This is a genomic window from Methyloversatilis sp. XJ19-49, from assembly GCF_024580145.1.
In the GTDB taxonomy this organism is placed as follows: Bacteria; Pseudomonadota; Gammaproteobacteria; order Burkholderiales; family Rhodocyclaceae; genus Methyloversatilis.
The window spans coordinates 1-53,333 of sequence record NZ_JANINI010000017.1; the positions used below are offsets into that span (position 1 = coordinate 1).

A 53,333-nucleotide genomic window follows, 5' to 3' on the forward strand; every position below is an offset into this window, starting at 1 on the left:
ATCGCGATGGAAGAAGGTCTGCGCTTTGCGATTCGCGAAGGCGGTCGTACGGTGGGCGCGGGCGTGGTTGCCAAGATCATCGCTTAAGCAGGTTGATGTGCCCCGGCCTGCGTGAGCCGGCCGGGGTCGCTCTTTCGCTCTTTAGGAAACAAAATGGCAAGCCAGAAAATCCGTATCCGTCTCAAAGCTTTCGACTACCGTTTGATCGATCAGTCGGCTCTTGAAATCGTGGATACCGCAAAGCGTACCGGTGCCGTTGTCCGTGGCCCGGTGCCGTTGCCCACGCGCATTGAGCGTTTCAACATCCTGCGCTCGCCGCACGTCAACAAGACGTCGCGTGACCAGTTCGAAATTCGCACCCATGTCCGTCTGATGGACATCATCGATCCGACCGACAAGACTGTTGACGCATTGATGAAGCTCGATTTGCCGGCTGGCGTTGATGTGGAAATCAAGCTTCAGTAAAAAGTAGTGCAGTCTTTTTCCGGCGTTCTTTTTGCCGGGCAAGGGTCACCGGAGGTTCCGGTGGCAGTTGAAACGAATCTCGGTCAATCGCAACCGGGATGAGGAGAATAAACATGACTTTAGGCCTTGTGGGTCGCAAGGTCGGCATGACGCGCATTTTCACCGATGACGGACAGACCGTTCCGGTGACAGTGGTCGATGTGTCGAACAATCGCGTCACCCAGATCAAGACAGCAGAAACCGACGGCTACTCGTCGGTGCAGGTTGCTTTCGGCAAGCGTCGCGCTACTCGCGTGAACAAGGCCGCAGCAGGCCACTTCGCCAAGGCAGGTGTCGAAGCAGGACAGGTGCTGCGCGAGTTCCGCGTCGACGCAGCCCAACTCGAACAGTTCAAGGCGGGTGACACCATCAGCCCGGCAGCTGTGTTTGCTGTTGGTCAAAAGGTGGACGTGACGGGTACGACGATCGGCAAAGGCTATGCAGGTGCCATCAAGCGTCACCACTTTTCATCAAACCGCGCGTCGCACGGCAATTCGGTCTCGCACAACTCTGCTGGCTCGATCGGCATGGCGCAAGATCCGGGTCGCGTGTTCCCAGGCAAGCGCATGGCCGGCCATCTGGGTGACGTCAAGCGCACCCAACAGGGCCTCGAAGTCGTGCGTATCGACGAAGCCCGTCAGTTGCTGCTCATCAAGGGCGCAGTTCCGGGTTCCAAGGGTGGTGACGTAATCGTCCTGCCCGCGGTCAAGGGCTGAGGAGAGCGCGATGGCTGAATTGAAAGTACTGAATGATGCAGGTCAGCAGTCGTCGACGGTGCAGGCACCCGACGCGCTGTTTGCCCGCGAATACAACGAAGCACTGGTACATCAGGTGGTGGTGGCGTATCAAGCCAACGCACGCCAGGGCACGCGTGCCCAGAAAGACCGTACTCTGGTTAAGCACACGACCCGCAAGCCGTGGCGCCAGAAGGGAACTGGCCGTGCGCGCGCCGGTATGTCCTCAAGCCCGCTTTGGCGTGGGGGCGGTCGCATTTTCCCGAATTCGCCTGACGAGAATTTCTCGCAGAAGGTGAATCGCAAGATGTATCGCGCAGGTATCGCCGCGATCCTCTCCCAGTTGGCACGCGAAGATCGCGTAGCCGTGGTCGAGAGCTTCAGCATCGACGCGCCCAAGACCAAGCTGCTTTCGAGCAAGCTCAAGGACATGGGGCTTGATTCGGTTCTGGTGATCACGGACGAGCTGGATGAGAACCTGTTCCTGTCGTCGCGCAACCTGCACAACGTGCTCGTGCTCGAGGCGCATGAAGCGGACCCGGTTTCGCTCATCCGTTTCGGCAAGGTGCTGATCACGCGCAACGCGATGAGCAAATTCGAGGAGATGTGGGCATGAGCAACTTTTCGCAGGAAAGGCTGATGCAGGTACTGCTCGCGCCGCAGATTTCCGAGAAGGCAACCTTCATCGCCGACCGCAACAATCAGGTGGTGTTCAAGGTTGCATCCGATGCGACCAAGCCGGAAATCAAGGCGGCGGTTGAATTGCTGTTCAGCAAGGGCGACAACAAGATCGAGGTGTTGTCGGTCCAGGTTCTGAACGTCAAGGGCAAGGTAAAGCGTTTCGGCCGCAGTTTCGGCCGGCGCAGTGACTGGAAGAAGGCATTCGTGTGCATAAAGCGCGGCCAGGACATCCAGTTTGCTGAAGGAGGAGTTGTCTGATGGCACTCGTCAAAGTCAAACCGACGTCGGCCGGCCGCCGTGCCGTCGTCAAGGTCGTCAATTCGAGCCTGTACAAGGGCCGCCCACTGGATTCGCTGACCGAAAGTCAGAGCAAGACGGCTGGTCGCAACAATCACGGACACATCACTACCCGTCACAAAGGTGGTGGTCATCGTCAGCAGTATCGTGTGATTGATTTCCGTCGCAACAAGGACGGCATCCCGGCGAAGGTTGAGCGTATCGAATACGATCCGAATCGTTCGGCGCACATCGCGCTGCTGTGTTATGCAGATGGTGAGCGTCGTTACATCATTGCGCCTAAGGGTCTTGTCGTGGGGCAGCAGTTGCTCAGCGGTTCCGAAGCACCGATCAAGTCGGGCAACACATTGCCGCTGCGCAATATCCCTGTTGGCTCTACTGTGCATTGCATCGAAATGATGCCGGGCAAGGGCGCGCAGATTGCGCGTGCTGCAGGCACCTCGGTCCAGTTGCTCGCGCGTGAAGGCAGTTATGCCCAGTTGCGGTTGCGCTCCGGTGAAATCCGTCGCGTGCATGTGGAATGTCGCGCTACGGTTGGTGAAGTCGGCAACGAAGAGAACAACCTTCGCAAACTCGGCAAGGCCGGCGCAACCCGTTGGCGCGGTGTCCGCCCGACTGTCCGCGGTACAGCAATGAATCCGATCGACCACCCGCACGGTGGTGGTGAAGGCCGTACCGGCGAAGGCCGTGTGCCGGTCAGTCCGTGGGGGCAGCCGACCAAGGGCTACCGTACCCGCAGCAACAAGCGCACGAGCAACATGATCGTGCAGCGCCGTTACAAGCGATAAGAGGTAGGCAATGGCACGTTCAATCAAGAAGGGCCCGTTCGTCGATGCCCACCTGCTGGCCAAGGTGGATACGGCACGCTCCTCCAACGACAAGCGCCCGATCAAGACCTGGTCGCGTCGTTCGACGGTGCTGCCCGATTTCATCGGTCTGACCATCGCGGTACACAACGGTCGTCAGCACATTCCGGTCTATGTTTCGGAAAACATGGTCGGTCACAAGCTCGGCGAGTTCGCGCTGACCCGGACGTTCAAGGGTCACACCGCCGGCAAGAAAGCCAAGAAGTAAGGAGCGATGACTATGGAAACCCGTGCAAATCTTCGCGGCGTGCGCCTGTCGGCGCAGAAAGGTCGGCTGGTTGCCGATCTCGTCCGCGGCAAACCGGTTGGTCAGGCTCTTAACATTCTGGCGTTCAGCCCGAAAAAGGGCGCCAAGATCATCAAGAAGGTCGTTGAGTCCGCAATCGCCAACGCTGAGCATAACGATGGCGCTGACATCGACAGCCTTAAAGTGAAGACCATCTACGTGGAAAAGGGCGCGGTGCTGAAGCGTTTCACCGCTCGTGCAAAGGGTCGCGGCAATCAGATCGTGAAGCAGACCTGCCACGTGTTCGTCACGGTTGGAGACTGAAGGTTATGGGACAGAAGATTCATCCGACCGGCTTCCGTTTGGCGGTCACGCACAACTGGACGTCACGCTGGTTCGCTTCGAGCAAAGACTTCAGCCGCATGCTGAATCAGGACCTCGAAGTTCGCGCGTTCCTCAAGAAGAAGCTCGCGCACGCTTCGGTGGGCCGCGTCATCATTGAGCGTCCGGCAAAGAACGCCCGCATCACCGTCTTTTCGGCTCGCCCTGGGGTCGTGATTGGGAAGAAAGGTGAAGAGATCGAACTGATCAAGGCACAGCTCGCCAAGATGATGGGGGTGCCGGTACATGTGAACATCGAGGAGATCCGCAAGCCGGAAATTGATGCTCAACTGATCGCGGACTCAATCGCCCAGCAGCTCGAAAAGCGGATCATGTTCCGTCGCGCAATGAAGCGTGCGATGCAGAATGCGATGCGTCTCGGAGCCCAAGGCATCAAGATTATGTCGTCGGGTCGCCTGAACGGCATCGAGATCGCTCGTCGAGAGTGGTACCGCGAAGGTCGCGTGCCTCTGCACACCCTGCGCGCTGACATCGATTACGGTACGTCGGAAGCCAAGACGACCTACGGTGTCATCGGTATCAAGGTCTGGGTCTTCAAGGGCGAGATGCTCGCCCGTGGCGAAGCCCCGGCGGTTACCGAGGAGAACGACAATGCACGCCGTCCGCGTCGTGATGGTCGCCGTCCGGAAGGCGATAACCGCCCGCCGGCAGGCCGTCGCCCGGCACGCGATGCCAAGCCCGAAGGTGCTGCCGCGCCGGCAGATGCCGACGTGAAGGGCACTTCGAAACGAGTCAGAAAGTCAGGAGCTAATAATGCTGCAGCCGGCGAGAAGGAAGTATCGTAAGGAGCAAAAGGGCCGCAACAAGGGCCTCGCCACCCGCGGCACGAAGGTTTCGTTCGGCGAGTATGGTCTCAAGGCAACTGCGCGCGGCCGTCTGACGGCTCGCCAGATCGAGGCGGCACGTCGCGCGATGACCCGCCACATCAAGCGGGGTGGTCGCATCTGGATCCGGATTTTCCCGGACAAGCCGATCTCGCAGAAGCCCGCCGAGGTTCGCATGGGTAACGGCAAGGGCAACCCGGAGTATTGGGTGGCCGAAATCCAGCCGGGCAAAGTGCTTTACGAGATGGATGGCGTCGACGAAGCCTTGGCGCGCGAGGCGTTCCGCCTCGCTGCGGCCAAGCTTCCGCTTGAAACCACCTTTGTCATACGACAACTGGGGTAAGTGATGAAAGCAAAGGATCTGCGGGTCAAAGACACCGCCGAATTGAATACGGAGCTGATCGAGCTTCTGAAGGCGCAGTTTTCCATGCGCATGCAGAAGGCCACCCAGCAGTTGACCAATACCAACCAGCTGAAGAACGTTCGCCGCGATATCGCTCGCGTGCGTACGCTGCTGCAGGAAAAGGCGAACGCGAAATGAGCGAGACCAATCAAAAGGTCAATCGCACGCTGGTCGGGCGTGTGGTCAGTGACAAAATGGAAAAGACCGTGACGGTCCTGGTCGAGCGCCGCGTCAAGCATCCGCTCTATGGCAAGGTCATCATGCGTTCGAAGAAGTATCACGCGCATGTCGAAGGCCTCGAGGCGCACGAGGGCGATCTGGTTCAGATCGTCGAGTGTCGTCCGATCAGCCGGACCAAGGCGTGGAAGGTGACACAGGTTATGGAAGTGGCACGAATCATCTGATTGGGCACGGGAGGGGCTTGCTCGCCTCCTCCCGGCATGCTATTGTTGCGTGCTGTGCTTTATCGAGCCTTGAATCTGTTGGGCTCGTCCTAAACCCTGACGGGTCCAAGACTGACCGCTCTTTGAGCGGGATAAGTTGGAGAAATTAAATGATCCAGATGCAATCCATCCTGAACGTGGCCGACAACACGGGCGCGCGGTCGGTGATGTGTATCAAGGTGCTTGGGGGTTCCAAGCGCCGCTATGCGGGCATTGGCGACGTGATCAAGGTCACGATCAAGGACGCAGCCCCCCGTGGTCGCGTAAAAAAGGGCGAAGTCTACAACGCTGTCGTCGTGCGCACCGCCAAGGGTGTCCGTCGCCCGGACGGTTCGCTTGTCAAGTTCGACAACAATGCTGCTGTGTTGTTGAACAACAAGCTTGAGCCGATCGGCACGCGCATTTTTGGGCCCGTCACGCGCGAGTTGCGTGGCGAGCGGTTCATGAAGATCGTGTCGCTGGCGCCAGAAGTCCTCTGAGGCCCGCGGGAGAATATTGATGGAAAAGATTCGCAAGGGCGACGAAGTTGTTGTGCTGGCCGGCAAGGATCGCGGACGTCGCGGAACCGTATTGCGCCGCGTTGATGAGCGTGCGGTGCTGGTCGAAGGCATCAACCGCGTCAAGAAGCATCAGCGTCCGAACCCGATGAAAGGCCAGCAGGGTGGCATCGTCGAGAAGGAAATGCCGATCGACATTTCCAACGTGGCGCTGTTCAACCCAGCCACCAGCAAGGGTGATCGGGTTGGTATCAAAACTCTTGAAGATGGTACGAAAGTGCGCTTCTTCAAGTCGAACGGCGAGTTGGTGAAGGCCTGAAGGCCTCTCCTCCGGCAGTCTGGGATAAGGAATGACGATGGCGCGCTTGCAGCAGTATTACAAAGAAGCCGTGGTGAGTGAGTTGACGACCCGCTTCGGCTACAAATCGGTGATGGAAGTGCCGCGCATCACCAAGATCACGCTCAATATGGGCGTCGGTGAGGCGATTGGTGACAAGAAGGTGCTTGAGCACGCTGTGGGCGATATGGTGAAGATAGCCGGACAAAAGCCGGTCATCACCAAAGCCCGCAAGGCGATCGCTGGTTTCAAGATTCGCCAGGGCTACCCGATCGGTTGCATGGTGACGCTGCGCGGTCCGCGCATGTTCGAGTTTCTTGACCGACTGATAACTGTGGCAATGCCGCGTGTTCGCGACTTCCGTGGTGTGTCCGGCAAGGGTTTTGATGGCCGCGGCAACTACAACGTGGGCGTCAAGGAACAGATCATTTTTCCCGAAATCGAGTACGACAAGATCGACGTGCTCCGCGGGATGAATATCAGCATTACGACCACCGCCAAGACCGACGAAGAAGCCAAGGCTCTTCTCGCTGCATTCAAATTCCCGTTCAAGAATTGAGGTTGCCATGGCCAAGTTGTCATTGATTAACCGCGAGAAAAAGCGTGAAAAGCTGGTCGCCAAGTTTGCCGCCAAGCGCGCTGCTCTCGAAGCAACCATTGCCGACATGTCGGCGAGCGATTCGGATCATGCATCCGCGCGCCTCAAGCTGCAGGCGCTGCCGCGCAACGCGAATCCGACCCGTCTGCGCAACCGTTGCGAACAGACCGGTCGTCCGCGCGGGGTGTTTCGCAAGTTTGGTCTGTGTCGCATGAAGTTGCGTGAAGCGGCCTTCCGGGGTGAAGTGCCCGGGATGGTCAAGGCTAGTTGGTAACAGGGGTACAAGATGAGCATGAGTGATCCGATTGCGGACATGCTGACCCGCATCCGCAATGCACAAATGGCGCAGAAAGGCTCTGTTGTCATGCCTTCCTCGAAGATCAAGGTTGCGATCGCCGGGGTGCTGCAGTCCGAAGGCTACATTGAAGGTTTTTCCGTCCGTGCAAACGGTCAGAAGGCCGATCTTGAGTTGGTGCTCAAATATTACTCGGGGCGTCCGGTCATCGAACGCATCGAAAGAATAAGCCGCCCCGGTCTCCGCGTGTATCGCGGCTCCGATGATCTTCCGCGTGTCATGAATGGTCTTGGTGTGGCCATCGTTTCGACGCCGCGCGGTGTCATGACCGATCGCAAGGCACGCGCCGAGAAGGTCGGTGGCGAAGTGCTCTGCATCGTGGCTTGAGGAAACTGACATGTCACGTATAGCGAAAAACCCGGTTGTCGTTCCTAAAGGTGTCACTGTTGCGCTGAATAACGGTGAGCTTTTGGTTAAGGGCCCGCTTGGGGAAATCAGTCGAGTCATCAATCCGGCGGTCGCGGTGTCCGTCGATGCTGCCGAAGTCCGCTTCGCTCAGATTGAAGGCAGGGAAAACACAAAGGCACTGTCCGGCACCATGCGCGCACTCGTTGCAAACATGGTTCAGGGCGTGACGCAGGGCTTCGAGCGCAAGCTCATGCTGGTCGGTGTCGGCTACAAGGCACAGGCTCAAGGCGACAAACTCAATTTGTCGCTTGGCTTCTCGCACCCCGTTGTGCATGAGATGCCTGCCGGTATCAAGGTAGAGACGCCTGTCCAGACGGAAATACGCATCAAGGGTATCGACAAGCAGCTGGTGGGTCAGGTTGCTGCCGAAATCAGGGCTTACCGCCAACCGGAGCCTTACAAGGGCAAGGGTGTCCGTTATTCGGATGAGGTGGTGGTAATCAAAGAGACGAAGAAGAAGTAGGGGTGACGAACATGGACAAGAATCAATCCCGTTTGCGTCGTTCCCGCCAGACTCGCGCACGGATCGCGCAACTGAAGGCAGTTCGACTGTCGGTTCATCGCAGCAACAGCCACATTTACGCCCAAGTTTATTCGGGCTGCGGTACTCGCGTCATTGCAGCTGCATCGACTGTGGAAGAGTCGGTGCGCAAAGAGTTGAGCAGTGGCGGAAACGTACAGGCAGCAACGCTGGTGGGAAAGCTCATCGCCGAGCGCGCACGCGCCCAAGGTGTCGAGCAGGTTGCCTTCGACCGTGGTGGATTCAAGTATCACGGCCGTATCAAGGCGCTCGCTGAGGCCGCCCGCGAAGGCGGTCTTAAGTTCTAACTGTTCAGGCAACTAAAGCGATGGCTAAACCACAACGCAAGCAACACCAGGCCCAGGAAGAACGCGATGATGGCCTGCGTGAAAAAATGGTATCGATCAACCGTGTCACGAAGGTGGTGAAGGGGGGTCGTATTCTCGGTTTCGCAGCTCTGACCGTCGTGGGCGACGGGGATGGCGGCATTGGCATGGGCAAAGGCAAGGCGCGTGAAGTGCCTGTTGCCGTCCAGAAGGCGATGGAAGAGGCGCGACGCAAGATGTCGCGCGTCAGTCTTCGCAATGGAAGTTTCCATCATCAGATCATTGGGCACCACGGTGCTTCTACGGTACTGATTCAACCTGCTGCGCCCGGCACGGGCATCATCGCAGGCGGTCCGATGCGCGCCGTGTTTGAAGTCATGGGCGTTACGGACGTGGTGGCGAAGTCGCTTGGTTCGTCCAATCCTTACAATCTTGTGCGTGCGACGCTGAATGGTCTTTCGCGCATGAGCACTCCGTCCGACATTGCTGCCAAGCGCGGCAAGACCGTTGCGGAAATTCTCGGCTGAGGTCGCACATGGCTGAAAAAACTCTGAAGGTTACGCTGATCAAGAGCCTGATCGGTCGCAAGCAGGATCACCGCGCAACGGTCCGCGGATTGGGCCTGCGTCGTATCAACCATACCGTCGTCCTTGAAGATACGCCTGCGGTTCGCGGCATGATCAACAAGGTGGTCTATCTGCTGAAGCTCGAGGCGTAAATGGAACTGAACGATATCAAGCCCGCTGAGGGCTCCAAGCACGCCCGTCGCCGTGTTGGTCGCGGCATCGGCAGCGGTTTGGGCAAGACGTGTGGACGTGGTCACAAGGGCCAGAAGTCGCGCTCTGGCGGTTGGAAAAGCGTTGGTTTTGAAGGCGGTCAAATGCCTCTCCAGCGCCGTCTCCCGAAGCGTGGGTTCAAGTCGCTTACGCGGGCACGTAATGCTGAGGTGAACTTGTCTTCGCTGTCGCGCCTGCCGGTCGAAGAGATCGATCTGCTCGTACTGAAGCAATTCAATCTCGTGCCGCGTGATGCGCTGGCTGCAAAGGTTGTTCTGTCTGGCGAGATCACTCGGAAGGTTGCGCTGCGCGGAATTGGTGCGACGAAGGGCGCGCGGGCTGCTATTGAAGCGGCTGGCGGCCAGGTCGGGGAGTAAGTTTTGGTCACTGCCGCCCAGCAGCCTGGTCGTAGCGCAAAATTCGGAGACCTATGGCGTCGCCTGTGGTTTCTTGCAGGCGCGCTTATCGTCTACCGACTGGGCGCGCATATACCTGTTCCCGGCATTGACCCTGCGCGTCTTGCAGAGTTGTTTCAGGGGCAGCAGGGCGGCATTCTTGGAGTGTTCAACCTGTTTTCCGGGGGCGCTCTTTCGCGATTCACGATTTTCGCGCTGGGGATCATGCCGTACATTTCGGCGTCGATCATCATGCAATTGCTCACGGTTGCTGTTCCGACACTTGAAGCGCTCAAGAAGGAAGGCGAAGCGGGACGCAGGAAAATCACGCAATACACGCGTTACGGAACGCTGGTGCTCGCGTTGTTTCAGGCAATCGGGATTTCGATTGCGCTTGAGTCACAGCCGGGGTTGGTGCTCGACCCGGGCTTGATGTTCCGATTCGTGACGATCTCGACACTAGTAACCGGCACGATGTTTCTGATGTGGTTGGGCGAACAGATTACCGAACGCGGTGTTGGTAACGGGATCTCGATAATCATTTTTGCAGGAATCGCAGCTGGTCTGCCAGGTGCTATAGGCGGCTTGCTTGAATTGGTGAACACCGGGGCGATGCATGAACTGACGGCCTTGTTCATCGTGGCGCTCGTCATTGCGGTGACTGCTGTGGTGGTCTTTGTCGAACGTGGTCAGCGCAAGATTCTGGTCAACTACGCGAAGCGCCAGGTGGGGAACAAGGTATACGGCGGGCAGAGTTCGCATTTGCCTTTGAAGCTCAATATGGCGGGCGTCATACCGCCGATTTTTGCATCGTCGATCATTTTGTTCCCGGCGACGTTGGCTGGTTGGTTCGCCACGACTGAAAGCACGCGTTGGCTCAAGGACCTCGCGGCGACGCTTTCTCCCGGTCAGCCGGTGTATGTACTGTTGTACGCGGCTGCCATTGTGTTTTTCTGCTTCTTTTACACGGCGCTGGTTTTCAACGCCAAAGAGACTGCAGACAACTTGAAGAAGAGCGGCGCCTTTGTGCCCGGTATCCGTCCTGGTGAGCAGACTGCGCGCTACATCGACAAGATTCTTACGCGCCTTACGCTGGTGGGCGCGGTTTACATAACGCTAGTGTGTCTGCTTCCGGAGTTTCTGATCCTTAAATGGAACGTGCCGTTTTATTTCGGCGGCACGTCGTTGCTGATCATCGTCGTGGTTACGATGGATTTCATGTCGCAGGTTCAGGCCTACGTCATGTCGCATCAGTACGAAAGTTTGTTGAAGAAAGCAAATTTCCGCGGGACTGGATTCCCGACGCGCTAGGTATTTATGTCCAAGGAAGATGTCATTGAAATGCAGGGAGAAGTTGTTGAAACCCTGCCTAATGCGACGTTTCGCGTGAAGCTCGAAAATGGACACGTGGTTCTCGGGCATATTTCCGGAAAGATGAGGATGCATTACATCCGGATTCTTCCCGGAGACAAGGTAACGGTGCAGCTCACGCCTTATGACCTCACAAAAGGTCGCATCGTGTTTCGCGCCAAGTAAGTCGGCGTTTGGTTCAGCTGGAGAAATAGGATGAAAGTCCAAGCTTCTGTAAAGCGCGTTTGCCGCAAGTGCAAAGTGATTCGTCGCCACGGGGTTGTGCGTGTCATTTGCGCGGATCCACGTCACAAGCAGCGTCAAGGTTGACGCCAGCTAGTGGTTTTTGATAAAATTTAAGGTTTCGCTTTTCGGGGTGACTGCATGGCCCGTATCGCCGGCGTAAACATTCCTAACCACCAGCACACCGAGATCGCGCTCACCGCGATCTTCGGCGTCGGTCGGTCCCGCTCACAAAAGATCTGTGACGCTGCCGGGGTAACCCGCACCGCCAAGATCAAAGACCTCTCGGAGGCCGAAATGGATCGGCTGCGGGAAGAGGTCGGCAAGTTCACGATTGAAGGTGACCTTCGTCGCGAAGTGACGATGAACATCAAGCGCCTGATGGATCTCGGGTGCTACCGCGGTGTTCGTCATCGTCGCGGCCTGCCGCTTCGTGGTCAGCGTACCCGCACGAATGCACGTACCCGCAAGGGGCCGCGCAAGTCGATCTCCGGCGGCAAGAAGTAAGCGCCCGCTAACAGGACACGATCATGGTCAAGAGTGCTGCAAAAGTAAGGAAGAAAGTCAAGAAGAACGTCGCGGAAGGGATCGCGCACATTCACGCTTCTTTCAATAACACGATCATCACGATCACCGACCGCCAGGGCAATGCGCTGTCATGGGCAACTTCTGGCGGCGCTGGCTTCAAGGGCTCGCGCAAAAGTACACCTTTTGCAGCGCAGGTTGCTGCCGAAGCTGCTGGCAAGGTGGCCGTTGAGTGTGGCGTGAAGAATCTGGAAGTGCGCATCAAGGGGCCTGGCCCCGGCCGCGAGTCGGCTGTGCGTGCGCTCAATGCGCTCGGTATCAAGATTTCGTCGATTACCGATATCACGCCGATCCCGCACAACGGCTGCCGCCCGCCCAAGCGCCGGCGTATCTGAGAGGAAGTAGAGAATGGCTCGTAATCTCGACCCGAAATGTCGTCAGTGCCGTCGTGAAGGCGAAAAGCTCTTCCTGAAGGGCGAAAAGTGCTTCACCGACAAGTGCGCGATCGAACGTCGGTCCTATGCGCCCGGGCAGCACGGACAGAAATCTGGGCAGCGCCTGTCCGGTTTCGGTCAGCAGCTACGTGAAAAGCAGAAGATTCGCCGCATCTACGGCGTTCTCGAGCGCCAGTTCCGCCGCGTGTATGCAGAGGCCGTGCGTCGCAAGGGTCAGACTGGCGAAAATATGCTGCAGCTGCTGGAAAGCCGCTTGGACACCGTCGCCTATCGCATGGGTTTCGGCGCATCGCGTGCCGAATCGCGCCAGGTGGTGCGTCACAACGGTGTTCTGGTGAACGGCAAGCGCGTGAATATCCCGTCGTACGAAGTGCGTCCGGGCGACGTGGTCGAGTTGACCGAACGCGCCAAGGCCCACCTGCGTTCGAAGGGTGCGCTTGAAGCCCAGGCGTCGCGTGGCTTCCCGGACTGGATCGATGTCGATTCGAAGGCGGCTCGCGGCGTGTTCAAGGCTCTGCCGGCCCGCACCGACCTCCCGTCGACGATCAACGAAAGTTTGGTTGTCGAACTGTATTCCCGCTGATCGCGTGTGCGATCAGCTCGCTGACGTCACTGAGGACTGCAGATGCAAAGCAATGCTCTCTTGAAACCGCGCATCATTGACGTACAAAATCTTTCACCGGCTCACGCACGTGTTGTGATGGAGCCGTTCGAGCGCGGATTCGGGCACACGCTGGGCAACGCGCTCCGCCGCATTCTCCTGTCGTCCATGCCCGGCTTCGCGCCGACTGAAGTGCAGATTGAAGGTGTGCTGCACGAGTACTCGACGCTCGATGGCGTTCGCGAGGATGTCGTCGACATCCTGCTGAACCTTAAGGGCGTCGTGCTCAAGCTGCACAATCGATCCGAAGCGTATCTTCGCCTGTCGAAAACGGGTGAGGGTGTCGTGACGGCGGGCGATATCGAAGTCACGCATGACGTCGAGATCGTCAATCCGGAACATGTCATCGCCCACGTTGCACCGGGTGGCAAGCTTGAGCTCCAGTTCAAGATTGAACAGGGCCGCGGCTATGTTCCTGGCACGCTGCGTCAGCACACGTCGGAAAGCAAGGCGATTGGCCATATCCTGCTGGACGCGAGCTTCAGCCCGGTTCGCCGAGTGAGCTACTCGGTAGAATCGGCGCGTGTCGAACAGCGTACGGACCTTGATCGTTTGGTGATGGACGTCGAAACCAACGGTGCGGTGGAGCCTGAAGAAGCGGTTCGCTATGCGGCACGTGTGCTGGTGGATCAGCTGTCGATCTTCGCTGAACTTGAAGGTACTGCGCCAGCTGTTGAAGCCCGTCGTCCGGCGCAGATCGATCCGATCCTGCTCCGCCCGGTTGATGATCTCGAATTGACGGTTCGCTCTGCCAACTGTCTGAAGGCCGAGAACATCTATTACATCGGCGATCTGATTCAGCGTACCGAGAATGAGTTGCTGAAGACCCCGAATCTGGGTCGCAAGTCGCTCAATGAAATCAAGGAAGTGCTCGCTTCGCGCGGCCTGACGCTTGGCATGAAGCTCGAGAACTGGCCGCCGGCGGGTCTCGATCGGGGTTAAGCCCCAGCCGGGTTTGCCCGGTCACAATATGAACCGGCCACTTGCCTGACCCGCGGTGGCCGCATAATTTTACGGAGTCATCATGCGTCATCGTAACGGTCTCAGAAAACTCAATCGCACCAGCTCGCATCGTGAAGCGATGTTTCGCAATATGGCAGTGTCGCTGCTTCGTCATGAAGCAATCAAGACCACTGTGCCGAAAGCCAAGGAACTGCGTCGCGTCGTTGAGCCGCTGATCAATCTCGGCAAGACACCCAATCTGTCGAACCGTCGTCTCGCTTTCTCGCGCCTGCGTGATCGCGAAGTCGTGTGCAAGATTTTCGACGTTTTCGGCCCGCGTTATGCAACCCGCAACGGTGGCTATCTCAGCATTCTGAAGATGGGGTTCCGCCAGGGCGACAACGCACCGATGGCGTTCGTTCAGTTGATGGATCGTCCGGACGTCAGCGACGAGGCGGTTGAAGTCGCCGAGTAAGTTGCATTTGTCGAAATAAAAAAAGCCTCGCTGTGCGAGGCTTTTTTATTTCTGTTCCGTTCCGTTTTTATACGATTCAAGCGGAAGCTGCGTTCGGTGCATTCCGCGAAAGCGGTGCAAATTGATCTATCCGTTGTGCCAGTACTTCCCTGAACACTTCGCCCAGCATGACCAGTACTGCGCCCTCGGGGGCGCCGTTCGTCCCAAGCAGTTCCGACACCGGTCGCTCCGCAAGGCTGGATAAGGTGGTCAAGCATTCGCGTGACGACGGAAGACTGGCGTTTTCGATGAGTGCCACGGGCGTGTCTGAAGCTCGCCCGCAAGACAGCAGTTCGTGCGCGATGGCCATTGAGTCGTGCGACGCCATGTAGAGCGCCAATGTCGGCACGTCGGCATTCGCCCGCACAGCCTGCGAGGGACTTTCGCCTGCGCCAGCGCGCGGCGTGAGCAACGCGACGGAGCGTGACAGGCCGCGCCGCGTCAAGGAAACCCGCAACTGGGCGCAGGCGGCACTCGCTGCCGTGATGCCGGGCACCACTTCGTAGTCGATGCCAGCTTCCGCGAGGGCATCCATCTCTTCATGGGCGCGGCCGAAAAGCATCGGATCGCCACCCTTCAGGCGAACAACAACGGAATGCGTGCGGGCGGCGTGTATCAGTTGCTGGTTGATGAATCGCTGTGCGGTCGAATGCCGACCGCAGCGTTTTCCAACTGAAATACGTTTTGCCCGGCTTGCGAGGGCCAGCACATCCTCACCGATGAGCGCGTCGTGCAGCACGACATCGGCCTCGGCAAGCAGCCTTGCGGCGCGCAGCGTCAGCAGATCGGCCGCACCGGGGCCCGCACCGACCAGCCACACCTTGCCGGCCAGTTTCGAGTCAGTCGCCTTTGACATGCAGACCGCACTCCTTGCTTTCCGGGTTCTCCCACCACCAGCGACCCGCGCGGATGTCCTCGCCGGGCGATATTGCACGCGTGCAGGGCTGGCAGCCGATGCTGGGGAAGAACTGTTCGTGCAGTGCGTTGTACGGCACGCCTTCGGTCTGGATGTAAACCCACACCTCGCGCTCAGTCCAGTCGGAGAGCGGATTGAATTTCTCGATCCCATGCGCCTCGTCAAACTCGCGCAGCGGAAGGTCGGCGCGCGTGGTGGACTGCTGCGCCCGCATGCCGGTAATCCACGCCCTCTTGCCTGCCAACGCACGCTTCAGTGGTTCGACCTTGCGCATGCCGCAGCAGGCTTTGCGCAGTTCGACCGAGTCGTAGAAGGCGTTGATGCCGTGCTTGCGAGCGTATTCCTCCACTGCCTCATGGCGCGGAAACCAGATGGCCGGGTGTGCACCATAGTGCCTTTCGGCCTTTGCCATCAGGTCATAGGTTTCGGCAGGCAGCCGGCCGGTGTCGAGGGTGAAGATTTCGATGTTGATGTCGTGCCTCTGAATGAGGTCGGTCAGCAGCATGTCCTCGGCGCCCATGCTGCTCGCAAAGCCGATCGGCTGAAACTCGGCTGCGGCACGGCGCAGCCGGTCGATCGCTGCCGTGGTCTTTTCGGCCACCTTCACGCGCAACGCGTCGGTCACGTTCGGGTGGATCATCGGATTACTCATGCGTCAGCTCCCGGCGCTGCGCGCCGTCGAAACACCGGTGGCTGGCCGTCGGTCGAGGTCTGGTACGGCGCCGTGAAGTCCTTCAGTGCGCCGATGCAGCGTTCCGCCTTTTGATCGGCGCGCAGCAGATAGGCGTCAAAGCCGCAGCGATGGAAGAAAAACATCTGGTCGCGCAGCACGTCGCCAAGCGCCCGCAACTCGTTCCGGTAGCCAAATCGGGTGCGCAGGATGAAGGCTATCGAGTATCCGCGGCCGTCGATGAACTTCGGGAAGTTCACGCCGATCAGCGGCAGTCTGTTCAAGTTCCCGCCCAGACTTTCTGCCAGCTCGGCAGGCTCCTCGTGGCTGTCGAGCCAGACGCCGATCTCGCCGTCGTCGGCGCGTGTGGCCAGTTCGTCGCGCCGGCGGAGCCACACCGACAGCGGCAGCAGTACTTTGCCAGCCGGAATGTCGCAGGCGGAAATCACGTCGTCCGACGCCGCCTTTTCGCCGGTGAGCTTGAACAGCACCACCTTGCCGGCCGACTTGCGCACGGGTTCCTGCGATTCGGGCAGCCGCACCCAGGTCCAGTCGTCGGCCACCACTTCCGTGCCGCGGATCAGTTCAGCCATGAGTCACCTCGGCCTTCTTCGTGGATTCGCCGTAGACGCTTGCCTTGAACGGCGCCATGCCGAGGCGGCGCACGGTATCGATGAAGCGCTCTTCCGGGGTGCGTTGTTCGACGTAAGTTTCGACCAGCTTCTTGATGACGCCAGGCACCTCTTCGGCCGCGAACGACGGGCCGATGACGTCGCCCAGCGAAGTCCGGTTGCCCTGCGAGCCGCCGATCGACACCTGGTACCACTCGGACCCGGTCTTGTCGACGCCGAGAATGCCGATGTGGCCGACGTGATGATGGCCGCAGGAATTCATGCAGCCGGAAATGTTCAGTTCCAGGTCGCCGACGTCGTACAGGTAGTCAAGATTCTCGAACGCTTCCTGGATCGCCTGCGCGATCGGGATAGACTTTGCGTTGGCCAGCGAGCAGAAATCACCACCCGGGCAGCAGATGATGTCCGTCAGCAACCCGATGTTGGGCGTCGCGAGTCCGTGCGCGCGGGCGCCCAGCCAAAGTTCGTATAGGTCGGCCAGCGCGACATCGGCCAGCACCACATTCTGTTCGTGCGACACACGCAGTTCGCCGAAGCCGTAACGGTCCGCCAGATCGGCCAGCGCGTCCATCTGCTCACAGGAAATATCACCCGGGGCGATACCGGTCGGCTTCAACGACAGCGTCACCGCGCGGTAGCCCGGCCGCTTGTGCCCGCGCACGCAGCGCGATACCCAGCGGGCGAAAGCGGGATCGGACGCGAGTTTCGCGTCGAAGCCTGCGTCGGTTTCCGGGAGAACAGGTGCCTCCGGATCGGTGAATGCGGCGCGCGCGCGATCAAGTTCGGCCTGCGTCACGGTGGCGATGCCATCGCGCTCGAGCTGCCACTCTTCATCCACCTGGCGCGCGAACGCTTCGGCGCCGATGGCCTTCACCAGAATCTTGATGCGTGCCTTGTAGGCGTTGTCGCGACGACCATAGCGGTTGTACACGCGCAGAACAGCGTCGAGATAGGTCGGCAGGTGCTGCCAGGGCAGGGCTTCATGGATAACGCTGCCCAGTATCGGCGTGCGGCCCATGCCGCCGCCGACAATGACGCGGGCCAGCACATCACCCTTTTCGTCGCGGTACAACTGCAGGCCCACGTCGTGAGCGTAGGTCACGGCACGGTCTTCAAGCGTACCGCTGACGGCAATCTTGAACTTGCGCGGCAGAAAGGCGAATTCCGGATGGAAGGTTGACCACTGGCGCAGCACTTCGCAGTACGGGCGCGGGTCGACGATCTCATCCGGCGCAACGCCGGCGAACGGGTCGGTCGTGATGTTGCGGATGCAGTTGCCCGAGGTCTGGATGGCGTGCATTTCCACCGTGGCCAGTTCGGCGAGGATGTCGCCGGTGTCTTCGAGCTTCGGCCAGTTGAACTGCATGTTCTGCCGGGTCGAGAAATGGCCGTAGCCGCGGTCGTAGCGGCGACCGATGTCGGACAGCTTGCGCAACTGCATACTCGACAGCATGCCGTACGGGATGGCGACGCGCAGCATCGGCGCGTGACGTTGTATGTAGAGCCCATTCTGCAGGCGAAGCGGCCGGAACTCGTCGTCCGACAGTTCGCCGGCGAGGTTGCGCTGCAACTGGTCCCGGTACTGCGCGACACGCTCGAGCACCAGCGTGTGGTCATATTCGTCGTAGCGATACATGGATGCGATCTTCCGTCCGTCGGCGCCCGCCGGCAGGCCGGGTCGCCGTGTCAATGATTCAGCCTAGAAGGTTCAGGCTCAGCTTGCCGCCAATGCCGAACAGCATGGTCGCCAGCAGCGGTCGAAGAAAACGCTCCGGCAAGCGTGCGGCCACCTGGCTGCCGATCGCGATGCCGGGCAGCGATCCGATGAGCAGCGCTCCCAGCAGCGCCCAGTCGACGTTGCCGAGCCACCAATGCCCGAGCCCGGCAACCAGCGTGAGCGGCACGGCGTGGGCGATGTCGCTGCCGACAATGCGCACCGCCGACAGGCGTGGGTAGAGAAATACCAGTGCTGCTGTCCCCAGTGCGCCGGCGCCGACCGAAGAGATTGTGACCAGCACGCCGAGTATGGCGCCCGTAGCCACCGTCAGTGCATGCAGATTGCGCTCCCGCCATTCACGTATACCCGGCCTTTCGGCCACTGACTGCAGCCTCTTGCGAAACAGCAATGCAAAGGCCGTCAGCACAAGCGCGATTCCGAGCGTACCGCTGATGATCGATGCACTGCCATATGCGGAGCCGGAATGCGTCGATAACCACCACAGTGTCAATGCCGCCGCCGGTACGCTGCCGGAACCCAGCCCGGTCACGATGCGCCAGTCCACAGTCTGATTGCGCCCGTGCACCAGCGCGCCACCGGCCTTGGTCAGTGCTGCATACAGCAGGTCGGTGCCGACGGCTACCGCTGGGTGAATGCCGAACAGCAATACCAGCAGCGGCGTCATCAGCGAGCCGCCGCCCACACCGGTCAGGCCGACGATGGCACCGACGAAAAAACCTGCAATGGAATAGCCGAACTCCATGGTGATGTATATCTAGAGTTTAGATGCGCGCGGAAAGGCTGCAGCTTAGTGGGATAGCAAGATAATCGGAAATGCTTTGAAGTAAGATTAAAATCACTTCCAGTGCTAAAGGCCGCCCATGAACCTGCAACAGTTGCGTTATGTCGCCGAAGTCGCCCAACGCAACCTGAATGTGTCGGAGGCAGCGCGGGCGCTGCACACCTCGCAGTCCGGCGTGTCTCGGCAGATCAGCTTGCTGGAATCAGAACTGGGTGTCGACGTGTTCATCCGGCAGGGCAAGCGGCTGGTGGCGATGACGCGCCCGGGCGAAGAAGTGGTGGCCATAGCGCGGCGCATGCTGCGCGACATTGGTGCCCTGCGGCAGGTGGGTGAAGAATACGCGGTCGGTGAGCGCGGTCGGCTGACCATCGCCATGACGCACACGCAGGCGCGCTACGTGCTGCCGCGCATCCTGCCGGAGTTCATGCGTACCCACCCCGAAGTAAGGGTCGCGCTGCATCAGGGCAATCCGACGCAGTGCTGCGAATACGTGCTGTCCGGCGAGGCCGATCTGGCAATCGCGACCGAAGCGATCGACGAGTACGACCAACTGGTCAGCCTGCCCTGCTACCAGTGGAACCGCTGCCTGATTACGCCGCCGGGCCATCCGCTGCTCGATCAGACGCCGCTGACGCTGGCGGCCATCGCCGAGTGGCCCCTGATCACCTACGACTTCGCCTTCACCGGCGGTTCGACCGTCAATCGCGCCTTCGCCGCACAGTCGCTGTCGCCCAACATCATGCTCAGCGCCATCGATGCCGACATCATCAAGACCTATGTCTCACTCGGTCTGGGCGTCGGCATTGTTGCGCAGATGGCGTTCGACCCGGAGCAGGACCGCACCTTGCGCGGAATCGACTGTGCCCATCTTTTCGAGCCGAGCACCACCCGCATCGGCCTGCACCGCAACGCCTGGCTGCGCGGCTACACCTACGATTTCATCGAGCAGTTTGCGTCCGCGCTGAGCCGTGAAGTGGTCGATCAGGCGCTCGGCCGCGGCTGAATGCCTTCACGAGGCGGTAACCTCGGGCGGCGACAGTGCTGGCACCGACTTTCCGGGCTTGCCGCCATGACCGAACTTCACGCAGATCCGCTTCATCCGCTGGTGCTCGATGCCGACACCGGTGTTGCCGAACTTGCAGGGGTGCGTTATCTCGCCAGTCAGCCGGTGCAGGCCAAGGACGGTCGTACCGTGCTCTACCTGACCGAAGCATCTCGGCCGATGCACCTTTTCAAGTTCGTCGGTCCGGCCGCCTCCAGCGGTGCACTCCCCCACGGCACGCTGTATGTTGCCAGCCTGGGTGGCGATGGCACATGCGAAGGGCACGGCCGGTGGCTGCCTCTGGTGCTGGCGCGCCATGGACTGTCGGTACGCGACGGCTACGACAGCCTGCAGGCAATCCTGGCCGACCCGGCCGATGCCGCCTGCCGTGCCGGTGCGTCGCGTATCGAAGGACTGTTTGCACCTCATGCACGCAACGACGGCGGTGTCTTGCTGCAATGCGATCATGCGACACCGGCACTCGCCTGGCGCGAGGCGCTGGGTGACGCGGCAAGCCTCAGCTTTGCGTGGCACAGCGCGGCTGCAGAGGAAAGCGTCGCCACAAATCTTCACCTTCAGCGCATCGGCAGCGCTGCTGCGCGCTTGCGCGGTTAAGGCGGCTGCAGTCGGCCGTTTGCCCGCAGCCGCCGTGACATGGTCACGGTGCCGCCCGTCGGACGACTTCTATAATCCGAAGTCGATCCGCATTCCCGTATTCCATGAAACGTCATCTCTGGTCACTGATTGCATCGATCCTGTTTGCAGGCGCACTGGCAACTTCGACGGCCTATGCTGCTGATGAGGCCAGTCGCTATTACGAAGACGCTCTGGTGCGCTACGAGCGCAAGGATGATGCCGGCGCGATCATCCAGCTGAAAAATGCGCTGAAGGCCGATCCCGGCCTGCTGTCCGCACACATGCTGATGGGCCGGGCAGCCCTGCGCAAGGGAGACTTCGCGTCGGCCGAGGTCGCGCTGCGCGAAGCCCAGCGCAGGGGCGCATCGCGCGCCGAATACATCGTTCCGCTGGCGAATGTGCTGCTGGCGATCGGCCAGCAGAAGGAACTGCTCGAAACCCTGCAGCCTGCTGATCTTCCCCCCGGCATCCGGTACGAACTGCTGCTGCTGCGCGCCCGGGCCCATCAGGAAACGAGCCAGTACGCGCAGGCCATCGCAGTCATCAATGAAGCGCGCGCGCTCAATCCGAACGCGGCGGCCGCGCCGGCGTTGCATTCGCGCATGGCACTGGAGGCCGGGCGCGCCGAAGAGGCTGCGGCGCTCGCCGAACAGGCGACCAACCTCGGACCTGCCGATACCGATGCCTGGGCGGCGCGTGCCGCCGTTGCTTACGCCTCCAGTCAGCTGCAGGTGGCGCTCGAGCACTACGACCGTGCGTTGAAGCTTGCCCCCGACAACCGCGAAGCGCTTCTCGGTCGAAGTTCCGTGTTGATGGATCTCGGGCGCATGCCGGAAGCCAAGATTTCGCTGCTCGCATTGTCAAAGGCGGACGTGAACGAGCCGCGTTCCGCCTATCTGCGCGCCGTGATCGCAGATCTCGAAGGCGATCGAGATGGTGCCAGGAAGCTGCTCGGCGAAGTGGTGGGCCTGATTGATCCGTTGCCGCGCAGCGCATTGACCAGCCGCTCGCACCTCGCGCTGATCGCCGGACTGGCCCATCAGAGCCTGGGCGGAGCGGTCAAGGCGAAAGAATATTTCGAACTGCATGTCCGGTTCTTCCCGGCGCAGCCTGCCGCACGCAAGCCGCTGGCTTCGTTGCAGATCGCCGGCGGCGATCCGGCGTCGGCCATCGTGACACTCGAGCCGCTGGTGCGCAGCGGCACCCGCGACCCGGAAGTGCTGGTGTTGATGGCCAGTGCCTACGGCAAGCTCAAGCGGCATGAACGCTCGACCGAACTGCTCGAAGAAGCGGCGAAGCTTGGCAAGTCGTCCGAGGTCCAGACCTCGCTCGGCCTGAGTCTGCTCGGGTCCAGGCAGACACAGGAGGGCCTTGCGCAGCTGCGCGATGCGCTCAAGCAGGACCCGGGGCAGAGCCGGGCCAGCATGGCGCTTGCACTGACGGCACTGCGCGAGCAGCAGCCGAAGCGCGCAGCCGAACTGATGGAGGCTGTGGTCAAGCGCGAACCCGACAATCTTGCCGCCTTCAATGTACTGGGCGTCGCACGCGCCGCGGCTGGCGAATTTGCGGCGGCACGCAAGGCCTACGAAATGGCGCTGTCGAAGGACAGGAATTTCGACAGCGTCAAACTCAACCTGGTGAAGCTCGATCTCGCCGAGGGCAGGCCGGCCGACGCACGACGGCGGCTCGATGCACTGCTCAAGGAAAAGCCCGACCACGCTGCCGCATTGTTCGAGCGGGCGCAGCTCGATGCGCGGGAGAAGCGCTTCGCCGAGTCGATACGCGGCCTGGAAACGCTGCGCGACAAGCACCGCAAGCACGTTGACGGTCAGATCGCCCTGATAGAGATGTATGTCCAGACCGGTGCGCTGGACAAGGCGCTTGAAGTGGCCAAGGACAGCAGTCCGAGTCAGCCGGGTTATCTCGCGGTGCAGGCGGCGCTGGCGCGTGTGCAACTGGCGCGCGGCGACGGGGCCGGTGCCCGCGCAACCCTGACTTCGATGACGCGGGTGGCGGATTTCGATGCGGTCGCCCAGTTCCGGATTGCTCGCCTCCAACTTTTGGCGGGCAATCCGTCCGGCGCCGCGTACAGCATCGAAAAGGCGCTGCAGGGAAATCCGGATTTCGTGCCGGCGAAGATCATGCAGGCTGAACTGCTGTTGGGAGAAGGGGCGCTGGACAAGGCGGATGCGCTCGCGCAGGCGCTGGTCCGGGGCGCGAATGCCCCGCCGGATGCCTTCAAACTGGCCGGCGACGTGGCGTTCGCGCGCCGCCAGTGGCCGGACGCCATCGGCCACTACGGAACGGCGCTCGCGCGTGGCGCGGGCGTCGCAGTCGCCGGACGTCTGTACGAGGCGCACCGCCGGGCCGGCAACGCGGCGCAGGCGAAAGCGTCGGTCGAATCGCTGGTGCGCGCCCGACCGCGTGACCTGGAGATGAAATTGCTGCTGTCGCAGGCGCAGACCGACGCCGGTCAGTTGCGCGAAGCGAAGCTGACGCTGGAAACCGTGCTGAAGGCGGGTGAATCGGCACCCGTGCTGAACAATCTGGCCAATCTTCAGTGGCAGCTCAAGGATCCCGTTGCGCAGCAGACCGCCGAGCGCGCATTCAAGCTTGCGCCGGGTGATCCCCTGATACTCGATACGCTGGGCTGGATTCTGGTGCAGAAGGCGCAGCTCGATGCCGGTCTGCGTCATCTGCGCGAAGCGCGCCTGCGTGATCCCGCGAATCCTGAAATCCGTTACCACCTCGCCTGGGCGCTGGCCAAATCGGGGCGCAAGGCGGAAGCACGCCAGGAACTGGAAGCTGCGCTGCAGTCCGGCCGTTCATTCCCGGAGATCGAAAACGCGCGCGCGCTCAGGACTGAACTGGGTGCCTCCTGAACGGTGTCGGATATATTTACACCACACATTTTTGCAGTTATCAAGCTGTTGTTTTTATTGAGTATTTAAAACTGGCCTCGATTTTGCTAAGAAGACGCTGACAGTCAGCCTAGTCAATGACTTCCAAGGATCAATGATGAACAAGAAAAGCCTGAACATCCTGAGCGCTGCACTTCTGATGGCTCTGAGTGGCGCTGTTTCGGCTGCCTCGACCAGCTGGTCATTCCAGTCGAACGCCACCTCGTCGGTTGCAGCCACCGGTTTTGCATCGAAGGTCGCCGAGTTCTCGTCGATGACCTACACCAACGGTGCAGGCAATTCGGTCACGATGAATGCGTTCGCGAATACTGCGACCAACGCGAAGATTGAAGCGGCCTATCTGAACTACCAGGGTTCGAGCGGTCTTGGCGTGACCAGCCGCGACAGCGGTTCGAATGATGAGGTAACGTCAACCGGTTACCTGAACAATCCGCAGCACTCGTTCGACAATCAGGGCGCGACGGAGTCCATCCTGTTCTCGTTCTCGTCGGACTTCACGCTGGAACAGCTCGACTTCGGATGGACGACGAATGACTCGGACGTGCAGGTCTATGCCTACACCAGCGCCACCGCCTTCAGCACCGGCACCATCCTGACGAAGGATTACTCGACGCTGACCGGCTGGACCAAGGTCGGTGATTTCGCGAGTCCGTCGGATCCGCGCCTGACGACCAACTCCACGTACTCCCGTTACTGGCTCGTGACTCCGGGGCCCGCATCCGACAAGCTTGACTACATCAAGCTGGCAGGCGTGACCGGTTCCTACAAGCCGACCACGCCGCCGCCCGCGGTGCCCGAGCCGATGTCCCTGGCGCTCGTCGGTACGGCACTGGCAGGCATGATCGCAGTTCGCCGTCGCAAGGCTGCCTGATCAGCAGCACGAAACGAAAAACCGCGCTTCGGCGCGGTTTTTTTCGTCTGCCGCCAGCCCGGCAAAGATTTTACCCGGTCGGCTCGTCTTCTTCCTGTGCCTGCAGGGCCCACATCTGCGCGTACGCGCCATCGAGCGCAATAAGTTCGGGATGCGAACCGCGTTCGACGATGCGTCCGGCGTCCATCACCAGTATCTGGTCGGCGTCCATGATGGTGGACAGCCGGTGCGCGATGATCAGCGTGGTGTGCCCGCGCGCCACCTGTTCGAGCTGTGACTGGATGGCCTGTTCGGTCTTCGAGTCCAGCGCCGAGGTGGCTTCGTCGAATATCAGCACTGGCGGGTCCTTCAGCAGCGCGCGTGCAATGGCGACACGCTGCTTCTCGCCGCCGGACAGTTTCAGGCCTCGCTCGCCGACCTTGGTGTCGTAGCCGTCGGGCAGGCGGACGACGAAGTCGTGCAACTGCGCGGCGCGGCTCGCCGCTTCGACCTCTTCCGCCGAGGCGGTGACCCGGCCGTACTGGATGTTGTAGTGAATGCTGTCATTGAACAGCACGGTGTCCTGCGGCACGATGCCGATTGCGGTGCGCAGGCTGTCCTGCGTGAGTTTGCGGATGTCGGTGCCATTGATCGTGATGCGTCCGCCGCCGTTGTCCACGTCATAGAAGCGGAACAGCAGTCGCGCCAGCGTCGATTTGCCGGAACCTGACTGGCCGACCACCGCGACCCGGCCGCCGGCCGGTATCGTGAAATCGACGTCGTGCAGGATCTGGCGCGCGGGGTCGTAGCTGAAGTTCACCTGCTGGAAGCGCACTTCGCACGGTCCCGGCGGCAGGGCTTTGGCGTCCCGGTCATCGGCGATCTCGCGGTGGGTGTCCATCAGGCCGAACATGCGCTCGATATCGGTCAGCGACTGGCGAATTTCGCGGTACAGCACGCCGAGGAAGTTCAGCGGAATGTAGAGCTGGATCATGAAGGCATTCACCAGCACGATGTCGCCCAGCGTCATGCGGCCTTCCGCCACGCCGACCGTGGCGCGCCACATCATCAGCGTGACGCCGATGGCGATGATGAAGGCCTGGCCGATGTTCAGATACGACAGCGAAACCTGGCTGCGCTCCTGCGCCCGCTGCCAGCGCGCCATCTGTTCATCGTAGCGGCGCGCTTCGAAGCCTTCGTTGTTGAAGTACTTCACCGTTTCGTAGTTCAGAAGGCTGTCGATGGCACGTGTGTTGGCCGCCGAATCCAGCTCGTTCACTTCGCGCCGCAGTTTGGTGCGCCAATTGGTGACGACCACGGTGAACGTGATGTAGATCGCCAGCGTGACCGCAGTGATCAACGCGAACGCCGCTTCGTACTTCACCGCGAGGATGCTCAGCACGAGGCCCATCTCCACCAGCGTCGGCAGGATGGAATACAGCGTGTAGCTGATCAGCGAGCCGATGGCGCGGGTGCCGCGCTCGATATCGCGCGTCAGGCCGCCGGTCTGGCGTTCGAGGTGAAAGCGCAACGACAGGGCGTGCAGGTGCTGGAACACCTGCATCGAAATGCGCCGCACCGCCTGCTGCGTCACGCGCGAAAACACGATTTCGCGCAGTTCGGTCAGCAACGAGGTCGAAAAGCGCAGTGCGCCATAGGCCGCAAGCAGGCCGAGCGGTACCAGCAGCGGTGCCGCTTCGAGCGCACTCTTCTGCATCGCGGCGGCTGGCGTCAGCGCGTCGATCAGTTGCTTGAAGATCAGGGGCACCGTCACGTTCGCACCCTTGGCGCCGATCAGGAAGGTGAGCGCGATCAGCACGCGCCACTTGTAGGCCCAGAGGTAAGGGAAAAGGCTTTTGAGGGTGTCGAGATCCCGGCGGCGGGTGCCGGGTGGAGCTTCGGGCGCGGGCAGGGGAGCAGCAGCGGAGTGTCTCATCGCACAATTGTAAGGTACGGAGCGGGTGCCACACGGGCTGTCGGCACCGGTTTCGCGCGGATGGCCTATAGGTAGATCAGCAACGCCGACATGCCGAGTGCGACCATTACCGCTCCCAAGAGGCGCTTGCGATCGGCCGCCGACCACTGCGCGACTGCCTGGGCGTCCGGTTCTCGTGCCGAATGCGATGAGGCGGCCTTCAATGCGGCCTCGACCACCTCACGCGACACACCGACCGTGGCAGCGAGGCGATCCGGATCAGCCATCCCAGCTGATCGTGCCGCGAGCCGGATGGTGGCTTCCGTGGAGTCGAATTCGCGCGCCATTCCCCGTGAGACGGTCGCAGCGCCAGGCGCGGCTGATGATTCGGTGACAGCGCCAGTCGTACCGGGCGCCGACCGCACTTTCGCCGGCAGCTTGAAATCAGTGTCCGACGCGCATCGAAGGCGGCAGGCGCGCAGGTCGTCTGCAATGTCGGCAGCGTTCTGGTAGCGCGCGTCCGGTGATTTTGCCAGCGCCTTGGCCACGATGAGATCGACCAGCGCCGGCAATGCCGGATTCAGCACGCCCGGTGCCACCGGTATGTGGTGGATGACCTGATACATCACCGACTGCACATCGCTGCCGATGAAGGGCGACCGGCCGGTCATCATTTCGTACAGGATGACGCCGAGCGAAAACAGGTCGACCCGCGTATCCGGTGTGCGGCCCAGCACCTGCTCCGGCGACAGATAACGTGGCGACCCGAGCAGCAGGCCGGTCTGGGTGCGTGCGTCGGTACCATGCAGCCGCGCAATGCCGAAGTCCGTGATCTTCACGCGCCCGTCGGCCAGCACCATGATGTTGCCCGGCTTCACATCGCGATGAATGACGCCGCGCGCGTGGGCATAGGCCAACCCGTCGGCGATCCGCGCCGCCAGATCGAGGGCTTGATCGAAGCTCAGTTCGCCGCGGTTGATCAGGTCCTTCAGTTCGCGGCCGTCGAGGTATTCCATGGCCATGTAGGCCAGATCGCCACTGCGACCGATGTCGTGAATGGTGACGATGTTGGGGTGATTCAACCCGCCGGCCGCGCGCGCCTCGATCATGAAGCGCCGCTCGTAGAATTCGATGTCGTCCGGATCGAGCGCCATGTTGATGGTCTTGATCGCCACCGTGCGGTCGAGCAGCGGATCGAATGCACGATAGACCACGCCCATCGCGCCACGCCCGATCTCGGCGAGCACGTCGTAACGTCCGATATTCACGGGAAGACTCATGGCACCCGGATCAGCGTGCGTCGGCGACGCTGCGATAGACCGGTCCCCACTTCGGATGTCCGGCTTCGGCGGGCGTCAGCGCAAACGCCGGGTCGGCGGCGAAGGCGCGGTAGAAAGACTGCCGGCAGGCGGCTGCACGCTCGCTGATGCAATGGATGAAGGCCAGATACTTGTGCGCCCTTGCCTGACTGGTGCGGTTGCGCAGTCCCGCGCCCAGGCTGGACTTCAGCAGCTCGGCCGCTTCCGGGTAGCGCGCATCCTCATACTGCCTGACGCCGGCCGCCAGCAGTTCATCTGCCGATGTTGCGCGCGCCGGAGCGGCGGCCGGGGAGGCCGCCGGCTTCGGCGATGTCTTCGGTGCGTCGCCCGACGGCGCCTTCGGCTGCGCTGGCTGGCCCGACTTCGCTACCGGTTTCGCCCCGTCCTGATCGAATACCGACACGATGCCGTCGACACCCTTCTGCACCGTGGCACAGGCGGACAGCATCGAAATCACCGCGACGAGCGCCCAGCAGTGCAGCGCACGCTTACTGACGAAAATCATGTCTGATCCTGGTTTCCTCGCCGGCTCTGACTTCGACCCGCTGTGTATGCGGCGCAAACGCCGGATTGCGGATTTCGAGTACATGCACGCCGGGCGCCAGCATGAGGTTGCGCTCCGGCGGTGCCGCACCGTGGTGGGCGCCGGCCACGCTGACCTCGCCCCAGGGTAGTACATTCACCCTCAGGGTACCGAGCTGCAACGCATCTGCCGGCTCGCTGCCTTCGAAATCCCGAGAAAGGCGTTGCGGTGCCGCTATCGACGGTTGTACCACGCCTGCATGCCCGCCGTTCGCAGCCGTGGCGTCTTGTCCGGGCAGCGCGGCACGAATGACCAACGCTACAAGCAGGATGGCTGCCACAGCCAGCGCCGTCACCGCCGGCGGGCGCGAAAGCACGCCAGCCAGCGGCGACTCAAGCAGCTTGCCCGATTCCGGACCACTGTTCGGCGGGCTGTCAGGGCGGTCCGGCAGCGGCCTGTCGGTCAGCAGGAACAACTCGTGTTCGCGCAACTGCGCATCGGTGTGCATACCGGCCGGTTCGAACAACGGCCTGCACGCAGCTTGCCGACTCGCCAGTGCATCTACGAAGGAACGCGACGCGAACACCCTGCCGACGCCGGCAAAGCCGGCGACGCGTTGAGCCACCCCGAGACCGTCGCCGACCAGGTTGGGCGGCACCCCCGGTTCGCCGATCAGCATGACCGGGCCATGGTGGATCCCGCAGCGCAGCGCCAGCGCGTCATGGCCCGCCGCGACAGTCGCGGCGCGCACCCGGGCTGCAAAGCGAAGCCCGTCGTTCGGGGATTCGATGAACGTGATGGCGGCACCGTCTGCGGTGTCCAGCACGATGCGCGCCTCCGGACGCGCGTCGACCAGTGCCGTGCCCAGCACCTCGTTGAAGCGCGATCGCATCTGTGCCTGTTCGGCGACCGGCTTGTCCGGGTAGCCGATCATTTCGATCACGACGATGCTGCAGACCGCTGCGCTTGAGACTTCGTGGTTCATGTCCGGAGAAACGGGGGAATGTCAGGCCCTTGAAGGACGCGCACAAATGGGGGGCGGCCAGTCACCGGCCGGTCGCACGTTCGCGTGCAGCGCGATGCATGCGTCAGACAGGGCGGGCGCAGGAACGACGGTATGTGATGGCAGGCATCCACCGGATGTTCCCCGACAGGCGCCTGAGTTGTCGGCGGCGCTGGCCGCAGCGCCTGGCGGCAGCCTGTGGCCGGATCGAAGCGGGCCCGGTGCGAGCCGTTCAACGCTGTACCGGAAAACCGCCTTCTTCAAGCACGCGGCAGATGTCGTCTTCCGACACCAGCGGGCTGTGCTCGATGCTGACCGTACCGGTTTCCGGCGACACGTCGACGCTGTCTATCCCCGGGAGCTCATGGACGATGTTGACGATGTCGGCCGCACAGTCGGGACCTTCAATGCCTGATTCGATGATGACAGTGGTGTGCATGGTGAAATCTCCAGCCAGTATCCAGTCTTCGTCGGGCCCGGATGAAACGCCGCAAGCGGTGGTTTCCTTTACCCCAGAAGTCCAGTGCGAAACAGAACTTCACGTGCAAAGTTCAGGAAATTGTTCACGAAGTGTCGGTAAATCTTACATGGCACGGTGCGCTTGATTCGGGCTGAATCTCAACGGGCTGAAAAAAAGGGTTTTTTCTTTTGATTCGTCACTGGCGTAACACTAGCTGCGCTTGACGTACAAAAACCCGCAGCGTCAGGAGCTTCCATGAAGTACGCCTTCAACTCAGTCGCTGTACTCGTTGCATTGCCCAGCACTGCAGTCTTCGCTGCGCCCATCACGCCGTCTTCCACTGCACTGCAAGCCCAGCCGAGCGCCACATTTGCCGGTTCCGGCATTCCGAACACCGCCGTTCAGGTGCTTACGCTCGATCCGACGGTGTCGGACGTGACCCTCGGCCTGACCGCTCACCAGCGTTTCACCGGCCCGAATCTGGCGAATAATGGCACGAGCACCTTCGATGCCGCGACGGGTGTGTCAGCGAACCCGCCGTCGTCGCCTGCCGATCCCTACGCACTGTGGAACTTCGCGTTCTACGTCGGTGGTGACGACATCTCGAATTACGTGTTTCGGCTGTATTGCGACTTCGATCCGGCCAGCGGCACGGACGAAGCGAACCACGGCGTGATCGAGTTTCTCGGCTCGGCCCTTCAGGGTGCGGCGATCCAGAACTCGTTGAACCTCGGGATGGACTTCCTCGCGATGAACGCAACCGGCATCACCGCGCCACTGGGTTCGTTCTCGCCCACGGTCGAAGGCGATACAACTTCGCGCTGACTGCTGTTCTCGATCGCGCTGAAGTGGGTCGTGTGGCCATCCTGGTCGATGTCAATGCATCTGGCGATCCGGGTACCCCAATTCCGGAACCCGGCACCCTTGCGCTCGCCAGCCTTGCGTTGCTCGGTCTCGCCGGTCTGCGCCGCCGCTTCAGCTGACAGCCGCCCCGCGTCTGTGCGCGGGTTGACGGTAGTTTCACGAAAAGCCCGACCGTAATGTCGGGCTTTTCTGTTTGCGGTGCGTTTCGTCCAGTTCCGGATGTTCCAGCGTTCCGGCGATCAGGTGCAGTGCGATGCCGCAGTCGTCGCGCCGCCGGGCGCGCGTGCTGCAACGGTCGACATTGATCCCGGACAACCTGTGAGGCTGGACAAGGTTGCACACTGTTCCTTGCAGTGGGTGCAGCCTGCCGCCGGCCGGCCATGGATTGCGCTAGCTTGTGCGGAGAATCGAAATGGACATCGTCATCAGAAGTCGAAGGGCGCGCGTCGGAGTGCTGGCAGCAGGCTGTCTGCTTGTGCTGGCGTGTCGCCGATGATCACAGTCCTGCCAGCCGTCCATGCATCTGAAGATGGCGGATACGGAGGGGGGAACGGGGCAGCGGGCATCGCGGCGGAAGTGAATCCGGCAGGACGGAACGAAGGCGCATGGCACCCGGTTTCGTCGCCACGGCCACCAAGCCGGGCAGCGTGGTACTCGGACTTCGCACGAGGCCCGTGCCGACCTGTCCGGGCGGCGGCGTGTTGACAAACGCTCGCACCACGCTGGACAACCCCACTCGTTGCTGCAACGCAGGTTTTTTCCGGAGAACATCATGACCCATCGGAAGCTCATCGGGAGCGCCGTGACGCTTGTCGGCGCACTTTTCATTGCAGTGACTGCAGGACAGTCGGTCGCTCAGGACACGGTGCGCGATCAAGTCCGCGAGACCACGCAGGAGCGGGCCCAGGAGCGCATCTACGGCAGCGAGTTGATGACGCAGCAGGAACAGGCGGAGCATCGTGAACGGATGCGCAACATGAAGAGCGCCGAGGAGAGGGAGGCCTATCAGCGCGAACATCATCAGCGCATGCAGGAACGCGCGACGCAGCGAGGTGCGACGCTTCCCGACAGCATGCCACCGCGCGGCGGCATGAGCGGGCCCGGTGGCATGGGCGGCGGCGGCGGTGGCGGCGGTCGCGGGCGATAAGTCTCGATCGGCGCGTTGAATCGGGGCCCTACATCACCGTCGAATGCGGCTGCAGAGGATGTTCCAGCGTGTCGGCGATCAGGCGCAGCGCATTGTCGCAGTCGTCGCGTGACATCGGCCCGCCGAGGCACACGCGCACCGCGTCCGGTGGTGTGCCGTCAGTGCTGAAGGCGGCGCTGGCGACCACGCCGACACCCTGCGCACGCAGGTAGGACGCAAACTCCACCATCGACCACTCCGACGACAGCGGCAGCCACAGGTGAAAGCCTTCCGTTTGCGCCCGCATCGCGTGGCGGCCCAGATGACGTGCGGCCAGCGACTGGCGGAAAACGGATTCGCTTCGTATGGCGTCCAGCATCGCGTCGGCCGTGCCGTCGGTGATCCAGCGCGTGGCCAGCGCGTTGGTGACCGGCGAGCACATGACGGTGGTGGCGCGCAGCGCGCCGGCCAGTCGTTCCGCTTGGCGCGGGCCGGGTGCGTTCACGAAGGCCGAGCGGAGGCCGGCGCCGAAACACTTCGACAGGCCGGTGATGTAATAGGTGAGCGCCGGTGCCAGCGTGGCCAGCGGCGGCGGAGTGTCGCGCGGCAGCATGGCGTAGGCGTCGTCCTCGATGATGGGCACGGCGTAGCGCAGCGCAACGTCGGCCAGCGCCTCGCGCCGGGCACGTGTGATCGTCGCAGTGGTCGGGTTCAGCAATGTCGGGTTGCAGTACAGCGCACGCGGTTTCAGGGTCCGACACGCGTGTTCGAAGGCATCGGCGCTGGGGCCGTCGTCGTCCAGCGGCAGCGCGTGGAGTTGCACACCGAGCTGGGCGGCGATGGCCTTGATGCCCGGATAGGTCAGCGACTCGACGCAGATCAGTTCGCCCGGTCGTGCCAGCAGCGACACCAGCGCGGTCAGCGCGGCGTGGATGCCCGGGCACACCAGCACCCGTTCGACCGCGCACAACGGCAGCCGGCGACGCAGCCACTGCACGCCGGCTGCGCGGTCGTCGCGCGTGCCACCGAAATCCTGGTAGCGCAGCAGGTCGTACCAGTCGGACTGCACCATCACCTGCGCCGCACTGTCGCGCAGGCGGGCAATCAGCGCCGGATCCTGCGGCTCAGGCGGCAGATTCATCGTCATTTCGGCGCCGCTGCCGCCGCGTAGCGTCAGGCCGGGCGTAGCCCCGCGCACGAAGGTTCCCATGCCGGCGCGCGAATCGATCAGGCCGCGCTTGCGCGCCTCGGCATAGCCGCGCGCCACCGTCGTGTAGTTCAGTTCCAGGTAGTCGGCCAGTTCGCGCAGCGTGGGCAGACGGTCGCGCGCGGCCAGCCGGCCGCTGCGCACGTCTTCGGCGATCAGATCGGCAATCAGCAGATAGGCCGGCTTGTTGCTCGACCGGATGCGCTTGAGCCAGATCTGCGAGGTCTTGTCCATCAATCGGCCCTTCGGGAGAAGCGCTTGCGGGTGATCACGTCGGCGATGCAGAGGCCGTCGGCCCGGCGCACGATGCGGCAGCGATGATGAAAGCCGTCAGGCTCCGCTCCGGCATCCAGCAGTTCGACACGCACGGCTTCGCCCGGGTCGATGTTGCCGTGGAAGTACAGCGTGCGCTCGGCGGTGACCGCCGGGCGCAGGCCGTACCAGGCGAACTCGGCACGGTCGACCAGCGCCTGGAAGGTGGCGAAGTACAGGAAGCCGGCGCCGTTGAAATCGCTGTTCGGGCAGGGCGTGAAGTCGAAGCTGCGAATCATTTCACCCTCCAGCGCCGCGGTGCGGTGCGCCCGGCCGAGCGACTTCAGTTCGGCTGCGGCCGCCATCAGCATGGCGTCGCCAGAGATCAGGTCTTCGTTGTCCGGCAGCATCCGCGCCTTCGCAACGCTGCGGTTGCCGCCACCCGGCGCGCGGCGCACCAGCGCCGACAGCAGCTCGAGGCGCGCCACGCGCCTGCTGCCCATGCGCACTGTCTGCGCGCTGTAATGCTGCGCGCGGCCATGCGGCACCAGCCGCGCCAGCAGCGCGAACGGTGCGTGTTCGGTCACCGCGTCGAGTTGCGCCTCGCGCAGCCGCACCGCGGTCAGCGCGGCATAGCTGCGGCAGCCGTCGATGTCGGCGAAAGCCGGTTCATCCTGCCCCTGCGCGCGCGCGATGGCCATCCAGTGCAGGTGGGCGCATTCCTTCAGCAGCCAGTTTTCCGACAGGCCGTACAGCGCCAGTTGCGGCATGCCGGTCTGATAATGCTGCAGCAAAGCCAATGTGGCGCGCGGCTGCAATTGGTTCGCGTCCTGCATCAGCATGTGACGGCCTCCTCCGGTTGAAGATGCCGGGGCGCGAAGTCGGTCACCTTCTCGGTCAGCCAGGCGGCATCGCGCGCCACGCCGGAAAAGCGGCCCGAGCCCCAGGTGTACAGCCAGGGCAGACCGAGGAAGTACAGGCCCGGTTGCTGTGTTACGCCGCGCGTGTGCACCGGATCGCCGCGGCCGTTGAATACCGGCGCGTCCAGCCAGCGGAAATCCGGGCTGAAGCCGATGCACCAGATGACGCTCGTGATGCCGCTCGACGACAGGTCGAGCGTCGTGCGCTCGGCCGCAGGCGCCCACACCGGTTCATAGACCGACGGCGGCGGTGCGTCGATGCCGGCGCTGGCGATGTGCTTGTCGATCGCGGCATTGATGCCGTTGTAGATGCGGTCGGCGTGGTCGAGCGCGGCGCCCAGGCCCGGCTGGAACGCAAGTGTCGTACCGTCGAGATCCTGCAGCAGGCCGTACAGTTCCATGCCTTCGAGCGCGAAGCGGCGCAGGTCGATGTCGCGCCCGCCGTCGCGGCCGGTCACGTAGTGGTTGGTGTTGTCGCGCACGCCTTCGCGCAGCGGGTGCTCGGTGACCGGCATGTCGTAGTAATTCATGTCGGCCAGCCAGTCGACCACGTCGCGTCCGCGGTAGAAGCGCGCGCAGCGCGGCGCATCGCCCACCGCCAGATGCACCTTGCGCCCCGCCAGATGCAGATCTTCTGCAATCTGCGCGCCGGACTGCCCGGATCCGACCACCAGCACCTCGCCCTCGGGCAGCGCGGCCGCGCTGCGGTACTGCTCGGAATGCAGTTGCACGATGCCGGCTGGCAGACGCTCGGCCAGCCGCGGCACGATGGGCTGGTGATAGCCGCCGCTGGCCACCACGACCTGGTCGGCGGTCCATTCGCCGTCCGATGTGATCACGTCGAAACCACCCTGCGCGCGCGGGCTGACGCGGCGCACCGTCACGCCCTCGCGGATCGGCGGTGCGACCTTGCGGCGGAAGGCGGCCAGCCAGGCGTTGATTTCGTCCTTTTTCATGAAGCCGTGCGGGTCCGGACCGTCGTAAATATGACCGGGCAATGCGCACTGCCAGTTCGGCGTGACGAGGCAGAAGTTGTCCCAGCGCTGGGTGCGCCAGACATGCATCGCGCTGTGCTTTTCCAGCACCAGATGGTCGATGCCGGCCTGCTGCAGGCAGTGGCTCATCGACAGGCCGGCCTGGCCGCCGCCGACGATGATGACCGGCAGATGGGAAGGGGAGGATGGGGGCATGGCAGGGACTCCGTGGTTCACTCGTCGAAGGCGAGTACTTCGATCTGCGCATCGGGCTGCGTGGCCCAGCGCGCAGCGTGCTGCTCGATGTCGGCCAGTTGGTCCATCGCGGCCGAACAGGCGAATCCGTACTTCGCGCGGACCCGCTCGGACGCGATGTGCAGCGCCTCGCGCACCGACGCCATGAATTCCGCCAGCGGGTAGCAGGTGCCCGGCGCGAAGTAGTCCTTGATCACCAGCGAGGGCGAATAGCAGCGGGTTTCGGTCTGGTCCGGCCAGCGGACCCGGAAGTGCATGGCGGGCATGGTGCAGATCTCTCTATGTGGATGCAGGCGGATGCAGCGACGCCCGGTACAGGTCGGCGTGACGCCGGGCGCTGGCCGGCCAGCTGAAGCGCCGGCATACCTCGGGCAGTTCGTAGCGCAACACCTCGGCGCGGCGCGGGTCGCAGGCGCGGCGCATGGCGCGGGCGATCGACTGGGCGTCCTGCGGGTCGGCCCAGCTGACGTCGGTGTCGCCCAGATATTCGGTGAAGGGCGCAATCGACGACACGACGACCGGCGTGCCGCTGGCCAGCGCCTCGAGCACCACCAGGCCGAAGCCCTCACAGGTCGATGCCATGACGAGCACGTCGGCGAGGCGGAACAGCGCCGGCATGTCGGCATCGGCCAGCGTGCCGGCGATGACCACGTCGCGCGCGTAGCCCGCGGTCAGGCCGCTGTCGCGCAGGTCGGCCTGGAAGGCGCGCGCATAGCCGTCGTGGTCGAGCAGGCTGGCGCCGCCGGCGATCACCAGTTGCGCGCCCGGCAGATCGGCCTTGAGCAGCGCGAAGGCTTCGAGCACGCGCCGCGTGTTCTTGCGCTCCTCGACGCCGCCGACGGCGAGAAACACCGGGCCGCGCCCGGCGGCTTCGGTGATGCCCAGCCGATGCGCGAGGATGAGGTCGCCGTCGCCCGGCTGTGCCGAGTAGCGTTCGGCGTCGACGCCGTTGTTCACGCGCTGCGCGTCGATGCCGAAATCGTCGGCCAGCCGGTCGCGCCACAGATCGCTGACGCACAGCACGGTGCGTGCGCACTGCACGCCACGCGCCTGCCAGGCGGCGAGCCGGCTGTCGTCGAACTCGTCGAGGTGGTGCACGGTGCGCACGAAGCCGTCGATCAGACCCTGATCTTCCAGTGCGGCCAGCGCGTTGGCGCTGATGCTGTCCTGCGCATGCAGGATGTCGAACGGCCGGGTCGCCAGACGCGGCGCGAGGTGGGCGACATACGCGCCGATGCGTTCGCTGACTATGTCGACCACGCCGCCGGCGGTGCCGGCCACCGGCACCGGTTCGAAGCTGCACGCCGGCGCGCGGAACAGGCGCTGCCCGGGTGCGGCCGGTGCGAACATCGTCACGTCGTGGCCGTCGCGCTGCAGCGCCTGCGCCAGCTCAAGCGTGTGCACCACGCCGCCTCGCGGATTGACCGAATGGGTCAGCAGCCCGATTTTCAGCCCCGCTTGCAGTGCATCAGCCATGCGCCGCCTCCACATCCGCATGTGCAGTCGTCGCCGCAAGAATGAAGGGCTGTTCAGCGACATTCCACAGCAGCGCGCGGTCGTGCTGCCGGATCAGCCACACCTCGGGCGATGCGGTGAGGTGGCCGATGCGCGCCGCGGCAATGTCGCGTTCGCCGAAGCGCGCGATGACGCGGTCGGCGTGGGCCGGGCGCACCGACAGCAGATAGCCGAAGCTGGGAAAGGACAGCAGCCAGCGCAGCAGCGGCACGCCGTCTGGGCGCGGCACCGCGTCAAGATCAATCGCCGCACCGACCTTCGAGCACTCGAGCAGCATCAGCGCAGTGCCGATCAGGCCGGCCATGCTGACGTCCTTGCCGGCGTCGCACAGGCCGGCTTCGGCCAGTTGCGGCAGCAATTCGATGTCGCCACGCAGGCGCTCGGCCGGTGCGCGGGTCGAGGCATTCCAGTACGGATAGGGTTCTTCGTACGCGCCGCGCAGGTCGACCGCCAGGATCAGGTCGTCGCCCGGCTGCGCATTGAAACTTGTGATCAGCCTTTTCGCGCGCCCGAGGATGGCGACCGCCAGCTGGCCGTGCGCCGCGCGGTGATTGCTGTGGCCGCCGACGATGGGCACACCGTAGCGCGCCGACGCCGCGGCCATGCCTTCGAGCACCGGCGACGAGGCGTCGGCGCCGTCGCTCCACAGCGCGTCGACCACCGCGATCGGCCGCCCGCCCATGGCGCAGATGTCGCTCACATTAACCATGACGCCGCAGTAGCCGGCGAACCAGGGCATCCGTGACACGAACTGTTCGACCAGCCCTTCGATGGCGAACAGCAGCCAGCCCTCGCCCGACGGGTCGGCGATGGCGGCACAGTCGTCGCCGATGGCCACGGCCTGAGCCATGTCCTGCATGCCACCGGGCAGTGCGCGGCCGAGAGCGTCCATCACGTCGCCGATGTCGCGCTTGTGCGCGAAGCCGGGGCTGCCGCGCAGCGCGTCGACGAGGGCGTGCAGATTCACGCGGCGACTCCGCTGCGCGCCGCCGTCGAGCGCGTGACGAAGCCGCTGAACACGTCGAAACACGGCGGGTAGTGATCGAGTTCGGCCTGCATCAGCCAGTGCGCGCGGCCGTGCAGGGTTTCCGGCTGCAGCGGCTTCCAGTGCAGGCGGCGGAACAGCGGCAGGTTCTGCGCCTGCACGTGGGCGAGGAAGGTGTGGCAGCCGCGCGCATGCGCGCTGGTCACCGCGAGCCGGATCAGCGTCGCGCCCAGCTTGCCGTGGCTGCGGAATGCCGGCGCCACCGCGAGGCGCGAGCCCCACCACAGGCCGGGTTCGCCGCAGCGCCGGTCCTCGTGGATGCGCACCGTGCCGACCACCTGATCCGGCATGCCGCCGACCTGGGTCACCGCGACGATGAGCTGGGCGTACGCATCGATGGCGTCGATGTCGTCGCTGTCGAACACGCCCTGTTCCTCGCAGAACACCGCGCGCCGCAGGCGATGTGCTTCGCCGCGCTCCCACGCGCTGTCCGCCCACTTGATGCGGAATTCGCAGGGCGCGAAGTGCGCCGGCAGTTCGCAGTACCCGACCGGTTCAGCGTGCCGCATGGTGAGTGTCCGGTTGGTGAGCGTCCTGCTTCTCGTACGACGACAAAGAGGAGCAGGCGCCGCACTTGCCGCAGCCGGCCTTGATGTCGGTGGAGCGCAGGCCGGCATCGGACAGCATCGCGCCCAGCGGTTCGAGAATGGACCGCATGAAGGCCGGGCTGGGCGCCGGGTGATCTTCCAGCGGCGTGCCGCTGATCGGCACGAAGGGCACGACGAAGGGATACACGCCCAGGCCGATCAGTTTCGCGCTGATGTCGAGGATGGCGTCCGTCGTGTCGCCCAGCCCGGCCAGGATGTAGGTGCTCACCTGGCCGCGGCCGAATACGGCGACCGCAGCTTCGAACGCCTCCATGTAGCGCTCCATGGACACGGCCGCCTTGCCCGGCATGATCTGTTCGCGCAGCGCCGGCGTGACCACTTCCAGGTGCATGCCCAGACTGTCGATGCCGGCCGCCTTCATGCGGGCGAACCAGCGGTCATCGTCCGGCGGCTCGCACTGTGCCTGGATCGGCAGGTCGACCGCGGCGCGCACGGCAAAGGCGGAATCGCACAGCACCTGCGCGCCGCGGTCCGGCGTGGCCGGCGTGCCGGTGGTCATGACCATGTGCTTCACGCCGTCGAGCAGCACCGCGGCGCGGGCGACTTCGGCCAGCTGTTCCGGGGTCTTGTGCGCAATGGTGCGACCGGCCGCCAGCGACTGGCCGATCGAGCAGAACTTGCACGACTTGCGCCGGCTTTCATACCGGATGCAGGTCTGCAGTACCGTGGTCGCCAGCACGTCGGCGCCGTGCAGCGTTGCGATGTGCGAGTAGGGCACGCCATCCAGTGTCTGCAGCGCGTAGAAGCGCGGCTGTTCAGGAAAGCGGATCTGCGCGATCGGAATGCTGCCGCGCCTCAACTGCACGCGGCCGTCGGCGTCCGGCGCTTCTGCGATGAACGGCGAGTTGAAGGCGGAGCCCGTATGCACCGGCACCATGATGGTCGTGCCGTCCACGGTCACCGCCTTGTGGTCCGACGGCCCGGCACCGCCGCGCCGGCTCGGTGCGCCGGCGCCCGGATCAGCCAGCCGCAAGCCGAACGACTGCAGTTCCGTCATCAGCGCCGTCGCCTGCTGACGGTCGGTCGAGTTGCGGTTCGATTCGCGGTTCGCTTCGAAAGTCGGTGGGGTGCTCATCGGAGGTGCTCCGGACAGGTTCTGAAGTGGATGCCATCGACACGACCGGACGTGCCGGGCGGTCGTTGATGGCGAGGCTGAGCAGTTCGGGCCGCGCGTAGTGGCCGACCGAATCCATCATGCGTTTGCGCTTGGTGACCAGCGCCATGTCCAGATCGGCGATCACCATGCCTTCGCCTTCGGTCAGTGGCGGCGCCAGATGCACGCCTTCGGGCGACACGATGGCGGTGCAGCATCCGCCGCGCAGCGCCTTCTGCAGGCCGGCGTCGGGCGTGATGGACTGGATCTGCGCGTCGCTCAGCCAGCCGGTGGAATTGATGACGAAGCAGCCCGCTTCGAGCGCGTGATGGCGGATCGTCACTTCCATCTGGTCGGCGAATATCTGGCCGACCATCGAACCGGGAAACTGCGCGCAGTGGATTTCCTCGTGCTGCGTCATCAGCGCGTAGCGCGCCAGCGGGTTGTAGTGCTCCCAGCAGGCCAGCGCGCCGACGCGACCGATGGCGGTGTCGACCACCTTCAGGCCGCTCGCGTCACCCTGACCCCACACCATGCGTTCGTGATAGGTCGGCGTGATCTTGCGGCGCTTCAGCGCCAGCGTGCCGTCGGCGTCGAACACCAGCTGCGTGTTGTACAGGCTGCCGTGGTCGCGCTCGTTCACGCCGAGTACCACCACGACGCCGCGCGCTCGCGCCCGTTCGGCGACCGCCTGCGTCACCGGCCCGGGCACCACCACCGCCCGTTCGTACAGCTTCAGGTGCGCCGCGCCCATCAGCACCGGCGGCTGCACGAAGGAGAAGTACGGGTAGTAGGGCAGGAAGGTTTCCGGGAACACCGCCAGCCGCGCGCCGCGGTCCGCCGCCTCGTCGATCGCCGCCAGCACGCGCGCCAGCGTGCCGTCGGCCGATTCGAGGTCGGGCGCGATCTGGATCGCGGCGGCGCGGACGATGCGGGCGGAAGACATCACAATGTCCAGGTGTCGAGGATGAAGGCGTTGTCCTTCCGGTGCAGCAGGATGATGTCGAGCACGTCGAGCGGGTTGATCGGCGTGATGCCTTCGATCAGCGACCCTTCACCATGGCCGTATAGCGCCTGCAGCGCGAAGCGGCACGCATAGACCTTGCCGCCTTCGGCGATGAACTTGGTGATCTGGTTGTTGAAGTTCTGGTGGCCGGGGAAGGCTTCATCGCCCAGCGTCGGGAAGCCGCGCTTGACGCCCAGCGTGACGCCCGGACCGTACAGCAGGATCGACGTGTCGAAGCCCTTGCGCTTCAGGCGGGTGGCCTGCAGCAGATTGACGAAGCCGATCGAGCCTTCGAAGGCGACGGTGTGGAAGGTGACCAGCGCCTTCTCGCCCGGCTCGGCTTTTACGTCCTCGAACACCTTCTCTTCGTAATCGACGAGGAATTCACCTTTCTGATTGGCGGGCTTGGTAACTTTCGGCATGAGAACTCTCCTGTGGGGTGGTCGACCGGGTCAGTGCGCTCTGACGGCGCTCCCTGTCCTTTGCACGCTGCGTGCCATGCCGGCATCACCGTCTGCGATCAACATGCGATCAATGAACACACGCGCCCGTCGTGGCCGTTGACAGATTTTCACGGTCGCTGAAATGTCCTTTCCGGATCGGGGCTTAGGGGTGCCTTTACGCACCGCGATGGAGCATCCGCCATGCAATCAATGCACCCGATCATTCATCCGGATCGCACCGGATGAGCGTCGGTGCCGCCTACCCGCGTATCGTTGAGGCATGTCCGAATCCGTTGATCCCAGACTGATCGGCCTTGCCGCCGCGCTCGGCATCGGCCTGCTGATCGGCATGGAGCGCGAGCGACGCAAGGGCGAAGGCCCGGCGCGTGCTGCAGCCGGTCTGCGCACCTTCACACTGGCCGCATTGCTCGGCGCGCTGGCCATGCTGCTCGGCGGCGGCCTGACCCTGGCGGTGCTGGCGGCCGGGGTCGGGCTGCTGGCCGTGGTGTCGTACCGCAAGTCAGCCGACGTCGATCCCGGCCTGACGACGGAAATCGCGCTGCTGCTGACGTTTACGCTCGGTGCGCTGGCGCAGGTCGATGCGCCGCTGGCGACCGGCATCGGCGTGCTGGTGGCCATCATGCTGGCCGCGCGCAGCCACCTGCACCGCTTCGTCGTGCGTGTCATGTCGGAGCAGGAACTGCACGACGCCCTGCTGCTGGCTGCCGCGGCGCTGGTCATCCTGCCGCTGACGCCCGATCGCACGGTTGATCCGTTCGATGCGATCAATCCGCGCACCTTGTGGACGCTGGCCGTGCTGATGATGGCCATCAACGCCTGCGGCCACATCGCACTGCGCGCCGCCGGACCGGCGCTCGGCCTGTCTTTCGCCGGCTTCGCATCGGGCTTCGTGTCGAGCACCGCCACCATCGCGGCGATGGGCGCACAGGCCGTGCGCACCCCCGCGTTGCGCGCCGGCGCCGTGTCGGGGGCCGTGCTGTCGTCGCTGGCGACCGTGCTGCAACTGGTGCTGCTGCTCGCCGTGACCAGTACCGCCGTACTGCGCGAAATGGCGCTGCCGCTGCTGGCGGCCGGCGTTGCTGCACTGGCGTACGGTCTGCTGGTCGCGTGGCGCAGTGTGCATGCCATGGAGGGCGAGACCGTGCCGCCCGGCCGCGCCTTCAATCCGCGCATTGCCGTGCTGTTCGCCGTCACGATGGGCGGCATGCTGCTGCTGACTTCACTGCTGCGTGAATACTTCGGCAATGCCGGCCTGAACCTGGCCGTGGGCCTGGCCGGTTTCGCCGACGCACATTCGTCTGCGGCAGCGGTCGCCGCCCTCCATGCCTCGGGCAAGATCGAGGCGACTCAGGCGGTGCTACCCATCCTGATCGGTTTCACCACCAATGCGATCAGCAAGACCGTCGTCGCCGCCACAGCCGGCGACCGGGCGTTCGCCGGTCAGGTTGTGCCCGGTGTGCTGCTGTCGGTGGGCGCAGCGTGGACGGTCTGGCTGCTGCGCGGAGGCTGATGTCCGCACGCATCGGTGGTCAACATGCTTGACAGCGGCGCTTTCCCGGCTAGAATTTAAACGAACGTTTGAATGAAGGCTGTGCAGGCATGGATGTCCGTCGCACCTCGCTGACCGCGCATGAAACCCGCAACCGCATTCTCGATGCGGCGCAGGCCCTGTTCGTGGCGCACGGTTTCGAGGCGACATCGATGCGCATGATCACCGGCGACGCCGGCGTCAATCTTGCGGCGGTGAACTACCACTTCGGTTCGAAGGACGTGCTGGTGCGCGAGGTGCTGAAGCGTCACCTGCAGCCGTTGAACGCACAGCGCATGCAGGCACTCGATGCGGCCGAGGCCGAAGCCGGCGATCAGCCGGTGAAGCCCCACCGCATCGTCGATGCGTTCTTCAGCAGTTCGCTCGATCTGGCGTCGGGCAGTGCTGCCGGGCGCGAATTCATGCAGCTGCTCGGCCGCACCTTCACCGAACCGTCACCGACGGTGCGCGAATATCTCGCCACCGAATACGCGCCGGTGATCGGCCGTTACCGTGACGCATTCTGTCGTGCGCTGCCGACAGTGCCGGTCGAGGAAATCCTGTGGCGCCTGCATTTCATGCTCGGCGCCATGTCGTACGCGGTGTCGGGCATCGATTCGCTGCAGGTGCTGACCGGCGTGCGCATCGATGAACCGGATGCCATGCAGCGCATGCGACCGCGCCTGATGAGCTTCCTGCTCGGTGGCCTGCGGGCGCCACTGCCGGCCGGACAGGGCACGGACAACACGACATAGCGGAACAGGGTGCAGCGGTCGAACGACGGCCCGTGCACCGAAGCGAAGCACCGGAGGAGAAAAGCATGATGACCTGGATACTGTTGCTGCTGGTGCCGCTGGGCATCGTTCTGCTCGGCTACCTGCGCGCGCCGCTGCTCGTGTGCACCGCGGCCGCAGCCGCGTGGCTGGCGGCGGCCAGCCTGCATTTCGACTGGCCGACCGCGGTGAATGTCGCGATCGCGCTGCTCGCCGGCATGCCGGCGTTGCTGCTGAACGTGACCGCGCTGCGCCGTGCGGTCATTTCGAAACCGCTGCTGAACGTCTATCGCAACATTCTTCCGCCGATGTCCGACACCGAGCGCATCGCGCTGGAGGCCGGCACCGTGTGGTGGGAGGGCGAGCTGTTCCGCGGCCACCCGGACTGGAAGGTGCTGCACGCCTATCCGGAACCGACGCTGAGCGCGGAAGAGCAGGCCTTCCTCGACAACGAGGTCGAACAGCTGTGCCGCCTGTCCGACGACTGGACCATTTCGCACGAACTGAAGGACCTGCCGCCTCAAGCCTGGCAATACATCAAGGACGCCGGTTTCCTTGGTCTCATCATTCCGAAGCAGTACGGCGGCAAGCAGTTCTCGGCGTGGGCGCATTCGCAGATCGTGACCAAGCTGTCGACCCGCTGCTCCGCCTCGGCGGTCACAGTGATGGTGCCCAACTCGCTCGGCCCGGCCGAACTGCTGCTGCATTACGGCACCGACGCGCAGAAGGATCACTATCTGCCGCGCCTGGCCAGGGGGCTGGAGATTCCGTGTTTCGCACTCACCAGCCCGCAGGCCGGGTCGGACGCGGCGTCGATTCCGGACTTCGGCATCATCTGCAGGGGCGAATACCAGGGTCGCGAAGTGCTGGGCATGCGCGTCACCTGGGACAAGCGCTACATCACGCTGGGCCCGGTGGCGACGCTGCTCGGCCTGGCGTTCCGGCTGTACGACCCGGACCACCTGTTGGGCGACACGGAAGACATCGGCATCACCTGCGCGCTGATTCCGACCGATCACCCGGGCGTGGAAATCGGCCGCCGCCACTTCCCGCTGAACGCGGTGTTCCAGAACGGACCGAACTGGGGCAAGGATGTGTTCATGCCGCTGGACTGGATCATCGGCGGCCCGGCGATGGCCGGTCAGGGCTGGCGCATGCTGATGGAGTGTCTCGCCGCCGGTCGCTCGATTTCGCTGCCGGCGTCGAACACCGGCATGGCCAAGCTCACGGCCCGCACGGTCGGCGGCTATGCGCGCGTGCGCAGCCAGTTCAAGACGGCAATCGGCCGCTTCGAAGGCATCCAGGAGCCGCTGGCCCGCATCGGTGGCCATCTGTACATGATGGACGCCGCCCGCCGCATGACCGCTGGCGCGATCGATCTGGGCGAAAAGCCGTCGGTGGTGTCGGCCATCGTGAAGTACCACATCACCGAGCGCGCGCGCGTCGTCGTCAATGACGGGATGGACATCCTCGGCGGCAAGGGCATCTGCCTGGGTCCGTCGAACTTCCTCGGCCGCGCCTACCAGCAGATCCCGATCGGCATCACGGTCGAGGGCGCGAACATCCTGACGCGCAGCCTGATCATCTTCGGCCAGGGCGCCATCCGCTGCCATCCGTACGTGCTGCGCGAAATGCGCGCCGCGCTGGCCGACGATACGCCGGCGGTACTCGCGGAATTCGACGATGCGCTGTTTTCCCACATCGGCTACACCGCGAGCAATGCGATACGCGCGCTGGTGACCGGTCTGACCGGTTCGCACTGGGTCGGCGTGCCGAGCGGCGTGGCGCCGGAAACACGTCGCTACTACCAGCAGCTCACGCGCTTCTCGACCGCCTTCGCGTTCATTTCGGATGCCGCGATGCTCACCATGGGGGGCGATCTGAAGCGCAAGGAAAAGCTGTCGGCGCGGCTGGGCGACATCCTTTCGCAGATGTACCTGTGCTCAGCCACATTGAAGCGCTACGAAGCCGATGGCCGGCAGGCGGCCGACGCGCCGCTGATGCACTGGGCCATGTGGGACGCCATGTTCCATGCCCAGACCGCGTTCGAAGGCGTGATGTCCAACTTCCCGAACCGCGCCATCGCCATCCTGCTGCGCCGGCTCATCTTCCCGCTCGGCCGGCCTTACGTCGTGCCGTCGGACCGGCTCGGCGGCGAGGTGGCGAAGCTGCTGATCGAACCATCGGCAACACGCGACCGGCTGACCGCCGGCATGTACATCCCGGATGACGAGCACGATCCGGTCGGCGTCATCGAACATGCGCTGAACGCGACGATTGCCGCGGAAGCCATCGAGGCGCGCGTGCGTGCGGCGCAGAAGAAAGGCCTGCTGCAGGCGCGCGGTGCCGGCCTGATGCAGGCGGCGTTCGACGCCGGCCTGATCGACGACGCCGAATTCGCGCTGATCCGTCGGCGCGACACCTTGCGTGACCGGGTCGTCCGGGTGGACGACTTTCCGCAGGATTTCGGTGTCGATGCGGCAAGCGCACCGCCGGCCGAATCGCACAACGTCACCGCGATCGCCGCCTGATGACCTCACCCGACGTTTTCGTGGTCGATGGCGCGCGCACGCCCTTCCTGAAGTCGCGCAACGCGCCCGGCCCGTTCGCCGCGGCCGACCTCGCGGTGGCCGCCGGCAACGCGCTGCTGTCGCGCCAGCGTTTCCGGCCGGATCAGCTCGACGAAGTCATCCTCGGTTGTGCCGCCCCTTCGGCCGACGAAGCGAACATCGGCCGCATCGCCGCGCTGCGCCTGGGCTGCGGCGACCGCGTGCCGGGCTGGACCGTGATGCGCAACTGCGCCAGCGGCATGCAGGCACTCGATTCGGGCATTGCCAACATCCGGCTCGGACGCGCCGATCTGCTGCTGGCGGGCGGCGTCGATGCGCTGTCGCGCGCTCACCTTCTGTATTCCGACGCCATGGTGCGCTGGCTGTCGCAGTGGTACGCGGCCAGAAGCTTCGGCGCGCGGGCGCAACTGCTGACGACATTCCGCCCGGGCATGCTGGTGCCGGTCATCGGACTGCTGAAAGGCCTGACCGATCCGGTCATCGGCATCAATATGGGGCAGACCGCCGAAAACCTCGCCGCGCGCTTCGGCATCAGCCGCACGCAGATGGATTTCCACGCCATGCGCTCGCATCAGCGCACGGCCGCCGCGCTCGACGCCGGCCATTTCGATGAAATCGTACCGATCGCCGATGCCGGTGGACGTATATATATGGAGGACGACGGCATGCGGCGCGATTCGTCGGTGCCGCGGCTGGCAAAGCTGCGCCCGGTGTTCGATCGCGCTCACGGCCACATCACGGCCGGCAACAGTTCCCAGGTGACCGACGGTGCGGCCTGGCTGCTGCTGGCGTCGCGCAGGGCGGTGGAGGAACACGGCCTGACGCCGCTCGGCCGCATCGTCGACACCGACTGGGCCGGACTGGATCCGGCACAGATGGGACTCGGGCCGGTGCATGCCGCCACACCCATCCTGCAGCGGCACGGTCTCGGGCTGAACGATCTCGATGCCTGGGAAATCAACGAAGCCTTCGCCGCCCAGGTCATCGGCTGCATCGAGGCGTGGAAAAGCGACGACTACTGCCGCACCGAACTGGGTCTGCCCGGCGCGCTGGGTGCGCTCGACGAACGCCGGCTCAATGTCGACGGCGGTGCCATCGCGATCGGTCACCCGGTCGGCGCCAGCGGTGCGCGCATCGTGCTGCATCTGCTGCACGTGCTGCGCCGGCAGGGCGGCGGTCGCGGCATCGCGGCCATTTGCATCGGCGGCGGTCAGGGTGGCGCCATGCTGGTGGAAACGACGTGAGCGCCGAAATGACGCAAGGGCTAGAGCACTGGCGCCTCGAGCACGACGCCGAAGGCATCTCCTGGCTCACTTTCGACCGGGCTGGCCAAAGCGTGAATACGCTGTCCGGCGAAGTCATGCGCGAACTGGCCGGTGTGCTCGACACATTGGACGCCGCGCCGCCGCGTGGGCTGGTGATCCAGTCCGGCAAGGCAAGCGGCTTCATCGCCGGCGCCGACATCGCCGAATTCGGACAGGTGAGCGATCTGGCCGGCGCGCGGGCGCTGATAGAACGCGGCTGGAACCTGTTCAACCGGCTGGCGGGCGTGCGCTATCCGACCTGTGCGCTGGTGCGCGGCTTCTGCGTCGGCGGCGGCACCGAACTGGCGCTGGCCTGCGACCGCATCGTCGCGGTGGACGAACCCGGCACCCGCTTTTCGCTGCCCGAAGTGATGCTGGGCATCGTGCCCGGCTGGGGCGGCATGCTGCGCCTGCCGGCCCGCATCGGCGCACCGGCGGCGCTGGACATGATGCTGACCGGCCGTGCGCTCGACGTGCGCCGTGCTAAATCGCTCGGTCTGGTCGACGACATCGCCCCGGCGCGGCTGATGCGCGAGCATGCGGCGGCCGCCGTGCTGTCGGGCGCGCCGCGCAAGCCGCTGCCGCTGCTGCAGCGCCTGCTGTCCGGGCCGCTGCGCAGTGTGGTGGCGAAGAAGGCGCTGGCCGGCGTGGCGAAGCGCGCCAGTCGCCGGCACTACCCGGCGCCGTACGCCATCATCGACATGTGGCGTGATTTCGGCGGCAATGCGCTGGCCGTGCCGGAAGGGCATCCGTCTTCGATGGGCGCACTGGTGGCCCATCCGACCACTGCCAACCTGCAGCGCGTCTATCACCTGCGCGAGCGCCTGCGCGGCTTCGGCAAGCCGGAGGGCGTCGTACTCCCGGAGGTCCGGCACGTGCATGTGGTCGGCGCCGGTGTCATGGGGGGCGACATCGCCGCCTGGTGCGCGCTGCGCGGTTTCCGCGTGACGCTGCAGGACAGCAGCGCCGAACGCATCGCCCCGGCGCTGCAGCGCGCAGCGAAGGCGTGGGGCCGCAAGTTCCGGCGCGACCGGCGCGGTCTGCGCGCCGCGCTCGACCGGCTGGTGCCGGACGTGACCGGCGCGGGTATCGCGGGGGCTGACGTCATCATCGAAGCCATCTACGAAGACCTCGACGCGAAGCAGGCGCTGTTTCGTGACATCGAGCGGCGCGCGAAGCCCGATGCGCTGATCGCCACCAACACCTCCAGCCTGCGCATCGAAGACATCGCTGCCTGCCTGCGCACGCCGTCGCGCCTGGTGGGCATCCATTTCTTCAATCCGGTGGCGCAGATGCCGCTGGTCGAAGTGGTGAGCGGTACGGCCAGCGATCCGCTGACCGTGCAACGCGCCGCGGCCTTCGTCGGCGCGCTCGACAAATTGGCGCTGCCGGTGGCCAGCAGTCCCGGTTTCCTGGTCAATGCGGTGCTCGGCCCCTACATGCTGGAAGCGATGAAGTGCGTCGATGAAGGCATCGCACCCGAAGTGGTTGACCGCGCGGCACAGGATTTCGGCATGGCCATGGGGCCGGTCGAACTGATCGATACCGTCGGGCTCGACATCGCACTGGCGGCCGGTGCGCGGCTGGCCGGCAGCGCGCAGGCGCCTGCCTGCCTGCAGCGCCATGTCGATGCCGGCCAGCTCGGGCGCAAGACCGGCAGCGGCTTCTACGAGTGGGCCGAGGGCAAACCTCAACGTGGTGCGGTATCTTCCGTGCCCGACGGACTGACCGAACGCCTCGTTGCACCGCTGGTCGCCGTCACGCGGCGCTGCGTCGAACAGCAGGTGGTCGCCGATGCCGATCTGGCCGACGCCGGCCTGATCTTCGGCGCCGGCTTCGCGCCCTGGACCGGCGGCCCGCTGCACCATGTGCGCCTGAAACCTCACTGAACCCTTTTTTGAGCATCGATCCATGAATGATTCCGTACAGACCCTGCCCGATGACCAACCCGCGTTGCGCCTGCTGCCGATGCCGCGCGACCTCAACGCGGCGGGCGACATATTCGGCGGCTGGGTCATGTCGCAGGTCGATGTGGCCGGTTCGATCGCGGCGATGCGCCGCACCCGCTCGCGCGTGGTGACGGTGGCGGTCAATTCCTTCGTGTTCCTGCAGCCGATCACCACCCAGTACCTCGTGTCCTTCTATGCGTCGGTGGCGCGGGTCGGCACCACCTCGATCACCGTCGATGTGACGGTCTATGCGGAAACGGGTTACGAAAACATACAGATAAAGAAAGTGGCGGAGGCGACGTTGACCTATGTTGCAGTGGGCGAAGAAGGGCAGAAGTTGAATATTCCGAAAGATTGACCGTTACAGCGCTGTACGGTCAATCCAGCCCCACTTCAGCGGTGAAGCGGGGCAGGGCAACGCATAACGAGGCGAGGAGCTGAAATGTCATCACACAACAAATTTGCAGGTTCCGATCTGCCGTTTGCACGTCTGGCCGTGCTGATCGGACTGACGGTGTCCGGTCAGGCCATGGCGGCCGGCTTTGCGGTGCAGAACCAGAACGGTGCCGGTACCGCCACCGCATTTGCCGGCGCTGCCGCGGTCGCGGACGACGCCAGCACGATCTACTTCAATCCGGCCGGCATGACCTATCTGCCGATGGGGCACAGCATTTCGGTCGCCGGCACGCTGCTGCACCGGTCGCTGAAGTTCGACGACCGTGGTTCGAATGCGCTGGGCCCGTTCCCGCTCGGCGATGAGGGTGGTGAGGGCGGCGGCATGTCGCTGATTCCGGCCGGGTACTACAGTTACGCGATCAATGACCGCTTCCGCATCGGAGTCGGCGTGTCGGCCACCTTCGGCAACAAGACCGACTACAACACCACCTTCCTTGGCCGCTTCCAGGGCAACTATGTCGACCTGAAGGCGCTGAACATCAATCCGTCGGTGGCCTGGCGCGTCAATGACCAGTTGTCGATCGGCGCCGGCATCAGCTTCGTCAAACTCGAAGGCGACATCCAGCAGCAGTTGCCGGTATCACCCTTCCTTCCCAATGCACGCAACCGGCTCGAAGCCGACGACACGGCGATGGGATTCAACGTCGGCCTGATGTATCAGGTCACGCCGGCAATGCGCGTCGGCCTGTCGTATCGCTCGAAGATCGACTTCCGGCTCAAGGGCGAGGCGACCGCGACCGAAGCCGGTCCGGCGACCGGTGTGACGCCGGCTTTCGCGAGGATCGAACTGCCCGATACCTTTTCGGTTGCCGTGCATCATCAGATCACCGACCGCTGGGAAGCCATGGGCGACTACACGTGGACCGGCTGGTCGTCCTTCAAGTCGCTCGACGTGCGCAATGACACGACCGGTGCGCGCCTGACCAATCCGGAGTATGACTTCCGCGACAGTTGGCGCATCGGTTACGGCGCTGCCTACAAGTACACCGAGGCGCTGAAGCTGCGTTTCGGCGTTGCGTTCGACAAGTCGCCGGTGCATGACGAAACGACACGCACGCTGACGCTGCCTGACAGCGACCGCTACTGGGTGGCGATCGGGGCGCGCTACGCGCTGTCGCCGAAATCGACCATCGATGTCGGCTACGCGCACATCTTCTTCGACCGCGAAGGCATCGACCGGCGCACCATCGTCGGCACCACGCCAACCGGCCAGATCATTCGCGGCAAGTTCGACACCAGCGCCGACCTGCTGTCGGTGCAGTACAACCAGACCTTCTGATGCCGCACCGGCCGGCGTCCGCAAGGCGCTGGCCGTCTTGCCGCTTCTGTCTTTTCGGTGATCCGGCCGCATTTGGCGGCCGGCGTTCCGCTTCCGGGAGACCGCCATGTCCCGTCCCATCCCCCTTCAGTTCCGGATCCGTCGTGTCGCCGTGCTCGGTGCCGGCGTCATGGGTGCGCAGATTGCCGCGCACTGCGCCAACGCGAATGTATCGGTCGTGCTGTTCGACCTTGCCGCGAAGGAAGGCGACCCGGACGGCATCGTCAGGCGCGCGCTCGACGGCCTGAAAAAGCTCGAACCGGCGCCGCTGGCTACTGCCGACCGGCTGGCGCTGATCGACATCGCCAACTACGACCGCGACCTCGCGCGGCTGGGCGAGTGCGATCTGGTGATCGAAGCCATTGCCGAACGCATGGACTGGAAGCACGGCCTGTACGCGAAAGTGGCGCCGCATCTGCGCCCCGACGCCATCTTCGCCAGCAACACGTCGGGCCTGTCGATCAACGCACTGGCCGACGGTTGCCCGGATAGCCTGCGCAGCCGCTTCTGCGGCGTGCACTTCTTCAATCCGCCGCGCTACATGTCACTGGTCGAACTGATTCCGTCGCGCGCGACCGACGCGGCCCTGCTCGACGCGCTGGAAACCTTCCTGACGACGACGCTGGGCAAAAGCGTGGTGCGCGCGCTCGACACGCCGAACTTCGTCGCCAACCGCGTCGGCGTGTTTTCGATGCTGGCGGCGATGCACCACACCGAACGCCTCGGCCTGGGTTTCGACGAGGTCGACGCGCTGACCGGCCCGGCGATCGGCCGGCCGAAGTCGGCCACCTATCGCACTTCCGACGTGGTCGGGCTGGACACCTTGCTGCACGTCGTGAAAACGATGACCGACCACCTGCCGGCCGACCCGTGGCACCGCTACTACACCGCGCCGGCCTGGCTCTCCGCGCTGGTCGGCCGGGGCGCGCTGGGCCAGAAGACGAAGGCCGGCGTGTATCGCAAGGACGGTCGGCAGATCAAGGTGCTGGATCTGGCGACGCAGGATTACCGCGATGCGGCCGGCGCCGTGGCCGAGGAGGTGCAGGTCATCCTGGCCGAGCGCGATCCGCAGATGAAGCTGGCAGCGCTGCGTGCGTCGGCGCATCCGCAGGCGCAGTTCCTGTGGTCCGTCTTCCGTGACGTGTTCCATTACGTCGCCGTGCATCTGGGCGACATCGCCCACTGTGCGCGCGACGTCGATTTCGCGATGCGCTGGGGCTTCGGCTGGCAGGCCGGACCATTCGAAACCTGGCAGGCCGCCGGTTGGCAGCAGGTTTCCGGCTGGCTGCGCGAGGACATCGCCGCCGGTCGCACCATGAGTGAAGCTCCGTTGCCCGCCTGGGTGTTCGAGCGCCACGCGGCGCATGAGGCCGCCGGATCGTGGTCAGCGTCGGCCGCCACGCTGCTGCCGCGTGCATCCTTGCCGGCTCATGCGCGCCAGCTGTTTCCGGAACTCGTGCTAGGCGAGATGCCGCGTGCCACGCACACGATCTGGGAAGGCGACGAGGTGCGGCTGTGGACGCTGGATGACGCCGATGGCGCGCGCGCCCCGGTGCTGTCGTTCAAGAGCCGCATGTCGGCCATCGGCCCGAAGGTGCTCGAAGGCGTGCGCGAAGCCATCGCCCGCGCCGAGCGCGACTTCGATGCACTGGTCATCTGGCAGCCGCAGGGGCCGTTCTCGGTCGGCGCCAACCTGAAGCAGATCCGCCCGGTTCTCGAGGCCGGCGACTTCAAGGCGCTGGATGGCGTCATCAACGACTTCCAGCAGGCGTCGCAGGCGATCAAGCACGCGCAGGTCCCGGTCGTCGCGGCGGTGCAGAACATGGCGCTGGGCGGCGGCTGCGAATTCGTCATGCATTCGCCGCGCGCCGTGGTGGCGCTGGAAAGTTACATCGGGCTGGTCGAAGCGGGTGTCGGGCTGATTCCGGCCGGCGGCGGCTGCAAGGAATTTGCATTGCGCGCCGCGCGGGCGGCCGAGGCATCGGCGACGAAGGACCCGATGAATTTCCTGCAGTCGGTGTTCCAGACCATCGCCATGGCGAATGTGTCGAAAAGCGCGCGCCACGCGCAGGAACTGGGCCTGCTCAAGTCCGATGACGTGGTCGTGATGCATGCGCACGAATTGCTGCATGTCGCGCGTCGCAACGCCATCGCCATGGCGGACAGCGCCTGGCGGCCGGCGCTGCAGGCGTCGAACATCATGGTGGCCGGACGCAGCGGCATCGCCACGCTGGAAATGATGCTGGTGAACATGCGCGAGGGCGGCCTGATTTCGGCGCACGACTATCGCGTGGCGCGTGCCGCAGCCGTGGCGCTGTGCGGCGGCGAAATCGAAACCGGCTCGCGTGTGAGCGAACAGTGGCTGCTCGAAGTCGAACGCGCGGAATTCGTCGCGCTGCTGCGAACGCCCGAAACCCA

The 53,333-nt window shown here is 63.8% G+C and carries 64 protein-coding genes and 1 pseudogene (1 of these 65 running past the window's edge); 45 read left to right on the top strand and 20 right to left on the bottom strand.

What is annotated here, in order from left to right; genetic code table 11:
- The 30 genes and pseudogenes from NMQ16_RS17135 to rplQ form a co-directional block, all read left to right on the top strand.
- Window positions 1-87: pseudogene (locus tag NMQ16_RS17135) on the top strand (elongation factor Tu); the annotation flags it as partial.
- A 66-nt stretch (window positions 88-153) separates the two neighbouring features.
- A complete protein-coding gene (rpsJ, locus tag NMQ16_RS17140; RefSeq protein ID WP_069039299.1) occupies window positions 154-465 on the top strand; it encodes a 30S ribosomal protein S10 in 312 nt (103 codons plus the stop codon).
- Between the two features lie 113 nt (window positions 466-578).
- Window positions 579-1,220, top strand: coding sequence for a 50S ribosomal protein L3 (rplC, locus tag NMQ16_RS17145; protein WP_069039300.1), 642 nt, complete (start codon window positions 579-581; stop codon window positions 1,218-1,220).
- Between the two features lie 10 nt (window positions 1,221-1,230).
- Complete coding sequence (gene rplD, locus NMQ16_RS17150) at window positions 1,231-1,854, top strand: 50S ribosomal protein L4 (protein ID WP_257082171.1); 624 nt, start codon at window positions 1,231-1,233, stop codon at window positions 1,852-1,854.
- Entirely contained in the window at window positions 1,851-2,177 is a 327-nt protein-coding gene (gene rplW, locus NMQ16_RS17155; RefSeq protein ID WP_257082172.1) for a 50S ribosomal protein L23, read from the top strand. The genes rplD and rplW overlap by 4 nt, the downstream gene beginning before the upstream one ends.
- Complete coding sequence (gene rplB, locus NMQ16_RS17160; protein ID WP_257082173.1) at window positions 2,177-3,004, top strand: 50S ribosomal protein L2; 828 nt, start codon at window positions 2,177-2,179, stop codon at window positions 3,002-3,004. Before rplW ends, rplB begins: the two co-directional genes overlap by 1 nt.
- Before the next feature lie 10 nt (window positions 3,005-3,014).
- Window positions 3,015-3,290 carry a 30S ribosomal protein S19 gene (gene rpsS, locus NMQ16_RS17165; protein WP_069039304.1) on the top strand — a complete coding sequence of 92 codons (276 nt, stop codon included), beginning with the start codon at window positions 3,015-3,017 and terminating at the stop codon, window positions 3,288-3,290.
- 12 nt (window positions 3,291-3,302) lie between these two features.
- A complete protein-coding gene (gene rplV / locus NMQ16_RS17170; protein ID WP_069039305.1) occupies window positions 3,303-3,632 on the top strand; it encodes a 50S ribosomal protein L22 in 330 nt (109 codons plus the stop codon).
- A 5-nt stretch (window positions 3,633-3,637) separates the two neighbouring features.
- On the top strand, window positions 3,638-4,495 hold the full coding sequence (rpsC, locus tag NMQ16_RS17175) for a 30S ribosomal protein S3 (protein WP_069039306.1): 858 nt from the start codon (window positions 3,638-3,640) through the stop codon (window positions 4,493-4,495).
- Complete coding sequence (gene rplP / locus NMQ16_RS17180; RefSeq protein ID WP_069039307.1) at window positions 4,464-4,877, top strand: 50S ribosomal protein L16; 414 nt, start codon at window positions 4,464-4,466, stop codon at window positions 4,875-4,877. Before rpsC ends, rplP begins: the two co-directional genes overlap by 32 nt.
- Window positions 4,878-4,880: 3 nt before the next feature.
- Entirely contained in the window at window positions 4,881-5,075 is a 195-nt protein-coding gene (rpmC, locus tag NMQ16_RS17185) for a 50S ribosomal protein L29 (RefSeq protein ID WP_257082271.1), read from the top strand.
- The gene (gene rpsQ, locus NMQ16_RS17190; protein ID WP_257082181.1) at window positions 5,072-5,341 is read left to right on the top strand and encodes a 30S ribosomal protein S17; all 270 of its coding nucleotides are present in this window, start codon (window positions 5,072-5,074) and stop codon (window positions 5,339-5,341) included. The genes rpmC and rpsQ overlap by 4 nt, the downstream gene beginning before the upstream one ends.
- A 149-nt stretch (window positions 5,342-5,490) precedes the next feature.
- Window positions 5,491-5,859, top strand: a complete 369-nt coding sequence (gene rplN, locus NMQ16_RS17195; protein WP_069039310.1) for a 50S ribosomal protein L14 — start codon at window positions 5,491-5,493, stop codon at window positions 5,857-5,859.
- A gap of 19 nt (window positions 5,860-5,878) precedes the next feature.
- Window positions 5,879-6,196 carry a 50S ribosomal protein L24 gene (rplX, locus tag NMQ16_RS17200; protein ID WP_257082182.1) on the top strand — a complete coding sequence of 106 codons (318 nt, stop codon included), beginning with the start codon at window positions 5,879-5,881 and terminating at the stop codon, window positions 6,194-6,196.
- A gap of 37 nt (window positions 6,197-6,233) precedes the next feature.
- Window positions 6,234-6,773, top strand: a complete 540-nt coding sequence (gene rplE / locus NMQ16_RS17205) for a 50S ribosomal protein L5 (protein ID WP_257082184.1) — start codon at window positions 6,234-6,236, stop codon at window positions 6,771-6,773.
- A 7-nt stretch (window positions 6,774-6,780) separates the two neighbouring features.
- Window positions 6,781-7,086, top strand: coding sequence for a 30S ribosomal protein S14 (rpsN, locus tag NMQ16_RS17210; protein ID WP_257082185.1), 306 nt, complete (start codon window positions 6,781-6,783; stop codon window positions 7,084-7,086).
- A gap of 12 nt (window positions 7,087-7,098) precedes the next feature.
- On the top strand, window positions 7,099-7,494 hold the full coding sequence (gene rpsH, locus NMQ16_RS17215) for a 30S ribosomal protein S8 (RefSeq protein ID WP_069039314.1): 396 nt from the start codon (window positions 7,099-7,101) through the stop codon (window positions 7,492-7,494).
- A 10-nt stretch (window positions 7,495-7,504) separates the two neighbouring features.
- Window positions 7,505-8,038 (top strand): 50S ribosomal protein L6, encoded by a 534-nt coding sequence (gene rplF / locus NMQ16_RS17220; protein ID WP_257082186.1) that lies wholly within the window; start codon window positions 7,505-7,507, stop codon window positions 8,036-8,038.
- Window positions 8,039-8,049: 11 nt separating this feature from the next.
- A complete protein-coding gene (rplR, locus tag NMQ16_RS17225; RefSeq protein ID WP_257082187.1) occupies window positions 8,050-8,403 on the top strand; it encodes a 50S ribosomal protein L18 in 354 nt (117 codons plus the stop codon).
- Between the two features lie 20 nt (window positions 8,404-8,423).
- Entirely contained in the window at window positions 8,424-8,948 is a 525-nt protein-coding gene (rpsE, locus tag NMQ16_RS17230; RefSeq protein WP_069039316.1) for a 30S ribosomal protein S5, read from the top strand.
- Between the two features lie 8 nt (window positions 8,949-8,956).
- Window positions 8,957-9,139, top strand: coding sequence for a 50S ribosomal protein L30 (rpmD, locus tag NMQ16_RS17235; protein ID WP_069039317.1), 183 nt, complete (start codon window positions 8,957-8,959; stop codon window positions 9,137-9,139).
- Complete coding sequence (rplO, locus tag NMQ16_RS17240; RefSeq protein WP_069039318.1) at window positions 9,140-9,574, top strand: 50S ribosomal protein L15; 435 nt, start codon at window positions 9,140-9,142, stop codon at window positions 9,572-9,574.
- 3 nt (window positions 9,575-9,577) lie between these two features.
- Entirely contained in the window at window positions 9,578-10,903 is a 1,326-nt protein-coding gene (secY, locus tag NMQ16_RS17245; RefSeq protein WP_257082188.1) for a preprotein translocase subunit SecY, read from the top strand.
- Between the two features lie 6 nt (window positions 10,904-10,909).
- Complete coding sequence (infA, locus tag NMQ16_RS17250; protein WP_018413356.1) at window positions 10,910-11,128, top strand: translation initiation factor IF-1; 219 nt, start codon at window positions 10,910-10,912, stop codon at window positions 11,126-11,128.
- A 30-nt stretch (window positions 11,129-11,158) separates the two neighbouring features.
- Complete coding sequence (gene rpmJ, locus NMQ16_RS17255) at window positions 11,159-11,272, top strand: 50S ribosomal protein L36 (RefSeq protein WP_083224033.1); 114 nt, start codon at window positions 11,159-11,161, stop codon at window positions 11,270-11,272.
- A gap of 54 nt (window positions 11,273-11,326) precedes the next feature.
- Complete coding sequence (gene rpsM, locus NMQ16_RS17260) at window positions 11,327-11,692, top strand: 30S ribosomal protein S13 (protein ID WP_069039320.1); 366 nt, start codon at window positions 11,327-11,329, stop codon at window positions 11,690-11,692.
- A gap of 23 nt (window positions 11,693-11,715) precedes the next feature.
- Window positions 11,716-12,105, top strand: a complete 390-nt coding sequence (gene rpsK, locus NMQ16_RS17265; RefSeq protein WP_008061749.1) for a 30S ribosomal protein S11 — start codon at window positions 11,716-11,718, stop codon at window positions 12,103-12,105.
- Between the two features lie 13 nt (window positions 12,106-12,118).
- A complete protein-coding gene (gene rpsD / locus NMQ16_RS17270) occupies window positions 12,119-12,748 on the top strand; it encodes a 30S ribosomal protein S4 (RefSeq protein WP_257082194.1) in 630 nt (209 codons plus the stop codon).
- 42 nt (window positions 12,749-12,790) lie between these two features.
- Complete coding sequence (locus NMQ16_RS17275; protein WP_069039322.1) at window positions 12,791-13,768, top strand: DNA-directed RNA polymerase subunit alpha; 978 nt, start codon at window positions 12,791-12,793, stop codon at window positions 13,766-13,768.
- Between the two features lie 82 nt (window positions 13,769-13,850).
- Window positions 13,851-14,243 (top strand): 50S ribosomal protein L17, encoded by a 393-nt coding sequence (gene rplQ, locus NMQ16_RS17280; protein WP_257082195.1) that lies wholly within the window; start codon window positions 13,851-13,853, stop codon window positions 14,241-14,243.
- Between the two features lie 76 nt (window positions 14,244-14,319).
- Here rplQ and cobA read toward each other — a convergent pair whose 3' ends face one another.
- From cobA to NMQ16_RS17305, 5 genes are read right to left on the bottom strand one after another with little or no spacing between them, the layout of a single operon-like run.
- Window positions 14,320-15,102, bottom strand: coding sequence for a uroporphyrinogen-III C-methyltransferase (gene cobA / locus NMQ16_RS17285; RefSeq protein WP_257082196.1), 783 nt, complete (start codon window positions 15,100-15,102; stop codon window positions 14,320-14,322).
- A gap of 19 nt (window positions 15,103-15,121) precedes the next feature.
- Entirely contained in the window at window positions 15,122-15,850 is a 729-nt protein-coding gene (locus tag NMQ16_RS17290; RefSeq protein ID WP_257082197.1) for a phosphoadenylyl-sulfate reductase, read from the bottom strand.
- On the bottom strand, window positions 15,847-16,461 hold the full coding sequence (locus NMQ16_RS17295; RefSeq protein ID WP_257082198.1) for a DUF934 domain-containing protein: 615 nt from the start codon (window positions 16,459-16,461) through the stop codon (window positions 15,847-15,849). Before NMQ16_RS17295 ends, NMQ16_RS17290 begins: the two co-directional genes overlap by 4 nt.
- The gene (locus NMQ16_RS17300) at window positions 16,454-18,136 is read right to left on the bottom strand and encodes a nitrite/sulfite reductase (RefSeq protein WP_257082199.1); all 1,683 of its coding nucleotides are present in this window, start codon (window positions 18,134-18,136) and stop codon (window positions 16,454-16,456) included. Before NMQ16_RS17300 ends, NMQ16_RS17295 begins: the two co-directional genes overlap by 8 nt.
- A gap of 58 nt (window positions 18,137-18,194) precedes the next feature.
- Window positions 18,195-18,980 carry a sulfite exporter TauE/SafE family protein gene (locus NMQ16_RS17305; RefSeq protein WP_257082200.1) on the bottom strand — a complete coding sequence of 262 codons (786 nt, stop codon included), beginning with the start codon at window positions 18,978-18,980 and terminating at the stop codon, window positions 18,195-18,197.
- A 118-nt stretch (window positions 18,981-19,098) separates the two neighbouring features.
- On the opposite strand from NMQ16_RS17305, the gene NMQ16_RS17310 reads away from it, so the two are divergent.
- The 4 genes from NMQ16_RS17310 (at window position 19,099) to xdp1 (ending at window position 24,489) form a co-directional block, all read left to right on the top strand.
- Complete coding sequence (locus NMQ16_RS17310; protein ID WP_257082201.1) at window positions 19,099-20,022, top strand: CysB family HTH-type transcriptional regulator; 924 nt, start codon at window positions 19,099-19,101, stop codon at window positions 20,020-20,022.
- 66 nt (window positions 20,023-20,088) lie between these two features.
- The gene (locus NMQ16_RS17315) at window positions 20,089-20,676 is read left to right on the top strand and encodes an alkaline phosphatase PhoX (RefSeq protein ID WP_257082202.1); all 588 of its coding nucleotides are present in this window, start codon (window positions 20,089-20,091) and stop codon (window positions 20,674-20,676) included.
- A gap of 104 nt (window positions 20,677-20,780) precedes the next feature.
- Window positions 20,781-23,579, top strand: coding sequence for an XrtA/PEP-CTERM system TPR-repeat protein PrsT (prsT, locus tag NMQ16_RS17320; protein ID WP_257082203.1), 2,799 nt, complete (start codon window positions 20,781-20,783; stop codon window positions 23,577-23,579).
- 136 nt (window positions 23,580-23,715) lie between these two features.
- Window positions 23,716-24,489 carry an exosortase-dependent surface protein XDP1 gene (xdp1, locus tag NMQ16_RS17325; RefSeq protein ID WP_257082204.1) on the top strand — a complete coding sequence of 258 codons (774 nt, stop codon included), beginning with the start codon at window positions 23,716-23,718 and terminating at the stop codon, window positions 24,487-24,489.
- Window positions 24,490-24,559: 70 nt separating this feature from the next.
- Here the strand turns inward: xdp1 and NMQ16_RS17330 are convergent, their stop codons facing one another.
- The 5 genes from NMQ16_RS17330 to NMQ16_RS17350 form a co-directional block, all read right to left on the bottom strand.
- A complete protein-coding gene (locus NMQ16_RS17330; protein WP_257082205.1) occupies window positions 24,560-26,404 on the bottom strand; it encodes an ABC transporter ATP-binding protein/permease in 1,845 nt (614 codons plus the stop codon).
- Between the two features lie 65 nt (window positions 26,405-26,469).
- Window positions 26,470-27,651 carry a serine/threonine-protein kinase gene (locus NMQ16_RS17335; protein WP_257082206.1) on the bottom strand — a complete coding sequence of 394 codons (1,182 nt, stop codon included), beginning with the start codon at window positions 27,649-27,651 and terminating at the stop codon, window positions 26,470-26,472.
- A 22-nt stretch (window positions 27,652-27,673) separates the two neighbouring features.
- Window positions 27,674-28,207 (bottom strand): TssQ family T6SS-associated lipoprotein, encoded by a 534-nt coding sequence (locus NMQ16_RS17340; protein WP_257082207.1) that lies wholly within the window; start codon window positions 28,205-28,207, stop codon window positions 27,674-27,676.
- Complete coding sequence (locus tag NMQ16_RS17345) at window positions 28,191-29,210, bottom strand: PEGA domain-containing protein (protein ID WP_257082208.1); 1,020 nt, start codon at window positions 29,208-29,210, stop codon at window positions 28,191-28,193. The genes NMQ16_RS17340 and NMQ16_RS17345 overlap by 17 nt, the downstream gene beginning before the upstream one ends.
- Window positions 29,211-29,460: 250 nt before the next feature.
- Window positions 29,461-29,667 (bottom strand): heavy-metal-associated domain-containing protein, encoded by a 207-nt coding sequence (locus tag NMQ16_RS17350; RefSeq protein ID WP_257082209.1) that lies wholly within the window; start codon window positions 29,665-29,667, stop codon window positions 29,461-29,463.
- 276 nt (window positions 29,668-29,943) lie between these two features.
- Between NMQ16_RS17350 and NMQ16_RS17355 the strand changes: the two genes are divergently transcribed.
- From NMQ16_RS17355 to NMQ16_RS17365, 3 genes are all read left to right on the top strand, one after another.
- Window positions 29,944-30,513: a hypothetical protein gene (locus NMQ16_RS17355; RefSeq protein ID WP_257082213.1), complete on the top strand. Its 570-nt coding sequence runs from the start codon at window positions 29,944-29,946 to the stop codon at window positions 30,511-30,513.
- A gap of 32 nt (window positions 30,514-30,545) precedes the next feature.
- The gene (locus NMQ16_RS17360; protein ID WP_257082214.1) at window positions 30,546-30,671 is read left to right on the top strand and encodes a PEP-CTERM sorting domain-containing protein; all 126 of its coding nucleotides are present in this window, start codon (window positions 30,546-30,548) and stop codon (window positions 30,669-30,671) included.
- Between the two features lie 653 nt (window positions 30,672-31,324).
- A complete protein-coding gene (locus NMQ16_RS17365) occupies window positions 31,325-31,699 on the top strand; it encodes a hypothetical protein (RefSeq protein WP_257082215.1) in 375 nt (124 codons plus the stop codon).
- A gap of 28 nt (window positions 31,700-31,727) precedes the next feature.
- Here the strand turns inward: NMQ16_RS17365 and NMQ16_RS17370 are convergent, their stop codons facing one another.
- From NMQ16_RS17370 to NMQ16_RS17415, 10 genes are read right to left on the bottom strand one after another with little or no spacing between them, the layout of a single operon-like run.
- Window positions 31,728-33,119 carry a PLP-dependent aminotransferase family protein gene (locus tag NMQ16_RS17370; RefSeq protein WP_257082217.1) on the bottom strand — a complete coding sequence of 464 codons (1,392 nt, stop codon included), beginning with the start codon at window positions 33,117-33,119 and terminating at the stop codon, window positions 31,728-31,730.
- Window positions 33,119-33,979 carry a Pnap_2097 family protein gene (locus NMQ16_RS17375; RefSeq protein ID WP_257082218.1) on the bottom strand — a complete coding sequence of 287 codons (861 nt, stop codon included), beginning with the start codon at window positions 33,977-33,979 and terminating at the stop codon, window positions 33,119-33,121. Before NMQ16_RS17375 ends, NMQ16_RS17370 begins: the two co-directional genes overlap by 1 nt.
- The gene (locus NMQ16_RS17380) at window positions 33,973-35,247 is read right to left on the bottom strand and encodes an MSMEG_0569 family flavin-dependent oxidoreductase (protein WP_257082219.1); all 1,275 of its coding nucleotides are present in this window, start codon (window positions 35,245-35,247) and stop codon (window positions 33,973-33,975) included. The genes NMQ16_RS17375 and NMQ16_RS17380 overlap by 7 nt, the downstream gene beginning before the upstream one ends.
- 17 nt (window positions 35,248-35,264) lie before the next feature.
- Window positions 35,265-35,552: an MSMEG_0570 family nitrogen starvation response protein gene (locus tag NMQ16_RS17385; RefSeq protein ID WP_257082220.1), complete on the bottom strand. Its 288-nt coding sequence runs from the start codon at window positions 35,550-35,552 to the stop codon at window positions 35,265-35,267.
- A gap of 13 nt (window positions 35,553-35,565) precedes the next feature.
- On the bottom strand, window positions 35,566-36,762 hold the full coding sequence (locus NMQ16_RS17390; protein WP_257082221.1) for an MSMEG_0565 family glycosyltransferase: 1,197 nt from the start codon (window positions 36,760-36,762) through the stop codon (window positions 35,566-35,568).
- Window positions 36,755-37,768: a sll0787 family AIR synthase-like protein gene (locus NMQ16_RS17395; protein WP_257082224.1), complete on the bottom strand. Its 1,014-nt coding sequence runs from the start codon at window positions 37,766-37,768 to the stop codon at window positions 36,755-36,757. Before NMQ16_RS17395 ends, NMQ16_RS17390 begins: the two co-directional genes overlap by 8 nt.
- On the bottom strand, window positions 37,765-38,355 hold the full coding sequence (locus tag NMQ16_RS17400) for an MSMEG_0567/Sll0786 family nitrogen starvation N-acetyltransferase (protein WP_257082225.1): 591 nt from the start codon (window positions 38,353-38,355) through the stop codon (window positions 37,765-37,767). Before NMQ16_RS17400 ends, NMQ16_RS17395 begins: the two co-directional genes overlap by 4 nt.
- Window positions 38,342-39,529, bottom strand: coding sequence for an MSMEG_0568 family radical SAM protein (locus NMQ16_RS17405; protein WP_257082226.1), 1,188 nt, complete (start codon window positions 39,527-39,529; stop codon window positions 38,342-38,344). Before NMQ16_RS17405 ends, NMQ16_RS17400 begins: the two co-directional genes overlap by 14 nt.
- Complete coding sequence (locus NMQ16_RS17410; protein ID WP_257082228.1) at window positions 39,414-40,493, bottom strand: Nit6803 family nitrilase; 1,080 nt, start codon at window positions 40,491-40,493, stop codon at window positions 39,414-39,416. Before NMQ16_RS17410 ends, NMQ16_RS17405 begins: the two co-directional genes overlap by 116 nt.
- Window positions 40,493-40,975 (bottom strand): MSMEG_0572/Sll0783 family nitrogen starvation response protein, encoded by a 483-nt coding sequence (locus tag NMQ16_RS17415; RefSeq protein ID WP_069039341.1) that lies wholly within the window; start codon window positions 40,973-40,975, stop codon window positions 40,493-40,495. Before NMQ16_RS17415 ends, NMQ16_RS17410 begins: the two co-directional genes overlap by 1 nt.
- A 301-nt stretch (window positions 40,976-41,276) precedes the next feature.
- Between NMQ16_RS17415 and NMQ16_RS17420 the strand changes: the two genes are divergently transcribed.
- The 8 genes from NMQ16_RS17420 to NMQ16_RS17455 all read left to right on the top strand — a co-directional run.
- Window positions 41,277-42,527, top strand: coding sequence for a DUF4010 domain-containing protein (locus tag NMQ16_RS17420; protein ID WP_257082230.1), 1,251 nt, complete (start codon window positions 41,277-41,279; stop codon window positions 42,525-42,527).
- A gap of 89 nt (window positions 42,528-42,616) precedes the next feature.
- Window positions 42,617-43,300 (top strand): TetR/AcrR family transcriptional regulator, encoded by a 684-nt coding sequence (locus NMQ16_RS17425; protein ID WP_257082231.1) that lies wholly within the window; start codon window positions 42,617-42,619, stop codon window positions 43,298-43,300.
- 68 nt (window positions 43,301-43,368) lie between these two features.
- Window positions 43,369-45,849: an acyl-CoA dehydrogenase gene (locus NMQ16_RS17430; protein ID WP_257082272.1), complete on the top strand. Its 2,481-nt coding sequence runs from the start codon at window positions 43,369-43,371 to the stop codon at window positions 45,847-45,849.
- On the top strand, window positions 45,849-47,132 hold the full coding sequence (locus tag NMQ16_RS17435) for an acetyl-CoA C-acetyltransferase (RefSeq protein ID WP_257082232.1): 1,284 nt from the start codon (window positions 45,849-45,851) through the stop codon (window positions 47,130-47,132). Before NMQ16_RS17430 ends, NMQ16_RS17435 begins: the two co-directional genes overlap by 1 nt.
- Window positions 47,129-49,081 carry a 3-hydroxyacyl-CoA dehydrogenase NAD-binding domain-containing protein gene (locus NMQ16_RS17440; protein ID WP_257082233.1) on the top strand — a complete coding sequence of 651 codons (1,953 nt, stop codon included), beginning with the start codon at window positions 47,129-47,131 and terminating at the stop codon, window positions 49,079-49,081. Before NMQ16_RS17435 ends, NMQ16_RS17440 begins: the two co-directional genes overlap by 4 nt.
- Before the next feature lie 22 nt (window positions 49,082-49,103).
- The gene (locus tag NMQ16_RS17445; protein ID WP_257082234.1) at window positions 49,104-49,499 is read left to right on the top strand and encodes an acyl-CoA thioesterase; all 396 of its coding nucleotides are present in this window, start codon (window positions 49,104-49,106) and stop codon (window positions 49,497-49,499) included.
- Between the two features lie 84 nt (window positions 49,500-49,583).
- The gene (locus tag NMQ16_RS17450) at window positions 49,584-50,876 is read left to right on the top strand and encodes an OmpP1/FadL family transporter (protein ID WP_257082235.1); all 1,293 of its coding nucleotides are present in this window, start codon (window positions 49,584-49,586) and stop codon (window positions 50,874-50,876) included.
- 106 nt (window positions 50,877-50,982) lie between these two features.
- A protein-coding gene (locus NMQ16_RS17455) for a 3-hydroxyacyl-CoA dehydrogenase/enoyl-CoA hydratase family protein (RefSeq protein WP_257082236.1) crosses the window boundary here: on the top strand, window positions 50,983-53,333 show its 5' portion. Its footprint extends 49 nt past the window's final position; 2,351 of the gene's 2,400 nt are visible here — the first part of the coding sequence; its start codon is at window positions 50,983-50,985; its stop codon lies beyond the right edge, outside the window.

Excerpts from the sequence above, each read along its gene's own strand:
- rpsJ (WP_069039299.1), top strand. The coding sequence starts at position 154 with ATGGCAAGCCAGAAAATCCGTATCCGTCTCAAAGCTTTCGACTACCGT.
- rplC (WP_069039300.1), top strand. The coding sequence starts at position 579 with ATGACTTTAGGCCTTGTGGGTCGCAAGGTCGGCATGACGCGCATTTTC.
- rplD (WP_257082171.1), top strand. The coding sequence starts at position 1,231 with ATGGCTGAATTGAAAGTACTGAATGATGCAGGTCAGCAGTCGTCGACG.
- rplW (WP_257082172.1), top strand. The coding sequence starts at position 1,851 with ATGAGCAACTTTTCGCAGGAAAGGCTGATGCAGGTACTGCTCGCGCCG.
- rplB (WP_257082173.1), top strand. The coding sequence starts at position 2,177 with ATGGCACTCGTCAAAGTCAAACCGACGTCGGCCGGCCGCCGTGCCGTC.
- rpsS (WP_069039304.1), top strand. The coding sequence starts at position 3,015 with ATGGCACGTTCAATCAAGAAGGGCCCGTTCGTCGATGCCCACCTGCTG.
- rplV (WP_069039305.1), top strand. The coding sequence starts at position 3,303 with ATGGAAACCCGTGCAAATCTTCGCGGCGTGCGCCTGTCGGCGCAGAAA.
- rpsC (WP_069039306.1), top strand. The coding sequence starts at position 3,638 with ATGGGACAGAAGATTCATCCGACCGGCTTCCGTTTGGCGGTCACGCAC.
- rplP (WP_069039307.1), top strand. The coding sequence starts at position 4,464 with ATGCTGCAGCCGGCGAGAAGGAAGTATCGTAAGGAGCAAAAGGGCCGC.
- rpmC (WP_257082271.1), top strand. The coding sequence starts at position 4,881 with ATGAAAGCAAAGGATCTGCGGGTCAAAGACACCGCCGAATTGAATACG.
- rpsQ (WP_257082181.1), top strand. The coding sequence starts at position 5,072 with ATGAGCGAGACCAATCAAAAGGTCAATCGCACGCTGGTCGGGCGTGTG.
- rplN (WP_069039310.1), top strand. The coding sequence starts at position 5,491 with ATGATCCAGATGCAATCCATCCTGAACGTGGCCGACAACACGGGCGCG.
- rplX (WP_257082182.1), top strand. The coding sequence starts at position 5,879 with ATGGAAAAGATTCGCAAGGGCGACGAAGTTGTTGTGCTGGCCGGCAAG.
- rplE (WP_257082184.1), top strand. The coding sequence starts at position 6,234 with ATGGCGCGCTTGCAGCAGTATTACAAAGAAGCCGTGGTGAGTGAGTTG.
- rpsN (WP_257082185.1), top strand. The coding sequence starts at position 6,781 with ATGGCCAAGTTGTCATTGATTAACCGCGAGAAAAAGCGTGAAAAGCTG.
- rpsH (WP_069039314.1), top strand. The coding sequence starts at position 7,099 with ATGAGCATGAGTGATCCGATTGCGGACATGCTGACCCGCATCCGCAAT.
- rplF (WP_257082186.1), top strand. The coding sequence starts at position 7,505 with ATGTCACGTATAGCGAAAAACCCGGTTGTCGTTCCTAAAGGTGTCACT.
- rplR (WP_257082187.1), top strand. The coding sequence starts at position 8,050 with ATGGACAAGAATCAATCCCGTTTGCGTCGTTCCCGCCAGACTCGCGCA.
- rpsE (WP_069039316.1), top strand. The coding sequence starts at position 8,424 with ATGGCTAAACCACAACGCAAGCAACACCAGGCCCAGGAAGAACGCGAT.
- rpmD (WP_069039317.1), top strand. The coding sequence starts at position 8,957 with ATGGCTGAAAAAACTCTGAAGGTTACGCTGATCAAGAGCCTGATCGGT.
- rplO (WP_069039318.1), top strand. The coding sequence starts at position 9,140 with ATGGAACTGAACGATATCAAGCCCGCTGAGGGCTCCAAGCACGCCCGT.
- infA (WP_018413356.1), top strand. The coding sequence starts at position 10,910 with ATGTCCAAGGAAGATGTCATTGAAATGCAGGGAGAAGTTGTTGAAACC.
- rpmJ (WP_083224033.1), top strand. The coding sequence starts at position 11,159 with ATGAAAGTCCAAGCTTCTGTAAAGCGCGTTTGCCGCAAGTGCAAAGTG.
- rpsM (WP_069039320.1), top strand. The coding sequence starts at position 11,327 with ATGGCCCGTATCGCCGGCGTAAACATTCCTAACCACCAGCACACCGAG.
- rpsK (WP_008061749.1), top strand. The coding sequence starts at position 11,716 with ATGGTCAAGAGTGCTGCAAAAGTAAGGAAGAAAGTCAAGAAGAACGTC.
- rpsD (WP_257082194.1), top strand. The coding sequence starts at position 12,119 with ATGGCTCGTAATCTCGACCCGAAATGTCGTCAGTGCCGTCGTGAAGGC.
- NMQ16_RS17275 (WP_069039322.1), top strand. The coding sequence starts at position 12,791 with ATGCAAAGCAATGCTCTCTTGAAACCGCGCATCATTGACGTACAAAAT.
- rplQ (WP_257082195.1), top strand. The coding sequence starts at position 13,851 with ATGCGTCATCGTAACGGTCTCAGAAAACTCAATCGCACCAGCTCGCAT.
- NMQ16_RS17290 (WP_257082197.1), bottom strand. The coding sequence starts at position 15,850 with ATGAGTAATCCGATGATCCACCCGAACGTGACCGACGCGTTGCGCGTG.
- NMQ16_RS17295 (WP_257082198.1), bottom strand. The coding sequence starts at position 16,461 with ATGGCTGAACTGATCCGCGGCACGGAAGTGGTGGCCGACGACTGGACC.
- NMQ16_RS17300 (WP_257082199.1), bottom strand. The coding sequence starts at position 18,136 with ATGTATCGCTACGACGAATATGACCACACGCTGGTGCTCGAGCGTGTC.
- NMQ16_RS17305 (WP_257082200.1), bottom strand. The coding sequence starts at position 18,980 with ATGGAGTTCGGCTATTCCATTGCAGGTTTTTTCGTCGGTGCCATCGTC.
- NMQ16_RS17310 (WP_257082201.1), top strand. The coding sequence starts at position 19,099 with ATGAACCTGCAACAGTTGCGTTATGTCGCCGAAGTCGCCCAACGCAAC.
- NMQ16_RS17315 (WP_257082202.1), top strand. The coding sequence starts at position 20,089 with ATGACCGAACTTCACGCAGATCCGCTTCATCCGCTGGTGCTCGATGCC.
- prsT (WP_257082203.1), top strand. The coding sequence starts at position 20,781 with ATGAAACGTCATCTCTGGTCACTGATTGCATCGATCCTGTTTGCAGGC.
- xdp1 (WP_257082204.1), top strand. The coding sequence starts at position 23,716 with ATGAACAAGAAAAGCCTGAACATCCTGAGCGCTGCACTTCTGATGGCT.
- NMQ16_RS17330 (WP_257082205.1), bottom strand. The coding sequence starts at position 26,404 with ATGAGACACTCCGCTGCTGCTCCCCTGCCCGCGCCCGAAGCTCCACCC.
- NMQ16_RS17340 (WP_257082207.1), bottom strand. The coding sequence starts at position 28,207 with ATGATTTTCGTCAGTAAGCGTGCGCTGCACTGCTGGGCGCTCGTCGCG.
- NMQ16_RS17345 (WP_257082208.1), bottom strand. The coding sequence starts at position 29,210 with ATGAACCACGAAGTCTCAAGCGCAGCGGTCTGCAGCATCGTCGTGATC.
- NMQ16_RS17350 (WP_257082209.1), bottom strand. The coding sequence starts at position 29,667 with ATGCACACCACTGTCATCATCGAATCAGGCATTGAAGGTCCCGACTGT.
- NMQ16_RS17355 (WP_257082213.1), top strand. The coding sequence starts at position 29,944 with ATGAAGTACGCCTTCAACTCAGTCGCTGTACTCGTTGCATTGCCCAGC.
- NMQ16_RS17365 (WP_257082215.1), top strand. The coding sequence starts at position 31,325 with ATGACCCATCGGAAGCTCATCGGGAGCGCCGTGACGCTTGTCGGCGCA.
- NMQ16_RS17370 (WP_257082217.1), bottom strand. The coding sequence starts at position 33,119 with ATGGACAAGACCTCGCAGATCTGGCTCAAGCGCATCCGGTCGAGCAAC.
- NMQ16_RS17375 (WP_257082218.1), bottom strand. The coding sequence starts at position 33,979 with ATGCTGATGCAGGACGCGAACCAATTGCAGCCGCGCGCCACATTGGCT.
- NMQ16_RS17380 (WP_257082219.1), bottom strand. The coding sequence starts at position 35,247 with ATGCCCCCATCCTCCCCTTCCCATCTGCCGGTCATCATCGTCGGCGGC.
- NMQ16_RS17385 (WP_257082220.1), bottom strand. The coding sequence starts at position 35,552 with ATGCCCGCCATGCACTTCCGGGTCCGCTGGCCGGACCAGACCGAAACC.
- NMQ16_RS17390 (WP_257082221.1), bottom strand. The coding sequence starts at position 36,762 with ATGGCTGATGCACTGCAAGCGGGGCTGAAAATCGGGCTGCTGACCCAT.
- NMQ16_RS17400 (WP_257082225.1), bottom strand. The coding sequence starts at position 38,355 with ATGCGGCACGCTGAACCGGTCGGGTACTGCGAACTGCCGGCGCACTTC.
- NMQ16_RS17405 (WP_257082226.1), bottom strand. The coding sequence starts at position 39,529 with ATGAGCACCCCACCGACTTTCGAAGCGAACCGCGAATCGAACCGCAAC.
- NMQ16_RS17410 (WP_257082228.1), bottom strand. The coding sequence starts at position 40,493 with ATGTCTTCCGCCCGCATCGTCCGCGCCGCCGCGATCCAGATCGCGCCC.
- NMQ16_RS17415 (WP_069039341.1), bottom strand. The coding sequence starts at position 40,975 with ATGCCGAAAGTTACCAAGCCCGCCAATCAGAAAGGTGAATTCCTCGTC.
- NMQ16_RS17420 (WP_257082230.1), top strand. The coding sequence starts at position 41,277 with ATGTCCGAATCCGTTGATCCCAGACTGATCGGCCTTGCCGCCGCGCTC.
- NMQ16_RS17425 (WP_257082231.1), top strand. The coding sequence starts at position 42,617 with ATGGATGTCCGTCGCACCTCGCTGACCGCGCATGAAACCCGCAACCGC.
- NMQ16_RS17430 (WP_257082272.1), top strand. The coding sequence starts at position 43,369 with ATGACCTGGATACTGTTGCTGCTGGTGCCGCTGGGCATCGTTCTGCTC.
- NMQ16_RS17435 (WP_257082232.1), top strand. The coding sequence starts at position 45,849 with ATGACCTCACCCGACGTTTTCGTGGTCGATGGCGCGCGCACGCCCTTC.
- NMQ16_RS17445 (WP_257082234.1), top strand. The coding sequence starts at position 49,104 with ATGAATGATTCCGTACAGACCCTGCCCGATGACCAACCCGCGTTGCGC.
- NMQ16_RS17450 (WP_257082235.1), top strand. The coding sequence starts at position 49,584 with ATGTCATCACACAACAAATTTGCAGGTTCCGATCTGCCGTTTGCACGT.